This window comes from Microbacterium altimontanum (assembly GCF_058349865.2).
This window is the reverse complement of record NZ_JBYRJB020000002.1, coordinates 284,038-340,342: the sequence shown is the minus strand read 5'-3', so window position 1 is coordinate 340,342 and position 56,305 is coordinate 284,038. Positions and strand designations below refer to the sequence as shown.

53 protein-coding genes (1 of these 53 cut by a window edge) are annotated in these 56,305 nt (G+C 70.2%); 26 read left to right on the top strand and 27 right to left on the bottom strand.

What is annotated here, in order from left to right; genetic code table 11:
• Positions 1–1,085, bottom strand: the 5' portion of a protein-coding gene (locus AC3RX1_RS03845; RefSeq protein ID WP_491499922.1) for an FAD-dependent oxidoreductase. Its footprint begins 121 nt before the window's first position; the window shows 1,085 of its 1,206 coding nt (coding positions 1–1,085); its start codon is at positions 1,083–1,085; the stop codon falls past the left edge of the window.
• A gap of 243 nt (positions 1,086–1,328) precedes the next feature.
• Between AC3RX1_RS03845 and AC3RX1_RS03840 the strand changes: the two genes are divergently transcribed.
• A complete protein-coding gene (locus tag AC3RX1_RS03840) occupies positions 1,329–2,300 on the top strand; it encodes an SDR family NAD(P)-dependent oxidoreductase (protein ID WP_491499921.1) in 972 nt (323 codons plus the stop codon).
• A gap of 137 nt (positions 2,301–2,437) precedes the next feature.
• Here the strand turns inward: AC3RX1_RS03840 and AC3RX1_RS03835 are convergent, their stop codons facing one another.
• Positions 2,438–3,076, bottom strand: a complete 639-nt coding sequence (locus AC3RX1_RS03835) for a metal-dependent transcriptional regulator (RefSeq protein ID WP_491499920.1) — start codon at positions 3,074–3,076, stop codon at positions 2,438–2,440.
• A gap of 23 nt (positions 3,077–3,099) precedes the next feature.
• The gene (locus AC3RX1_RS03830) at positions 3,100–4,413 is read right to left on the bottom strand and encodes an Nramp family divalent metal transporter (protein WP_491499919.1); all 1,314 of its coding nucleotides are present in this window, start codon (positions 4,411–4,413) and stop codon (positions 3,100–3,102) included.
• Positions 4,414–4,563: 150 nt separating this feature from the next.
• On the opposite strand from AC3RX1_RS03830, the gene AC3RX1_RS03825 reads away from it, so the two are divergent.
• Positions 4,564–5,226, top strand: coding sequence for a TrmH family RNA methyltransferase (locus tag AC3RX1_RS03825; protein ID WP_491500089.1), 663 nt, complete (start codon positions 4,564–4,566; stop codon positions 5,224–5,226).
• A gap of 86 nt (positions 5,227–5,312) precedes the next feature.
• On the opposite strand, the gene AC3RX1_RS03820 is transcribed toward AC3RX1_RS03825, so the two are convergent.
• Both AC3RX1_RS03820 and AC3RX1_RS03815 read right to left on the bottom strand, forming a co-directional pair.
• Positions 5,313–5,501, bottom strand: a complete 189-nt coding sequence (locus tag AC3RX1_RS03820; protein ID WP_491499918.1) for a hypothetical protein — start codon at positions 5,499–5,501, stop codon at positions 5,313–5,315.
• Positions 5,502–5,623: 122 nt separating this feature from the next.
• Complete coding sequence (locus AC3RX1_RS03815) at positions 5,624–6,946, bottom strand: MATE family efflux transporter (protein ID WP_491499917.1); 1,323 nt, start codon at positions 6,944–6,946, stop codon at positions 5,624–5,626.
• Positions 6,947–7,144: 198 nt separating this feature from the next.
• Between AC3RX1_RS03815 and AC3RX1_RS03810 the strand changes: the two genes are divergently transcribed.
• The 3 genes from AC3RX1_RS03810 to AC3RX1_RS03800 are packed head-to-tail and all read left to right on the top strand — an operon-like array spanning position 7,145 to position 10,414.
• The gene (locus AC3RX1_RS03810; RefSeq protein WP_491499916.1) at positions 7,145–8,527 is read left to right on the top strand and encodes an ABC transporter substrate-binding protein; all 1,383 of its coding nucleotides are present in this window, start codon (positions 7,145–7,147) and stop codon (positions 8,525–8,527) included.
• A 29-nt stretch (positions 8,528–8,556) separates the two neighbouring features.
• The gene (locus tag AC3RX1_RS03805) at positions 8,557–9,519 is read left to right on the top strand and encodes a carbohydrate ABC transporter permease (protein WP_491499915.1); all 963 of its coding nucleotides are present in this window, start codon (positions 8,557–8,559) and stop codon (positions 9,517–9,519) included.
• Position 9,520: 1 nt separating this feature from the next.
• Complete coding sequence (locus tag AC3RX1_RS03800) at positions 9,521–10,414, top strand: carbohydrate ABC transporter permease (RefSeq protein ID WP_491499914.1); 894 nt, start codon at positions 9,521–9,523, stop codon at positions 10,412–10,414.
• A gap of 30 nt (positions 10,415–10,444) precedes the next feature.
• Here AC3RX1_RS03800 and AC3RX1_RS03795 read toward each other — a convergent pair whose 3' ends face one another.
• Entirely contained in the window at positions 10,445–10,996 is a 552-nt protein-coding gene (locus AC3RX1_RS03795; RefSeq protein ID WP_491499913.1) for an isochorismatase family protein, read from the bottom strand.
• A gap of 168 nt (positions 10,997–11,164) precedes the next feature.
• Here AC3RX1_RS03795 and AC3RX1_RS03790 point away from each other — a divergent pair, with 168 nt between their 5' ends.
• Both AC3RX1_RS03790 and AC3RX1_RS03785 read left to right on the top strand, forming a co-directional pair.
• The gene (locus tag AC3RX1_RS03790) at positions 11,165–13,129 is read left to right on the top strand and encodes a M13 family metallopeptidase (protein ID WP_491499912.1); all 1,965 of its coding nucleotides are present in this window, start codon (positions 11,165–11,167) and stop codon (positions 13,127–13,129) included.
• Positions 13,130–13,250: 121 nt separating this feature from the next.
• Positions 13,251–14,171, top strand: a complete 921-nt coding sequence (locus tag AC3RX1_RS03785; protein ID WP_491499911.1) for a serine hydrolase — start codon at positions 13,251–13,253, stop codon at positions 14,169–14,171.
• A gap of 132 nt (positions 14,172–14,303) precedes the next feature.
• On the opposite strand, the gene purU (AC3RX1_RS03780) is transcribed toward AC3RX1_RS03785, so the two are convergent.
• Positions 14,304–15,179, bottom strand: a complete 876-nt coding sequence (purU, locus tag AC3RX1_RS03780; protein ID WP_491499910.1) for a formyltetrahydrofolate deformylase — start codon at positions 15,177–15,179, stop codon at positions 14,304–14,306.
• 249 nt (positions 15,180–15,428) lie between these two features.
• Between purU (AC3RX1_RS03780) and AC3RX1_RS03775 the strand changes: the two genes are divergently transcribed.
• Positions 15,429–16,889, top strand: a complete 1,461-nt coding sequence (locus AC3RX1_RS03775) for an MFS transporter (RefSeq protein WP_491499909.1) — start codon at positions 15,429–15,431, stop codon at positions 16,887–16,889.
• A 16-nt stretch (positions 16,890–16,905) separates the two neighbouring features.
• On the opposite strand, the gene AC3RX1_RS03770 is transcribed toward AC3RX1_RS03775, so the two are convergent.
• The 10 genes from AC3RX1_RS03770 to AC3RX1_RS03725 all read right to left on the bottom strand — a co-directional run bounded on the left by AC3RX1_RS03770 (position 16,906) and on the right by AC3RX1_RS03725 (position 27,097).
• Positions 16,906–17,922: an ABC transporter permease gene (locus AC3RX1_RS03770; RefSeq protein WP_491499908.1), complete on the bottom strand. Its 1,017-nt coding sequence runs from the start codon at positions 17,920–17,922 to the stop codon at positions 16,906–16,908.
• The gene (locus AC3RX1_RS03765; protein WP_491499907.1) at positions 17,919–19,535 is read right to left on the bottom strand and encodes a sugar ABC transporter ATP-binding protein; all 1,617 of its coding nucleotides are present in this window, start codon (positions 19,533–19,535) and stop codon (positions 17,919–17,921) included. Before AC3RX1_RS03765 ends, AC3RX1_RS03770 begins: the two co-directional genes overlap by 4 nt.
• Positions 19,523–20,665: a sugar ABC transporter substrate-binding protein gene (locus tag AC3RX1_RS03760; RefSeq protein ID WP_491499906.1), complete on the bottom strand. Its 1,143-nt coding sequence runs from the start codon at positions 20,663–20,665 to the stop codon at positions 19,523–19,525. The genes AC3RX1_RS03765 and AC3RX1_RS03760 overlap by 13 nt, the downstream gene beginning before the upstream one ends.
• 170 nt (positions 20,666–20,835) lie before the next feature.
• A complete protein-coding gene (locus AC3RX1_RS03755) occupies positions 20,836–21,633 on the bottom strand; it encodes an SDR family NAD(P)-dependent oxidoreductase (protein WP_491499905.1) in 798 nt (265 codons plus the stop codon).
• Positions 21,630–23,045: an FAD-binding oxidoreductase gene (locus AC3RX1_RS03750; protein ID WP_491499904.1), complete on the bottom strand. Its 1,416-nt coding sequence runs from the start codon at positions 23,043–23,045 to the stop codon at positions 21,630–21,632. The genes AC3RX1_RS03755 and AC3RX1_RS03750 overlap by 4 nt, the downstream gene beginning before the upstream one ends.
• Before the next feature lie 91 nt (positions 23,046–23,136).
• Positions 23,137–23,901 carry an SDR family NAD(P)-dependent oxidoreductase gene (locus AC3RX1_RS03745; RefSeq protein ID WP_491499903.1) on the bottom strand — a complete coding sequence of 255 codons (765 nt, stop codon included), beginning with the start codon at positions 23,899–23,901 and terminating at the stop codon, positions 23,137–23,139.
• Positions 23,902–23,947: 46 nt separating this feature from the next.
• Entirely contained in the window at positions 23,948–24,871 is a 924-nt protein-coding gene (locus AC3RX1_RS03740; RefSeq protein WP_491499902.1) for a LysR family transcriptional regulator, read from the bottom strand.
• Between the two features lie 35 nt (positions 24,872–24,906).
• Positions 24,907–25,875 (bottom strand): fumarylacetoacetate hydrolase family protein, encoded by a 969-nt coding sequence (locus tag AC3RX1_RS03735; RefSeq protein ID WP_491499901.1) that lies wholly within the window; start codon positions 25,873–25,875, stop codon positions 24,907–24,909.
• Position 25,876: 1 nt separating this feature from the next.
• Positions 25,877–26,170, bottom strand: a complete 294-nt coding sequence (locus AC3RX1_RS03730) for a putative quinol monooxygenase (RefSeq protein WP_491499900.1) — start codon at positions 26,168–26,170, stop codon at positions 25,877–25,879.
• 159 nt (positions 26,171–26,329) lie between these two features.
• Positions 26,330–27,097: a cyclase family protein gene (locus AC3RX1_RS03725; RefSeq protein WP_491499899.1), complete on the bottom strand. Its 768-nt coding sequence runs from the start codon at positions 27,095–27,097 to the stop codon at positions 26,330–26,332.
• A 207-nt stretch (positions 27,098–27,304) separates the two neighbouring features.
• On the opposite strand from AC3RX1_RS03725, the gene AC3RX1_RS03720 reads away from it, so the two are divergent.
• The gene (locus AC3RX1_RS03720) at positions 27,305–28,681 is read left to right on the top strand and encodes an NADP-dependent succinic semialdehyde dehydrogenase (RefSeq protein ID WP_491499898.1); all 1,377 of its coding nucleotides are present in this window, start codon (positions 27,305–27,307) and stop codon (positions 28,679–28,681) included.
• Positions 28,682–28,856: 175 nt separating this feature from the next.
• The gene (locus AC3RX1_RS03715; RefSeq protein ID WP_491499897.1) at positions 28,857–30,368 is read left to right on the top strand and encodes an HNH endonuclease signature motif containing protein; all 1,512 of its coding nucleotides are present in this window, start codon (positions 28,857–28,859) and stop codon (positions 30,366–30,368) included.
• A gap of 78 nt (positions 30,369–30,446) precedes the next feature.
• Here AC3RX1_RS03715 and AC3RX1_RS03710 read toward each other — a convergent pair whose 3' ends face one another.
• The 3 genes from AC3RX1_RS03710 to AC3RX1_RS03700 are packed head-to-tail and all read right to left on the bottom strand — an operon-like array spanning position 30,447 to position 32,870.
• The gene (locus AC3RX1_RS03710) at positions 30,447–31,358 is read right to left on the bottom strand and encodes an NADP-dependent oxidoreductase (protein WP_491499896.1); all 912 of its coding nucleotides are present in this window, start codon (positions 31,356–31,358) and stop codon (positions 30,447–30,449) included.
• Between the two features lie 13 nt (positions 31,359–31,371).
• Positions 31,372–31,893 (bottom strand): RpiB/LacA/LacB family sugar-phosphate isomerase, encoded by a 522-nt coding sequence (locus tag AC3RX1_RS03705; protein WP_491499895.1) that lies wholly within the window; start codon positions 31,891–31,893, stop codon positions 31,372–31,374.
• 41 nt (positions 31,894–31,934) lie between these two features.
• Complete coding sequence (locus AC3RX1_RS03700) at positions 31,935–32,870, bottom strand: VOC family protein (RefSeq protein ID WP_491499894.1); 936 nt, start codon at positions 32,868–32,870, stop codon at positions 31,935–31,937.
• A gap of 125 nt (positions 32,871–32,995) precedes the next feature.
• Between AC3RX1_RS03700 and AC3RX1_RS03695 the strand changes: the two genes are divergently transcribed.
• From AC3RX1_RS03695 to AC3RX1_RS03660, 8 genes are all read left to right on the top strand, one after another.
• The gene (locus AC3RX1_RS03695; protein WP_491499893.1) at positions 32,996–33,919 is read left to right on the top strand and encodes a LysR family transcriptional regulator; all 924 of its coding nucleotides are present in this window, start codon (positions 32,996–32,998) and stop codon (positions 33,917–33,919) included.
• Positions 33,920–34,012: 93 nt separating this feature from the next.
• Positions 34,013–35,140 (top strand): FAD-dependent oxidoreductase, encoded by a 1,128-nt coding sequence (locus AC3RX1_RS03690; RefSeq protein ID WP_491499892.1) that lies wholly within the window; start codon positions 34,013–34,015, stop codon positions 35,138–35,140.
• Between the two features lie 20 nt (positions 35,141–35,160).
• A complete protein-coding gene (locus AC3RX1_RS03685) occupies positions 35,161–35,712 on the top strand; it encodes a cupin domain-containing protein (RefSeq protein WP_498239078.1) in 552 nt (183 codons plus the stop codon).
• A 20-nt stretch (positions 35,713–35,732) separates the two neighbouring features.
• Positions 35,733–36,149 carry a VOC family protein gene (locus tag AC3RX1_RS03680; protein ID WP_491499890.1) on the top strand — a complete coding sequence of 139 codons (417 nt, stop codon included), beginning with the start codon at positions 35,733–35,735 and terminating at the stop codon, positions 36,147–36,149.
• A complete protein-coding gene (locus AC3RX1_RS03675; RefSeq protein ID WP_491499889.1) occupies positions 36,146–36,934 on the top strand; it encodes an SDR family NAD(P)-dependent oxidoreductase in 789 nt (262 codons plus the stop codon). Before AC3RX1_RS03680 ends, AC3RX1_RS03675 begins: the two co-directional genes overlap by 4 nt.
• 9 nt (positions 36,935–36,943) lie before the next feature.
• On the top strand, positions 36,944–38,122 hold the full coding sequence (locus AC3RX1_RS03670; protein ID WP_491499888.1) for an alpha/beta hydrolase family protein: 1,179 nt from the start codon (positions 36,944–36,946) through the stop codon (positions 38,120–38,122).
• A gap of 1 nt (position 38,123) precedes the next feature.
• A complete protein-coding gene (locus tag AC3RX1_RS03665) occupies positions 38,124–39,122 on the top strand; it encodes a fumarylacetoacetate hydrolase family protein (protein ID WP_491499887.1) in 999 nt (332 codons plus the stop codon).
• A gap of 56 nt (positions 39,123–39,178) precedes the next feature.
• Positions 39,179–40,378, top strand: coding sequence for an MFS transporter (locus tag AC3RX1_RS03660; protein ID WP_491499886.1), 1,200 nt, complete (start codon positions 39,179–39,181; stop codon positions 40,376–40,378).
• A gap of 1 nt (position 40,379) precedes the next feature.
• On the opposite strand, the gene AC3RX1_RS03655 is transcribed toward AC3RX1_RS03660, so the two are convergent.
• Positions 40,380–41,564 carry a 4-hydroxybenzoate 3-monooxygenase gene (locus tag AC3RX1_RS03655; RefSeq protein ID WP_491499885.1) on the bottom strand — a complete coding sequence of 395 codons (1,185 nt, stop codon included), beginning with the start codon at positions 41,562–41,564 and terminating at the stop codon, positions 40,380–40,382.
• Between the two features lie 102 nt (positions 41,565–41,666).
• Positions 41,667–42,413, bottom strand: a complete 747-nt coding sequence (locus AC3RX1_RS03650) for an IclR family transcriptional regulator (RefSeq protein WP_491499884.1) — start codon at positions 42,411–42,413, stop codon at positions 41,667–41,669.
• Between the two features lie 59 nt (positions 42,414–42,472).
• Between AC3RX1_RS03650 and AC3RX1_RS03645 the strand changes: the two genes are divergently transcribed.
• The 6 genes from AC3RX1_RS03645 (at position 42,473) to pcaC (ending at position 47,345) form a co-directional block, all read left to right on the top strand.
• Positions 42,473–43,228 carry an IclR family transcriptional regulator gene (locus tag AC3RX1_RS03645; RefSeq protein WP_491499883.1) on the top strand — a complete coding sequence of 252 codons (756 nt, stop codon included), beginning with the start codon at positions 42,473–42,475 and terminating at the stop codon, positions 43,226–43,228.
• An 89-nt stretch (positions 43,229–43,317) separates the two neighbouring features.
• Positions 43,318–44,184 (top strand): protocatechuate 3,4-dioxygenase subunit beta, encoded by an 867-nt coding sequence (gene pcaH / locus AC3RX1_RS03640; RefSeq protein WP_491499882.1) that lies wholly within the window; start codon positions 43,318–43,320, stop codon positions 44,182–44,184.
• Positions 44,184–44,762: a protocatechuate 3,4-dioxygenase subunit alpha gene (pcaG, locus tag AC3RX1_RS03635; protein WP_491499881.1), complete on the top strand. Its 579-nt coding sequence runs from the start codon at positions 44,184–44,186 to the stop codon at positions 44,760–44,762. Before pcaH ends, pcaG begins: the two co-directional genes overlap by 1 nt.
• 38 nt (positions 44,763–44,800) lie before the next feature.
• Entirely contained in the window at positions 44,801–46,177 is a 1,377-nt protein-coding gene (locus tag AC3RX1_RS03630; RefSeq protein ID WP_491499880.1) for a lyase family protein, read from the top strand.
• Positions 46,174–46,953 carry an alpha/beta fold hydrolase gene (locus tag AC3RX1_RS03625; protein WP_491499879.1) on the top strand — a complete coding sequence of 260 codons (780 nt, stop codon included), beginning with the start codon at positions 46,174–46,176 and terminating at the stop codon, positions 46,951–46,953. Before AC3RX1_RS03630 ends, AC3RX1_RS03625 begins: the two co-directional genes overlap by 4 nt.
• Positions 46,950–47,345: a 4-carboxymuconolactone decarboxylase gene (pcaC, locus tag AC3RX1_RS03620; RefSeq protein ID WP_491499878.1), complete on the top strand. Its 396-nt coding sequence runs from the start codon at positions 46,950–46,952 to the stop codon at positions 47,343–47,345. The genes AC3RX1_RS03625 and pcaC overlap by 4 nt, the downstream gene beginning before the upstream one ends.
• 43 nt (positions 47,346–47,388) lie before the next feature.
• On the opposite strand, the gene AC3RX1_RS03615 is transcribed toward pcaC, so the two are convergent.
• Positions 47,389–48,642 carry a TetR/AcrR family transcriptional regulator gene (locus AC3RX1_RS03615; protein ID WP_491499877.1) on the bottom strand — a complete coding sequence of 418 codons (1,254 nt, stop codon included), beginning with the start codon at positions 48,640–48,642 and terminating at the stop codon, positions 47,389–47,391.
• A 115-nt stretch (positions 48,643–48,757) separates the two neighbouring features.
• Here AC3RX1_RS03615 and AC3RX1_RS03610 point away from each other — a divergent pair, with 115 nt between their 5' ends.
• Together AC3RX1_RS03610 and AC3RX1_RS03605 are read left to right on the top strand one after the other, a co-directional pair.
• On the top strand, positions 48,758–50,056 hold the full coding sequence (locus tag AC3RX1_RS03610) for an MFS transporter (protein WP_491499876.1): 1,299 nt from the start codon (positions 48,758–48,760) through the stop codon (positions 50,054–50,056).
• A gap of 1 nt (position 50,057) precedes the next feature.
• Positions 50,058–51,827: a glycoside hydrolase family 3 protein gene (locus AC3RX1_RS03605; protein WP_491499875.1), complete on the top strand. Its 1,770-nt coding sequence runs from the start codon at positions 50,058–50,060 to the stop codon at positions 51,825–51,827.
• Positions 51,828–51,895: 68 nt separating this feature from the next.
• Here AC3RX1_RS03605 and AC3RX1_RS03600 read toward each other — a convergent pair whose 3' ends face one another.
• From AC3RX1_RS03600 to AC3RX1_RS03585, 4 genes are all read right to left on the bottom strand, one after another.
• Positions 51,896–52,483, bottom strand: a complete 588-nt coding sequence (locus tag AC3RX1_RS03600) for a PadR family transcriptional regulator (RefSeq protein WP_491499874.1) — start codon at positions 52,481–52,483, stop codon at positions 51,896–51,898.
• 171 nt (positions 52,484–52,654) lie between these two features.
• Entirely contained in the window at positions 52,655–54,058 is a 1,404-nt protein-coding gene (ligM, locus tag AC3RX1_RS03595) for a vanillate/3-O-methylgallate O-demethylase (RefSeq protein ID WP_491499873.1), read from the bottom strand.
• A gap of 44 nt (positions 54,059–54,102) precedes the next feature.
• On the bottom strand, positions 54,103–54,975 hold the full coding sequence (gene purU, locus AC3RX1_RS03590) for a formyltetrahydrofolate deformylase (protein ID WP_491499872.1): 873 nt from the start codon (positions 54,973–54,975) through the stop codon (positions 54,103–54,105).
• Between the two features lie 9 nt (positions 54,976–54,984).
• On the bottom strand, positions 54,985–55,791 hold the full coding sequence (locus tag AC3RX1_RS03585) for a methylenetetrahydrofolate reductase (RefSeq protein WP_491500088.1): 807 nt from the start codon (positions 55,789–55,791) through the stop codon (positions 54,985–54,987).
• Between the last annotated feature and the right edge of the window lie 514 nt (positions 55,792–56,305).

The window sequence follows — 56,305 nt, the reverse complement described above, 5'->3', positions numbered from 1 at the left end:
GGGCGCAGCGCGGCGGGGGCGTGATGGAACACCTTGCCCAGGATGTACGCCTGCTGCACCTGCATGGTCGTGTGCGGGATGCGCATCGCGTCGTACTTCTCGAGCGCTGAACGCACGCGGGGCGTGTCGGAGAGGTCGACCCCGACCAGCAGTCGACCGAGGAAGTACCCGTCGCCGATCGACATTCCGGCCCCGTATGCGGCGTACGGCGAGGTGGCGTGCGCCGCGTCACCGGCCAGGGTGATGCGGCCCTTCGACCACTGCTTGAGCGGCTTGCGATCCCGAATCGGCCAGCGCTGATGGTCTTCGGGCGCGGTGTGCGCCACCAGCTCGGTCAGGGGCGCCCCGAACTCTGCGGCCAGCTTCACGGCATGCGCGTGAAGGTCGTCGGGGGCGCGCGCGGCGGGATCCCAGGCTTCCAGCACCCACCACTGGAACCCATCGCGACCTTCGTGCCTGATCGAGGTGTACGAACCCTGCACGCGACGGCCGTGGGCGATGATGGCCTCCCCCAGCTCCGCGCTCGGTATCTCATCGAAGGTGAAGCCGCCGATGATGTGGAGCTCGTGCTCGCGCTTCGCCTCGGCGCCCCAGAGGTGGGCGCGCACGATCGAGTCGATGCCGTCTGCGCCGATCAGCAGGGGAGTGCTGCGCGTGGATCCGTCCTTCATCGTGAGCAGGACGGATGCTCCCTGGTCGGCGATGCCGACGACCTCCTGGCCGGTGTGCAGCGTCCCCTCGGGCAGAGCCGCAAGCATCCGACGGTACAGCTCGGGCCGCAGCATCCCGATGAATCCGCCGCCATAGCGGTCGATCACCTCTGGCGGAATCTGTACGTCGGCGCGCACACGGCCGCTCGCGCTGCGGAACGTGGAGTGGCACGGCGCGCCGAGGTCAGCGGTGTCGACGCCCATCAGTTCGAGCGCCTTGATCGGCGGCGGCCACAGATTCAGGATGTTGCCCGCGGGCCGGGCCTCTCGGTAGCGCTCCGAGATCACGGCGTCGTGCCCCGCGGTGCGCAGGGCGAGCGCGGCGGCCATTCCGGCCGGGCCGCCACCCAGCACGACGATGGGGTTGTCGGTCATCTGCTCCTCCTCGAACGAGTGGCGTCGTCGCCGCCTCCTAAAACTGTAAGGCTCTTATACTCTTGCGGGACAGCGCCCATGGCCGATGGCGAGCATCGATCGCGCTGATAGCGCCGGCGACGTGGCGGCGGCGGGTGCTGCCAGCGGTGCGGCCGACGGTTTGATCCAGCCGGTGCTGTGGGTGGCGGGCGCGTCGTCCGGCCGGTCCCTGTGGGCGGGCGGCCGCGGGCATAGGCTCGAGGAGTGGCGCGAACAGGCTCGGACCCGGCGCGTCTGTCCGATCTTGCGGGCAGGCGCTATCTGATCACCGGATCCACGCGCGGCCTGGGATATTTCGCCGCCGAGCAGCTCGTGCGCGGCGGAGCGCACGTGATCATGACGGGCCGTCATCCGAACCGGCTCGCCGCCGCACACCGCGCCGTCGAGCGACGCGTCGCCGACGTCGGCGGCGACATCGGCAGCGTCGAGACGCTGCTGCTCGACACGAGCAACTTCGGCTCGATCCGCGCTGCGGCCGCGACCGCCCGCACGCGCGGCCCGCTGAACGGCCTGCTGCTGAACGCGGGTATCGTGCACGCGCCGCATTACCGCCGCACCGCCGGGGGGCACGAGTTGGTGTTCGCGACGAACGTGCTCGGCCACTTCGCCCTCGCCGGCGAACTGCTGCAGAACCTCGCCGTCGTCAGCGGGCGCATGGTCTGGGTCGGCAGCATGGCGACGTCGTTGGGCGATCAGCCGCTCGTCGACCCCGAACTCAAGACCGGATACACCGCGTGGCGCGCGTATGTGCAGTCGAAGACCGCCGTGATGGCGCTCGGGTTCGAGGCCGACCGCCGTCTGCGCGAGGCCGGCGTGCCGGTGTCGAGCGTCGTCGCGCATCCCGGCTATTCGATCGGCGGCCTCACCGCCGGCGTGCGGGGCGTGAATGAGCCGAACCGCATGAAGCGGTTCTTCGACAACCTGCAGACGCCGTGGGCCCAGTCGAAAGAGACGGGCGCACACAGTCTCGTGCGGGCTCTCGTCGATCCCAGCATCTCGGGCGGCGAGTTCTGGGGGCCGCGATTCGTCGTGCACGGCGACCCGCACCGCGCGAAGCCGGCGAAGCACACACGCGACCCCGAGCTCGGCTCGCGCCTCTGGGAGTTCTGCGAAGACGCCACCCGCGTGCGCTGGCCATTCGAGAAGGCCGCCCGCGCGCGCCGCCGCCTGCGCTGACCGCCGGCCCACTGCCGGCCCCTCCCGGCGCCCGGTGCGGCGAGATCGTACGATCTCGCCGACGGAACATCATCCTGCGCGCGGATTCGTGTTCATTCGACGGAATCGTACGACTTCGCAGAACGGGGGTGGGCGGGTCAGGCGGTGAGCCAGACGGCGGCGTCGGCGCCGGCGGGGAGCGCAACGGGGCTGGAGGAGTCCATCCGCACGGTGCCGGGAGCGACGACCTCGACGATCCGGCCGATGTGCAGCCCGGCATCCTCCACCGCACGCAGCAGCTGGGGGTCGCGATCGCTGACCCGCAGCACGCGTCCGCGGTGGCCGGGCGCCGCATCTGCCAGCAGCACGAACGGCTCGCGCTTCACGTGCCCGGATGCGTCGGGGATGGGGTCGCCGTGCGGGTCGACGCGCGGGCGGCCCAGCCGGGCGTCGATGCCCTCGAGCAGGCGATCGCTGATCGCGTGCTCGAGCACCTCCGCCTCGTCGTGGACCTCGTCCCATGCGTAGCCGAACTCCCCGACGAGCCAGGTCTCGATGAGCCGGTGCCGGCGGATGATCGCTGCCGCCCGTCGCCGACCCGTCGCCGTCAGCGCGATCGGACCGTACGGCCGATGCGTGACCAGTTCCTGCGCCGCGAGCTTCTGCACCATCTCGGTCACGCTCGACGGCGCGAGCCCGAGCACGGCCGCGAGCTGCGACGGGGTGACGTCATCGTCCTGCCACTCGGTGTGGTGGTAGATCGTCTTGAGGTAGTCGTCGACCGCGGGGGATGCCACGAGCCCAGGGTACCGGCGGGCGGCTACGCCCCCGTCGAGACCAGGACGAGCAGCGCCGCGTTCAGCGCGATGAGCAGCGCGGCGCACACCACCCCGAGCACCGTCGTCACCGGCCGGTTGCGGTACGCGCCCAGCACGTCGGCACGCGCCGTGAGCCGCACGAGCGGGATGAGGGCGAAGGGGATGCCGAACGACAGCACCACCTGGCTCAGGATGAGGGCGAGGGTCGGGTCGGCGCCGAAGCCGAGGAGCGCGAGTGCGGGGACGAGCGACACCAGACGGCGTGCCAGAAGCGGCACGCGCACATGCAGCAGTCCGTGCATGATCTCCGCGCCCGCGTACGCCCCCACCGATGTGCTCGCCAGCCCGCTCGCCAGCAGCCCGACCGCGAACAGCGTCGCGATCACCGGGCCGATCCCGTCGCGCAGTGCGGCGTATGCGCCCTCGAGCGAGTCCGTGCCCGCCGCTCCCGCGAGGTTCGCCGCGGCGAGCAGCAGAATGCAGAGGTTCACGGCCCCGGCGACGAGCATCGCGATCGAGACGTCCCACCGCGTCGCCCGCAGCAGCCGTGGGATCGGCGTCGAATCCGCGGTGAATCGGTCGCGAGCGAGCGCCGAGTGGGCGTAGATCGCGTGCGGCATGATCGTCGCACCGAGGATCGATGCGGCGAGCAGCACCGATCCGCCGTCGGTGAAGCGCGGAACGAGTCCCTCCGCGACGCCCGCGACCGTCGGCGGAGCCACGAAGACGCCCGCGACGAACCCGACGGCGATGACGGCCACGAGGCCGATGATCACGAACTCGAACGTGCGTGCGCCCCGCCGGGTCTGCACGACGAGGAGCGCGAGCGACACGGCGCCCGTGATGAGTCCGCCCGCGAGCAGCGGCAGCCCGAACAGCAGCTGCAGTGCCACGGCTCCGCCGATCACCTCGGCGACATCGGTGGCGACCGCGACGAGTTCGGCCTGCGACCAGTAGGCGCGGCGGGCCCAGGGGCGACGGATGCGTCGGCCGAGCAGCTCCGGGAGGCTGCTGCCCGTGACCACGCCGAGCTTCGCGGAGAGGTACTGCACGAGCCAGGCGATGAGGTTCGCCGCGACGACCACCCAGACCAGAAGGTAGCCGTAGCGGGCGCCCGCGGTCATGTTGCTGGCGACGTTGCCGGGATCGAGGTACGCCACTCCCGCGACGAGCGCGGGCCCGAGCAGCCATGCCGACCGCCCGGGGAGACCTGTGCGCGGCGGCCGAGGAGCGGCGCCGTCGAAGGCGCTGCCCGGTGCCGGCGCGCCACGCGCAGTACGCGTCAGCGCGGGTCTGCGCAGCACATCTTTCGGCATACCGAAAACTGTAGTTTCGGGGCACCGAAAGAACAAGGAGGCGCCCCGACGCGTGCGGCCCGCCCGTCGTGACGCGCGGCCGGGCAGCCGGGGCGCGCGCCCGGCTAGCCTTGTCGGGTGACCGAGCGCCAGCTGCCATCGAACGACACAGTGGCCGAGGTCGATGAGTCGGGCCGGGCAGCGGGCGGTGAGGCGCCGGCGGAGGCCGAAACGTCGCACGGCGTCGGGCCCTGGCCCGGAGGGCGGGAGGCGTGGCCGACCGATCCCCGCTACGACCCCGACCTGCTCGCCCACGGCGACCGGCGCAATGTGATCGATCGCTTCCGCTATTGGACGATGGAGGCGATCGTCGCCGACCTCGATGCGACGCGGCATCCGTTCCACGTCGCGATCGAGAACTGGCAGCACGACATGAACATCGGGTCGATCGTGCGCAGCGCCAATGCCTTCGGCGCCGAGGCCGTGCACATCATCGGCCGCCGGCGATGGAATCGGCGCGGAGCGATGGTCACCGACCGGTATCAGCACGTCGAGCACCACGAGGATGTCGCGGCCTTCGTGCGTTGGGCGGCTGACGCATCCCTCCCCATCGTCGCCGTCGACAACGTCGCAGGCTCGCGCCCGGTGCAGGACGCCGACATCCCGCAGCGCTGCGTGCTGCTGTTCGGGCAGGAGGGGCCGGGGCTGTCGGCCGAGGCGCTCGAGGCGGCGTCCGGCCACCTGGAGATCACGCAGTACGGCTCGACCCGCTCGATCAATGCGGGAGCGGCCGCCGCCGTCGTGATGTACGAGTGGTGCCGCCGCTGGGCGTGACGACGGGATTGCCGGCGGGACCGGCGACGCGACGAACTGGATCACCGGCGAGACCGGCGACGGGATGCACGCGGTCGAGCGCCCCTTCAGCCCTGGTCGCCGAACACCCGCTTGGCGATGGCCTGCACGTCGCGGTCGAGCGTGTCGAAGCGCTGATCGAGGCGACGGATCTCGGCGCGCACCACCTGCACGAACATCGTCGACATGAGCGTGAGCATTCCGAACAGCCCAGCGGCGAAGACGCCGATGAGCGTCCAGACCTGCGGCTCGTTCATGTGCAGCACCTCTTCATTCTTCCGCATCCGAGTCAAGACTGCCATGGCGCTGCGGAACAATGATGGGCGGGTTTCCCGATCTGTGGACAACCCAGCGCCGAGTCCGCGTCGGGGAGGCGCGGTCAGGCCGGCTGCAGCATCCACGCGGGACGACGGATGCGCCAGCCCAGCGTCACGAGCCGGGCGAGCATGTACACGCCGAAGAACGCGGCGGCCAGCCACGCGAGACCCGCCGCGCCGCCCGGATGCCACAGCGACAGCGCCACGAGCACAGGCACGTACACGACGAGGTTCAGCGCCCCGGCGAGGGCGAGGTAGCGGGCGTCGTTCGCCCCCATCAGCACTCCGTCGAGCACGAACACCACTCCGCACACCGGCTGCGCCACCGCCAGCACGATCAGCGCCGGCTGCGCCAGCACGGCGAGCGACGCATCCCCTGTGAACAGCAGTCCGATCGCGCCCGAGAGCGCGCCGATCAGCGCGCCCGTCACGACGCCGAATCCGGCGCCCCACGCCAGCGTGCGGCGCAGCACACGACGCACCTCCCGCACCGATCCGGCGCCGAGGCCCTTGCCCACAAGCGCCTGCGCCGCGATCGCGAGCGCGTCGAGCGCGAATGCCGCCGTCGAGAACATCGTGAATGCGACCTGCCAACCGGCGAGCTCCGCTGTTCCGAACGCCGTCGCGACGGCGACCGTCGACAGCAGCGCGACCCTCAGCGACACCGTCCGCAGGAACAGCCACGCCCCCGACCGCACCGAACCGCGCACTCCTTCGCGCTGCGGTCGGAGGGATGCGCTGTGACGCCGGGCGAGGCGCCCGATGACGAGCACGTACGCTCCGACCATTCCCCACTGCGCCACCACGGTGCCCGCCGCCGACCCGGCGATGCCCCAGCCGAGGCCGTAGATGAACGCCCAGTTCAGCAGAGCGTTGGCGGCGAAGCCGGTCGCGGCGATCCACAGCGGCGTGACGGTGTCCTGCATCCCGCGCAGCAGCCCGGTCGCGGCGAACACGATGAGCATCGCGGGCAGACCCCACATCGAGATCCCGAGATACGCCCGGGCGTCGGCCGCGACGTCAGCGCCTGCTCCGAACAGCCCGACGAGGGCCGGGGTGGACACGTAGCCCACGAGCGCGAGCAGCGCCCCCAGACCGAGCGCGAGCCACATCCCGTCGATGCCGACGGACACCGCCGAGGTGTGCTCCCCGGCTCCGAAGCGGCGGGCCACCGCGGGAGTGGTGGAGTAGGCGAGGAACACCATGAGGCCGACGATCGTCTGCAGCACCGCCGACGCGATGCCGAGCGCCGCGAGCGGCACGACGCCGAGGTGCCCCACGAGCGCGGAGTCGACGATGAGGAACAGCGGCTCCGCGATCAGCGCCCCGAGCGCCGGCACCGCGAGCCCCAGGATGTCGCGATTCAGGGTGTCTCGGGCGGTCACTCTCCGAGCCTAGGGGGCGGGTGCCGACATCCCGATCATGCGCGTTTCATCAGGGTCTGTTCTGAAGCGGCTGTCAGCCGGCGCCACCGCCCGGGGCCGTGACTAGCGTCACGATTGCGGACCCATTCCGATCCGTCCTCGCCACGCCGGCCGTCCCACGTCGACGCGACACAGGCAATGACAATGCGAGGAGAGTGCATGATGCGTGTGCACATGAACGGTCACAGGACCCGCCGCGCGGGTCACATGCCACGGCGACTTCGCCAAGCCGCGGTCGTGGCGGTGGCGGCGGCATCCGTCGTCGGGCTCAGCGCCTGCAGCTCCGGCGGGGGAGGGTCCGGCGGGCCCAGCAGCACGCCGGGCTCGAGCAGCGCCCCCGGCAACGCGACGAAGGGCAGCATCACGTGGTGGGCGAGCCCCATCACCACGAGCGGCACCGACCCGCGTCAGGTGCTGATCAGCGCGTTCGAGAAGGCGTATCCCGACATCACCGTCAAGCTCCAGTCGGCGCCGAACGACACCGACACGAACCGTGCGACGCTGACCACCCAGATCTCGGGCGGCGGCGGTCCTGATGTCTACATGGGCGACGTCATCTGGCCGGCGCAGTTCGGAGCGCACCAGCTCGCCATGCCGCTCTCCCAATACCTGCCGAAGAGCTACTGGGACACGTTCGCGTCGGGCCTCGTGCAGGGCGCGACGTACAAGAACCAGGTGTACGGGGCGCCGTTCTTCGAGGACCAGGGCTTCCTCTACTACCGCAAGGACCTCCTGAAGAAGGAGGGACTCTCGGTGCCCACCACGTGGGACCAGCTCATGTCCGATGCGAAGAAGGTGCAGTCGGCCGGTGACGTGAAGTACGGCTACGTCTTCCAGGGCGCCGACTACGAGGGCGCCACGTGCAACTTCATGGAGTTCCTCGCCGACGCGGGCGGCAGCGTCCTGAACGGCGATCAGACGAAGTCGACGCTCGACTCGGCGGCCGCCGTGAAGGCGCTCACCTTCGAGCAGTCGCTTGTGAACGACGGCATCGCCCCGAAGGCGTCGTCGACGTTCCAGGAGACCCAGTCGATGAACGCGTTCGCCGCCGGAGATGCGTTGTTCCTGCGCAACTGGGACTATGCGTACGGCCAATCCCAGGCGAGCGGCTCGAAGGTCGTGGGCAAGGTGGGAGTGGCGCCGATGCCGACCTTCCAGGGTCAGCCCACCCCCGGCTACTCGAACATCGGCGGCTGGAACCTGTACGTCAACCCGCACAGCAAGAACATCGCCGCCGACCTGACGTTCATCAGGTGGATGACCGGCAACGACGCGCAGACCACCCTCGCGACGCAGTTCAGCGAGATCCCGACCAACGCGTCGGTGCGGGGATCGTCGCAGGTGCAGGGCAAGAACCCGGTGCTCGCGATCGTCTCGCAGACGAAGCTCGTGCCGCGGCCCGCGCAGACGCCGGAGTACCCGCAGGTGAGCAAGGCGATCTACACCGCCGTGAACGGCGTGCTGTCGGGTTCAGCGCAACCGAAGGACGCCATCTCCACGGCCGCCAAGCAGATCGATTCGGCGCTGTCCGGCGGACTATGACGCAGCTCGTGTGAGGGCGGAGGGCTCCCATGACGAGTCTCCGGACCGCGGCCCGTCCCCGTGCGCACGCGGGGACGGCGCCGTTGCCGCGCCGTCGGCCCGACGCCCTGCGCCGCGGCCTCGCACGTCTGGGATGGGGATTCTCGGCACCGGCGCTGGTCGTCATCGCGGCCGTCACCGTGTTCCCCGTCATCTTCTCGGTCGTGCTGAGCTTCAGCAACGTCGACGTGCTGGGCAGCGGCTTCCGCCTCGACGGGTTCACGCTCGGCAACTACGGAACGATCTTCACGGCGAGCATCTGGCAGTACGCGCTCGTGTTCACGATCGGGTACACAGTGGTCACCGTCGCCGTCGAACTCGTGCTCGGCACGCTCATCGCGCTCGTCCTGGAACGGCTCGAGGTGTTCCGCGGCTGGATGATGGCGATCCTGCTGATCCCCTGGTCGCTCATCACGGTGATCTCGGCGACGCTGTGGGACTACATCTACGACCCCACGAACGGGATCGTCGACGCGATCTTCCAGGCGCTCGGCCTCGGTTCGCCGGTGATCCTCGGAACCCCGACGTCGGCGATCGTCGCCATGATGATCGCCGACGTCTGGAAGACGACGCCGTTCGTTGCGATCATCGTGCTCGCCGGCCTGGTGATGCTGCCGCGCGACGTGTACGAGGCGGCGGAGATGGACGGATGCAGCGGCTGGCAGACGTTCTGGAAGATCACTCTGCCCCTCCTGCGGCCGACGATCGCGCTGGCGGTGCTGTTTCGGATCCTGCAGGCGTTCGGGGTCTTCGACCTGCCGTTCGTACTCACGCAGGGCGGCCCGCAGAACGCCACGACGTCGCTGGCGATCCTCGGCTACCAGGCAATGTTCAGCGACCTGAAGTTCGGCGCCGGTGCCGCGGTGGCCACCACCACGGCGGCGCTCGTGGTGATCGGATGCCTCATCTTCCTGCGCGTGTTCAGGTCGCAGGCGTCGGAGACGGAGCAGTGACATGGTCGCCGATGTGACGAGGGAACTCACCACGGGAACGCGTCGGCGCCGTCCCTCGGGAACGCGCCGACGCAGCACCGCCGGCCGCTGGGGCCTCGCGATCAGCACCGCACTGATCGCGATCTTCGTGCTCGCGCCCATCTACTGGATGGTCGCGACGAGCTTCAAGACACCCGCGGCGGTCTCCGCATCCCCACCCCAGCTGTTCCCCGATCCGGTGAGCGTCGAGAACTACCTCGTCGCGTTCGTCGACCACGGTTTCGGGCACTACATCCTCAACTCGGTGATCGTGTCGGTCGCCTCGACGGTGCTCGTGCTCGTCCTGGGGACGCTCGCCGGATACGCCCTCGCGCGCCTTGGCATGCGGGGGACGTTCACGATCATGGTGATCCTGCTCGTGCTGTCGGTCTTCCCGCTCATCGCGCTCATCGCGCCTCTGTACCTCCTCATGCGCAGCGTCGACTGGCTGAACAGCTACCAGGCGCTCATCGTGCCGTACACCGCGCTGAACCTCCCGTTCGGCATCTGGATCCTGCGCAACTACTTCCTCGGCGTTCCCAAGGAGGTGGAGGAGAACGCGCGCCTCGACGGCGCGTCGGCCGTCCGCACGCTGTGGTCGGTCGTGCTGCCCACGGCGCTTCCGGGGCTGTTCACCGCCGGCATCTTCGCGTTCACGGCGTGCTGGACGGAGTTCCTCATGGCGCTGTCGTTCAACAGCGCCGACGAGTTCCGCACCATCCCGGTCGGCATCGCCCTGTTCGGCAACGCCCACATCACGCCCTACGGCGCGATCTTCGCCGCAAGCGCCGTCGCGGTCGTGCCGATCGCGATCCTCGTGCTGGTCTTCCGGCGATCGGTGGTGTCGGGCCTCACCTCGGGTGCGGTGAAGGGCTGACTCCCGGGCGGCGGTGAAGGGCTGAACCCGTCAGCCGAAGTCGACGTCGTCCGTCGCGACGACCGCCGCGGTGCGTCCCGGTGCGGACTGGAACGACCAGTAGAGGTTCGTGTGCGCGATCACCTGGTCGACCGGCGGCGCTCCCCACGCCGACTTGTCGCCGCCCGTGTGCGCGTCGCCGACGAGGGTCGTGTCGTAGCCGCGCGTGAAGGCGCCGTGGATCGTCGAGCGGATGCACGCATCCGTCTCCGCACCCGTCACGATGAGGCGGCCCACGTTGAGATCGGCGAGCACCTCCTCGAGGTCGGTGCCCTCGAACGAGTCGCCGTGCTCCTTCGCGATGATGCTCTCGCCCTCGGCCGGCTTCAGCTCGGGCACGATCTGCCACTCCTCGGTGCCGACGGCGAGATCCTCGGCCTGGTGCCGCACCCAGACGACGGGGGTGCCCGACTGGCGGGCCTTCTCGACGAGCGTGCCGATCCTGCCCACCACCGCGTCGCGCTCGTACGCTCCACCGACCACGTCGTTCTGCACATCGACCACCAGCAGTGCCGTGTTCGTGCGTCCGTCGATCGTCGACATCGATAACTCCCTTGTTCCTGTCCGATTCGGCCGTCTCCGACGTTACGCGCAGGATGCGACATCCGTCCCCCGGCCGGCGCACGCGCGCGCCGGCTCGCCGGCTGCCGCCGGGCACCCGCATCGCCTCGCCGCCCTCGAACGTCGCCGCGTCGGCATATCCTGGAACGCATGACCGACTCCCCCCGCTCGGGCCTGGAGATCGACGCGTTCAGCGCCGACATCCGCCCTCAGGACGACCTGTTCCGCCACGTCAACGGCACCTGGATCGACGAGACCGAGATCCCCGAGGACAAGGCCCGCTGGGGCTCGTTCCACTTCCTCGCGGAGCAGGCCGAGAAGGACGTGCGCGCGATCGTCGAGGAGTCGCAGGATGCCGAGCCCGGCACCGAGACCCGCAAGATCGGCGACCTCTACGCGAGCTTCATGGATACGGCCCGCATCGACGAGCTCGGCGCCGAGCCCATCGCCGATCAGCTCGCATCCGTCGACGCGGTCGACTCCGTCCCCGCGTTCCTCTCCCTCGTCGGTGCGCTTGAGCGCGACGGAGTGGGCGGCATCATCGACCTGTACGTCGAGCCCGACCCGGGCAACCCCGAGCGCTACGTGCCGTTCCTCATCCAGAGCGGCATCACGCTGCCCGACGAGAGCTACTTCCGGCTCGACAACTTCGCCGAAACGCGCGAGGCGTACCGCGCGCACATCGCGCGCATTCTGGAGCTCGCGCAGGTTCCGGATGCGTCGGCCGCCGCCGATCGCATCTTCGCGCTCGAGACCGAGGTCGCCGCCCACCACTGGGACAACGTGCGCAGCCGCGACGCGGTCGAGACGTACAACCTGAAGAGCTGGGACGAGCTGCAGGAGCTCGCCGGCGTCGACCTGCAGCCGTGGCGCGACGCCGTCGGCGCCGACCACGCCGACGCGTTCGACGAGGTCGTCGTGTACCAGCCGAGCTTCATCGAGGGCCTCGGCGCCCTGCTCGTGCCCGAGCGCCTCGACGACTGGAAGGACTGGCTGCGGTTCAAGATCGTGCACGGGGCCGCGCCGTTCCTCACCGACGCGTTCGTCGACGAGAACTTCGCGTTCTACGGCACTCAGCTGACCGGCGTCCCGGTGAACCGCGAGCGGTGGAAGCGCGGAGTCGGCATCGTCGAGGCGGCGATGGGCGAGGCCGTCGGCCGCGTCTACGTCGAGCGGCACTTCCCGCCGGCCGCCAAGGAGGCGATGGACGAGCTCGTCGCGAACCTCATCGAGGCGTACCGGCAGAGCATCCGCGAACTGGAGTGGATGAGCCCCGAGACCCGCGAGCGGGCGCTCGCGAAACTCGACACGTTCACGCCGAAGGTCGGATACCCCGTGAAGTGGCGCGACTACAGCGGGCTGCAGATCGACGCCACCGACCTGGTCGGCAACGTGCGGCGCGCGCACGTGCTGGAGCACGACCGGCAGCTCGCCAAGGTCGGTCAGCCGATCGACCGTGACGAGTGGTTCATGACGCCGCAGACGGTGAACGCGTACTACAACCCGCTCATGAACGAGATCGTGTTCCCGGCGGCGATCCTGCAGTACCCGTTCTTCGAGGCCGACCGCGACGCCGCGGCGAACTACGGCGGCATCGGATCGGTCATCGGGCACGAGATCGGCCACGGCTTCGACGACCAGGGCAGCCGCTTCGACGGCGACGGCAAGCTGCAGGACTGGTGGACCGACGCCGACCGCGCCGCGTTCGAGGAGCGCACGAAGAGCCTCATCGCGCAGTACGACGAGCTGGTTCCGCTCGGGCTCGCCGATGAGCACCGCGTCAACGGTGCGCTCACGATCGGCGAGAACATCGGCGATCTCGGCGGCCTCGGCATCGCGCTCAAGGCCTACGCGCTGTCGCTCGGCGGCGAGGAGGCTCCGGAGATCGACGGGTACACCGGGATCCAGCGGCTGCTGCTGAGCTGGGGCCAGGTGTGGCGGCAGAAGGGCCGCGACGCGGAGACGATCCGGCTACTCACGATCGACCCGCACTCGCCGAACGAGTTCCGCTGCAACCAGATCCTGCGCAACGTCGACGCGTTCTACGACGCGTTCGACGTCACCGAGTCCGACGCGCTGTGGCTTCCCGCCGACCAGCGCGTGACGATCTGGTGACGCGGACAGGCCACCGGATGCCGCCGGCCTGAGACCGCCCGAACGGCATCCGCCCTCACAATCGAACAGGCACGTGCGCAGTCGCGCGCGCGAGAGACCCACACGCATCGGGAAGGACAAGGTGGGCACGCCCCGAGAGCCCCTACGGGACACGGCGTCGCTTCGGGGGTCGCGACGCAGCAACAGGCCACTGCCGAGGAGGGCGGCGGGGGCCAGACGCACCTTCGGCGCGACGCTGAAGGCGCTCGACGAGCTCGCGTCGGCGGGCGCGCAGGTCTCGGTGTGCATCACCGATCTCGACCGCGGCGACGACGTGCTGAGCGGCGACGACTTCGTCACCATGCCGGTCGCGGGGCTCGGCATCGTGCCGCTCCTGATCGAGGTCGCCGCGCAGATCGAGGCCGGCGCTGTCGATGCCCTCGAGATCATCGACCGCTCGACGTTCGAGCGGGTCGAGGTCGGCGGGGTGTGGCATCACCTCGTCGCCCCGGCGCTGCCGGTGTGCGACCTCGCCGTGCTGGCGGCGTCGTCGGGGGATGCCACCGCCGCCAACGCCCTGATCCACCGCGTCGGGCTTCCCGCCGTCCGCGCCCGCATCGAGCAGCTCGGGCTGAAGCGGTCGGCGCTGCTCGATCGCTTCCGCGACATCCGCGGCCCCGACGACGCGCCTCAGGTGGCGCTCGGCACCACGAGCGAGCTCGCGCATCTGTTCGCAGCGCTGGTGAACTCCGAGGTCGTGACGCCCGGGGTGAGCGCGCAGGTCGCCGAGTGGCTCAGCCTCAATCAGGACCTGTCGCTCGTCGCCTCGGCGACCGGCCTCGACCCGTTCGCGCACGACGACGACGAGTACGGACTGCTGTTCATCAACAAGACCGGCCGGGACGCCGGCATCCGCGTCGAGGCGGGAGTGCTCGCCGGTCCGCGCGCTGGCGTGGCGTACGCGCTGATCGTGTGCTTCGACGATCTGTCGATCATGCACCGGCTCCGGGCGCACGAGGCGTTCCGCACGCTGGGCGTGGAGCTCATGGAATACGCGTTCTGACCGCCGGATCGACGCTCGCTGCGCGAGCATCGATCCGTGCCGACGCTTCGTCTCGCGCGCGCTTCGCGCGCGCTCGCTCAGCGTTGACAGGAGTCGCGTCAAGTCCGCTGCGCGGCCGTGACCCGCCTCCTGTCAAAACACGATCGTGTGGTTGCCGTGACGCAGCACGCGGTCCTCGGCGTGCCACAGCACGGCGCGCGACAGCACCTGGCGCTCGACGTCGGCGCCCCGCCGGGCGAGCTCTGCGGCCGAGTCGGCATGCGTGACGCGCACCGTGTCCTGCTCGATGATCGGCCCCTCGTCCAGGTCGGTCGTCACGTAGTGGCTCGTCGCGCCGATGAGCTTGACGCCCCGCTCTTTGGCCTTGCGATACGGCTCGGCCCCGATGAACGCCGGCAGGAACGAGTGGTGGATGTTGATCACCGGGACGCCGAGCTTCTGCAGGAAGTCGGACGAGAGGATCTGCATGTACCGGGCGAGCACGACGAAGTCGACGTTTCCGACGAGGAGCTTCAGCAGCTCGGTCTCGGACGCCGACTTGTCGGGCCCGGGCACCGACGGCACGTGGTGGAACGGGATGCCGAACGAGCGCACGTCGTCGGCGGCGGCGGTGTGGTTCGAGATCACCATCGGCACCGACACGGGCAGCTCCCCGCGGCGGTGGCGCCACAGCAGATCGAGCAGGCAGTGATCCTGCTTCGAGGCGAGGATCGCCATCCGCTTCGGGCGCGACTGGTCGGTCAGCCGCCACTGCAGATCGAACCCGTCGCCGAGGGTGCGCCGCAGGTCGTCCTCGATCCCGCCGGACGCCGCGGCGAAGCCGGGCCGGTGGAACACGATGCGCTGGAAGTACGCGCCGCCGGTCGGATCGTCGGTGTACTGGTCGAACGCGACGATGTTCCCCCCGTTGCGCATGATGAGCGCCGACACCGCGGCGATGATGCCGGGCTGGTCCTTGCCGTGGACGATGAGGCAGGCGTGATCGGCGAGGAGGGAGTGCGACGGCATGAATCGATTCTGCCGTGTGCGGGCGGCGGATGCGTCGCTCCGCCGGCTCGTGTGACGGCGGCGCGGCCCGACCCGCTGCACGAGTGATCCCGACGTCGCCGAAAACGGATCCACATACCCCCGGTCGGTGGTAAATTTCCGATCAGCTGGCAGCCTCGGGGCGCCGGCGATGTCCGACACCTCTTGGGCGATCCCTCACCGTCGCGTCACCGATGCTGACGCATCCGCACGACGAAGTGGAGGATTGGCATGGACGGCGCAGAAGCAGGACTTTCGGCGGGAGTGCTCGGTGAGCCCATCCCGCCCGCCTCGCGGGAGGTGATGGCGCGGCTCGACCGCATCCGCACATGGTCGCTGTCGCCGATGTTCCTCGTGATCATCGGCCTCGGCTTCCTCTTCACGTTCTACGACATCTTCGACATCAACGTGTCGTTCGTGCAGACGTGCACGCAGCTCGTGCCCGGTTGCACGCCGGAGACGGCGCTGAACTATCTCGCGCTGCCGACCATCCTGAACCTGCTCGGGTACGTGGTCGGCACCCTGGCGCTCAGCCCGCTGTCCGACCGCATCGGCCGCCGGAACATGCTGCTCATCACGATGCTCATCACCGGGCTCGGTTCGCTGTACACGGCCCTGTCGCCGGACTACGCGAACTTCGTGGTGTCGCGGGCGATCACCGGGATCGGCATCGGCGCGGACCTCGCGATCGTGAACACCTACGTCGGCGAGGTCGCGCCGAAGCAGTCTCGCGCGAAGTTCACGACCGTCGTGTTCATCATGTCGGCGGTCGGGGCGTTCGTCGGCATCTGGCTGGGGCTCATCCTCACGACCGAGAGCACACCGTGGCCGGCGGGCCTGCCGTTCGCGGTGGGTGCGTCCAGCGGCTGGCGCTGGATGTACGTGGTGGGCGCGGCCCTCGCGATCATCGCGATCATCCTGCGATTCCAGCTCCCCGAGTCGGTGCGCTGGCTCCTGCAGAAGGGACGGACGGCGGATGCCGCGGCCATCGCCGACGACATGGAGCGGCGCGCGCTGCGGCGGGGCCCCCTCGCCCCGCCGATGCTGGACGCGACGCCGACGCACTGGCCGCCGGCGCGACGCGTTCCGTACGCCGACATCTTCGGCAACCCGGTGTATCTGCGTCGCGTCATCCTGCTGTTCTTCATGTGGTTCGTCGGCTACATCACGGTGTACGCGTACGCCGCCGGGTTCACCTCGGTGCTCACGTCGCTCAAGTACACCCCGCCCGAGGCGGGCATCATCGCGGCCGTGGGATCGATCGGGTTCATCGTCGAGGCCGTTGTGATGTCGTTCATCGTCGAGAAGCTCGAGCGGCGCTACTGGCTGCCCATCGGCACCGTCGTGACGTTCATCGGCGCCATCGTCGTCGCCGTCGGGAGCAGCTCTCTCGGCGTCGTGTTCGTCGGCGCGATGATCATCTTCGCCGGCTTCAACCTGTGGGTCTCGCCGAGCTACGCCATGACGATTGAGAGCTTCCCGACCCGGGCCCGCTCGACCGGCTTCGCGATCGTCGACGGCGTCGGCCACATCGGCGGCGGCATCGGCATCCTGATCCTGGCGCCGCTGATCCCGCACCTGTCGGTGTTCTGGGCGCTCATGCTGGTCTCGTCGTTCCTGATCATCGCGTCGATCCTCGCCCAGTTCGCTCCGCACACCCGCAACCGGGTCTTCGAGGAGGTCTCTCCGTAGCGGGGACGGCCCCGCGTCACCCACGGCGCTTGCTGCGCCCGAGGTAGGTGGAGAGCGCGACCGCCGCGAGCAGCGCGACGCCGTTGAACACGCTCGACGCCCATCCGCTGGCTCCCGACAGGGCGAGGCCGCTCACCGACACCGACACGAACACCGCGCCGATGATCGTGCCCCAGACGTTGAAGAAGCCGGGACGGATCGCCGTCGCGCCGAGGAACACCGCGGCCAGCGCCGGGAACAGCAGCGTGCCGCCATCCGATGCCGTCGCACTGCCGACGCGCGCGAGCTGCAGCACGCCGGCGCCGCCGGCGATGAACCCGGCGACGATGAAGCTCCACCAGACGTTGCGCTCCACCGGCAGACCGACGAGCTTCGCGGCGGTCGGGTTCGAGCCGATCGCGTACAGCGAGCGGCCGAACGGGGTGTGCGTGAAGAAGTACCAGGCGACGAGTGCGACCAGCACCGTGATGAAGAACACGAGCGGGATGCCGGCGAGGCGCGTCGAACCGAACTTGATCAGCGCCGGGTCGAGGCCGCTCACGAACGTCTTGCCGCCCGTGAACCAGCTCATGAGCCCTGCGAGCAGCATCGACATGCCGAGCGTCGTGACGAAGGGGCTCATGTGCAGGCGGGTCACGAAGAAGCCGTTCGCCACGCCGACGAGCGTGCCGAGGGCCAGCGAGATGACGATCGACAGCCACAGCGGCATCCCGAACACCGACATGAACCCCGCGGTCATCACCTGCGTCATCACCGCGTTGGCGCCGAGGGAGAAGTCGAAGTAGTTGCATACGAGCGGGAACAGTGCGGCGATCGAGATCAGCGCGATGACGGCCTGGCTGCCCAGGATCACGTTGAGGTTGTTCATCGTCGGGAACGACGCCGCCGACAGCGGGAAGAAGCAGAAGAACGCGTAGACGAGGACCGTCAGGAGGGGCAGGGCGTAGTTCTCGAGCAGCTTCAGCGCCGCCGGCGTCTGCTTCACGGGGATCGAGACTGTCGCCGTGGTCGGCGGTGTCTTCGTGTCGGTCATGGGGTCGCCTCCACGGGGGAATCGGGAATGGTCTTCTCGCGCAGCACGAGGCTGGTCAGGGCGTCGACGTCGAGAGCGCCGGCGGCCACTTCGTCGGTGATCCGGCCGCGGCTGAGCACGAGCGTCCGGTCGCACAGCGCATGGATCTCGGCGAGGTCGCTGGAGGCGACGATGACGGCGCATCCGTCGGCCGCCGCGCGACGGATGCTGTCGTAGATGTCGACGCGGCTCATCACGTCGACGCCCTGCGTCGGCTCGTCGAGGAGCAGCAGACGCGGGTGGCGGTGCATCCACCGCGCGAGCACGGCCTTCTGCTGGTTGCCCCCCGACATCGAGGAGAACAGCGCGTCGGGTCCCGCGACCTTGACGCCGAACTCGCCGATCAGGCGACGTGCCGTCGCGCGCTCGCGCGAGCGGGGCATGAACCCGCCGGCACGGTTCTCGGCCAGGTTCGCGAGGGCGATGTTCTCGGCGATGGTCTGGTCCATGAAGGATGCCTCGTGGACGCGGTCCTCGGGCACCAGGGCGACGCCGGCATCCATCGCCTCGCCGACGCTGCGAGGTGCGTACGGTTCGCCGGCGAGCAGCATGGTGCCGTCGTCGGGGGAGTGCTCGCCGAAGATCGTCTTGAGCACGCTGGAGCGGCCCGACCCCACGAGGCCGGTCAGCCCGAGAATCTCGCCGCGGTGCACGGTGAAGTCGACGCCGCGCACAGGACCGCCGCGCAGTCCCGTGACCGACAGGACGGGCGTGAGCTCGGCGCGGGAGCTGTCGCCGGTCGGGCGCAGGGCGCGCACCGCCTTGCCGGCCATGATCTCGATGAGGCGGTCCTCGGTCGGCGACTCGCCGACGAGCTCGCCGGCGACGCGACCGTCGCGGTAGATCGTGAAGTCGTCCGAGACCGCAAGCACCTCACGCAGGCGGTGGCTGACGATGAGCACGGTCTGGCCCTGTTCGGCGCGGCGGCGCACCCGCTCCAGGAGCAGCTCGGACTCGTGCGCCGCGAGGCGCGCCGTCGGCTCGTCGAGGACGAGGATGAGCTGCTGATCGGCGTCCTGGTCCTGCAGGGCCCGGGCGATCGCGACCATCGTCTGGTCTGACGGGCGCAGCCTGCCGACGGGTGTGCGCGGGTGCACGTCGAGCTCGTAGTCCTTCAGCAGGGCGCTCACCCGACGGCGCAGCGCACGCCAGTCGATGCCGGCGCCGCGACGGGGGTAGCCCGCGTCGAGGGCGAAGTTCTCCTCGATCGAGAGGTCGTCGAACAGGCCGAGGTCCTGGTGGACGAACCTGAGTCCTGACTGCTGTGCGGTCGCCGGGCTGTAGTCGTGCAGGTCGAGCGGGCGGCCGAAGATCGTCAGCTCGCCCGCGTCAGCCGGGTACACCCCGGCCAGGATCTTGATCGTGGTGGACTTGCCGGAGCCGTTGCCCCCGAGCAGCGCGTGCACGGTTCCGCGGCGCACACGCAGCGACGCGTCGTTCAGGGCCCGAGTGCCGGCGAAGTCCTTGTCGAGGTGGCGCACCTCGAGCGCGTAGTCGGGCGTCGACGCCCCGGGAGCAGCAGAGGTGACCTCTGCCGCTCCCAGGTTCGTCGTGGCGTTCGTCACTTGCCCCATGCCGCCAGGAACTTCGACTTCCAGTCGATGCTGCCGTCGTACGGCCCCGACTTCGGCATGTTGTGGTCGGCGTCGACGGCCTGCAGCGACTGACCGATGAACGCCGGCTTCTTCTTGTCGAGCACGCGGATGGCGGTGTCGACGGAGCCCCACGCCTCCCAGGTCTGCGCCTGGCCGATCGTCGCAGTGATGCCCGGCTGGCCCTGGCGGATCATGTCGAGCGCCGCCGCGGAGCCGAAGCCGCCCACCACCGTGAGCTTGTCGGCGAGGCCGGCCTGGCTGATGCCGGCGGCGAGACCGTTGACGAGGAACGCATCGGTCGGCATGACGAGCGCGCTGGCGTCGGGGTTCGCCATCAGCACGCTGACGATCTTCTGCACGAACGATCCGTCGGCCTGCTCGGGGTCGGAGACGTCGACGGTCGCGACGACCTCGCCGCTGCCCAGGGCCTTGACCTCGTCGGAGTACGCGGCCGTCACCATGCCGCCCCACGGGTTGCTGGTCATGTTCACGACGACGGCCTTCAGTTTGCCGTCGGTCTTGCCCCACGTGTAGTCGGCCTGCAGCTTGCCGATCGCCTGGAACGGCGTCGGCACCGGGGCGTCGGGCAGCCAGAGGCGATCCGTGTCCCAGACCTTCGGGTTGCAGTCGTCGATGCCGCCCCCGCCGACGATCGTGACGCCGGCCGCCTTCGCCTCGGCGAACGCCGCGGCCGCGGCGCTGCAGCTGATGCCGACCGGAACCAGCACATCCGCTCCGCCGGCGATGGCCTGCCGGATGGCCGTGGCGAAGCCCTCGGGGCTCAGCTTGCCGTCGACGACCGTGCCCTTCCAGCCCGCGGTCTTGGCGGCGTCGACCATCGCGGCGGCGGGATACGAGCATGTGGCGTTGGACTCGCCGCACGACATGACGTAGAAGTTCATGCCGGCCTTCGGCGCCGCCGGTTCGAGGTCGGCGAGATCCGAGCCGATGCCCTTGTACGCGGTGTCGAGGGCGGTCTGCGCTGCGGAACTGAGGGAGCTGGATGCCGAGGGGCCCGCTGCCCCGCCGTCATCGGACGAACATGCGCTCACCGAGAGCGCAATCACGGCGACGGCTGCGGCCATCGCGATCTTGCGTGCTGTTCTCACGGACACTCCTGCTGTGTGTCGGGAGGGGGATGCCGTGGGCGTCCTTGCCTCGCGTCGGGTCTGGCGGCTGTGCCAGTCCTGTCATCACACCAGAGCGCGGGGGCAACCGGTACGCCGGTGCGGTGATGCCTTGCATCGGGGGTGACGATGTGTCCGTCGCGGGCGGCGGATCAGTCGGCGACCAGGGTCCCACCGTCGATCACGATGTTCTGACCGCTGACGAAGGCGCCGGCGTCCGACGCGAGCCACACGACGGCGCCGGCGACCTCCTCGGGCCGGCCGAACCGGCCGAGCGGGGTCTTTCCCAGGCGCACCGCGGCGGCATCCGGATCACCGGTGATCGGCGTCGCGAACTCCGTGGCAATCACGCCGGGCGAGAGCGCGTTGGCACGGATGCCGCGCGGCCCCCACTGCACGGCGAGGTTGCGCACGAGCTGCGCGTTCGCGGCCTTCGTGATGCCGTAACCGCCGATCGCGCGGTTTCCGCGCAGTCCCGACAGGCTCGACATCACGAGGAAGAGTCCGCCGCCGCCTTCGGCCATCACCGGCAGCGCGGTGTCGGCGAGGCGCAGGACCGAGCGGACATGCAGATCGAGCATGCGGTCGAGGCGCCCGAGCGCGGGTTCGGTGCCCGGCCGCTCCGCGTCGTCGGGAGCGTCGAGTGCGGCGCCCGCGTTCGCGAACACGATGTCGAGGCGGCGCCAGCGGTCGACGGCCGTCTCGACAAGCGCGGCGGCGGCTGCCGCATCCGTCACATCGCATTCGAGGCCGATCGCCGACATGCCGCGCGCGGTGAGGGATGCGGCGACGCCGACAGCGTTCCCGAGTCCGGCTACGATCACGCGGGCGCCGGCGGCCGCGAGGGCTTCGGCGGTCACGAGACCGATCCCGCTCGTGGCGCCGGTGACGATCGCGACGCGCCCCGCGAGCGAGAACAGCGCATCCGGCCGCAGCGGGGAGTCGATCATGCGCGGGCCAGCTCCCAGTGGTTGTGGTTGATCGTGGTGTCGTCGGCGGCGAGGTACCGGTGGAAGCGCCCCTCCGGGTCACGCGCGGCGATGATCCGCTGCAGGCGCTCCCAGTTCTCCGGCGCCATGAATCGCAGCTGGCGGTTGGTCATGTCGGAGTCGCCCAGATACTGGCCGGCCGTCACGGGCTCCGCATGCGCAAAGACCTCGTTCACCCATGCGCGGTTGCGGGGATACTCGGCCCGGTCCTCGTACACGGTGTAAGCGGCGACGTAGGCATCGGTGTGCAGCGAGAACGCCATGTCGGGCAGCGGACGGCGCGGAGCGTTGCTCATCCAGATCGCGAAGCCGCGTGCGGTCGGGTTCGTGGTGAAGAGCGGGCGGATGCCGTCGACGATCGCGGCGATGCCCGCCGGCGTGTCCTCACCGTCGACCCAGGCGCAGTCGGTGATGTACTGCCAGTGCTCGGGGTTGTTGCGCTCCTGCTCGACACGCTGCTCGGCGAGCGTCGTCGGGGCGGCGTCCTGGACGAACACTGCCCGCTCGAGGACGGGGCTGGTGTTGAACGCGGCGAGGGAGGCGCGCGCGTGCCCGGCGTCGTCGCCGAACGCGAGACCCGTGACGAGGAAGAGGCGTCGCTCGGATCCGTCGGGCAGGGGCACCGGGACCGAGACGCATACGATCTCGACGTTGTCGGGGATGCGATGATGCGTCTTGTACATCCACGTCATGACCTCGGTGAAGTCGTCGAGCTCGTAGCCGTGCACGGTGTGCGCGAGCGCGCCGGAGAGCGGCCGGGTCGCGAGGTGGAAGCGCACGACGATGCCCGGGAAGCTCGGGCCGGCGCCGCGCGCCGCCCAGTAGAGGTCGGTGTTCTGGACGGCGTCGGCGCGCAGCAACTCTCCGTCGGCGGTGACCACGTCGATCGCGACGATGGATTCGGCCGCCCAGCCCCAGCCGCGCTGATTCCATCCCTGCCCACCCTGCAGCAGGAAGCCGCCGATCCCGACCGACGGGCAGTGGCCGCCGTTGAAGAAGCGTCCCCGCTCCTCGAGGTAGGGCGAGAGCACGTCGCCGCCCTTCACCGCAGGGCCGGCGCTGACGATGTGCGTCTGCTCGTCGTACTCGATGCCGTCGAGCGCCACGAGGTCGATCAGCAGACCGCCGTCGCGGACGCTCCATGCCGCCCAGGCGTGGCCGCCGGAGCGGACGGCGACGGTCCAGCCCTTCTGCGCCGCGAGCCGCACGCCGCTCTGCACATCGGCGACCGATGCTGCCAGGAGCACCGCATCCGGCTGCCGGTCCGGTCGTCGGCCGTTGAAGATCCGGCCGACGCGGGCGTCGTCCCAGTCGGGGTCGGCGGGCAGGACGAGGCGGCCGTCGAAGGCCGTCGGGGTGGTGTCGGGGGTCATCGTCGATCTCCTCGGATGCGTCTGCCCCCACGGTAGGGAACGGATGCGGCGGCCTGAAGGCGGTCGCGGGGATACCACCTATCGGGATCGATCAGCCGAGGACCGAGCCTCCGCCGTCCACGACGAGGTTGACGCCGGTGATCCAGCTCGCCTCGTCGGAGGCGAGGAACACCGCGGCGTTGACGACGTCGTCGGGCCGGCCCACGCGCCCGAGCGGGATGCGGTCCCAGGTCGCCTTGAGCGGGGCCGGCGGATCCTCGACGAGGAAGCTCGTAGCCGGCGTCTCGATGAACCCGGGAGAGATGCACACGGCGCGGATGCCGTGCGGGCCGCCTTCGACGGCCAGCTGCTGGGTGAGATTGATGACGCCGGCCTTCGCCGCACCGTGGGCGTTCTGCGGCATGAACTCGACTCCGCGGGTTCCGGCGATGGAGCCGATGTTCACGATGACGCCGCCGGTCGCCTTCAGGTGCTTCCAGGCCGCGCGGACGGCGTAGAACACGATGTTCAGCTCCATGTCGATCGCGAACCGCCAGTCGTCGACGCTGATCTCGTCGATGGCGCCGAACCGCTGGATGGAAGCGTTGTTGTAGAGGATGTCGACGCCGCCGTACACCGTCGCGGCCTCATCGACCCATGCCTCGACCGTGTGGGCGTCACCGGCGTCGACCGGGGCGAAGCCGGTGATCTCGCCACCCTCGGCGCGCACGAGGCGCACCGTCTCGTCGAGTCCGTCGCCGTTCAGGTCGCAGCCCACGACCCTGGCTCCCTCGGCGGCGAAGCGCCGTGCGGCCTCCCGGCCCATCCCGCCGCCGATCCCGGTGATCAGCGCGACCTTCTCCTCGAGCCGTCCCATGCGGTACTCCCTCCCGCTTCTGCGGTTGCGTTGATGCCGTCGCGCCTCAGTCGTCGGAGGCGTCGGCGAACTCGATGTGCTCGGCTACGGTCCGCAGCACGCCGATGAGCCAGCGCAGCGCGGGGTCGTCCCCACGCGATGGATGCCAGAACGCCGACTCGACGAGGACCGGCAGGCGCAGCGGGATGCGCGCCGTCACCAGTCCCAGCTCCTCCGCGTACAGGTCGGCGACCCGGGTGGGGACGAAGCCGAAGAAGTCGGTGCCGGCCACCGTGTACGGCACGGGAAGGAAGCCGGGCACCGCCCGCGCAACCGGTGGGCTGATGCCGGCCTCGGCGAGGGCGTCGTCGACGAACATCACGACCCCCTCGGCGAACGCGATCTGCACGTACGGCATCGTCGCGAGATCCTCGAGGCTGAGGCATCCGTCCCGCAGCCGCGGGTGACCGGCACGCACGATGCAGGCCATCGTGTCGGAGAAGAGCGACAGCCGCTTGCCCGGCACTCCCTGTACCGCCGACGCCACCACGACGTCGTCGCGCAGCAGGTCGACCGGCTCGATGCTGTTCAGCGGCGAGAACTCCACCGACACATGCGGCGCCTCGCGGGCGAGCACGTCGAGCAGCGGACCGGTCATGACAGACAGGGCGTAGTCGGATGCCGTGAGGCGGAACTGGCGATCGCTGGTGAGCGGGTCGAACATCGGCCGCACGTTGAGGGTGCGGCCGATCGCGACCATGGCCTCGCGGACGAGGGGCTGCAGCTCCTGCGCCTTCGGCGTGAGTTCCGACAGGCGTCCGCCCCGCACCAGCAGCGGGTCGTCGAGAAGCTTGCGCAGCTTCGCCATCGCGCCGCTCACGCCGGGCTGGGTGAGGCCGATGGCCTCGCCGGCGCGCGTGAGGTTCCGTTCAGTGAGGATCGCGTCGAGCACGACGATGAGGTTGATGTCGACCCCGCGCAGATCACCCATGACGCCGAGCATAGACACCTCGTTGCGCACGCGCGTCAGAGCCGATCGGGGCCGTAGGTGCGGCGCGCCGGGGGCACGGTGTAGCCGGGGCTCGCGGTCTCCACGATGCGGTTCGAGATCGTGCCGAGCCCCTCGACGGTCATCGTGACGACGTCCCCGACCTGCAGCGGCGGGATGACGAGCTCGCCGCCCGCGCGCGCCCACCGCTCCGACAGCGCGCCCTGCGACGCCGTGCCGGTGGCGAGCACGTCCCCCGCGCCGACCCAGGCGTCACGGGAGGCGTGCACGAGCATCTCCTCGAACGACCATGACATGTTGCGCAGGTTGTCGGTGCCGACGACCTCGCCGTTGATCGCGACGCTCATCTCGAGTGCGTAGCGGTCGCCTTCGCGGTACTTCTCCAGCTCGTCGGGGGTGGTGATCCACGGTCCGAGGGTGTTGGCGAAGTCCTTGCCCTTGTTGGGCCCGAGTCCCACCCGCATCTCATTGCCCTGGATGTCGCGCGCGCTCCAGTCGTTGAGGATGCAGAAGCCGGCGATGTGCTCGGCGGCCTCCTCGATCGGAACGTCGCGCACCGTGTGCTTGACGATCATGGCCACCTCGAGCTCGAAGTCGAGCTTCTGGGTGAACGGCGGCATCGGGATGTCGGCGCCCGAGGGCACGACCGACCACGGGTTCATGAACAGGAAGGCGGGTGCCTCGTACCACTGCTGCGGCACCGTGCCGTCGCCCGGCTCGTTCTTCTTCATGCCGGCGATGTGCGCCTCGAAGACGAGGAAGTCGCGCATCGCGCGCGGCTGGACCGGCACCGTGAGCGTGGCGTCCTGAATGGGCAGCTTCTGGTATCGGCCGCCGCGCACGTTCAGATCACGGCGCACCTCCTCGGGCGCGTTGAGCAGGTCGAGGATCTCGGGGTCGCCCGGGACGTCCTGCAGTCGGCCGTGCTGCACCCGCCCCGTGTGGACGATGCCGTTCGAGCCGACATAGCGGGCGTACTGCGCCATGTCAGAAGTCCAGGGTCTCGTAGAAGTCGCGCTGGCGGGTCTGCAGCGCCGGGATGGCCTGACCCAGCGCCCACTGCTCGAAGTGGGGGTAGGTGCCGTGCTCCTTGAAGGCCGCCTCGTCGGTGTAGACCTCGAAGATGCGGAACACGTTCGGCTCGTCCGGGCTCTGGTACGCCTGGTAGTAGAGGTTGCCGGGCTCGTCGCGGGAGGCGGGCGACAGCTTCTCGAGCGCGTCGCGGACGGTCTCTTCCTCGCCCGGGTTGGCGATCCAGGTGGCGCTGCAGATGAAGGCCATGGTGGTTCCTTTCGAACGTCTTTGTCGTGGCGGTGCCGCCGCTCTCACGGTACGGAGAGCGGGATGGCGGGGACAGTGCGTCGCGGCGATGCCAGGCATCGCGGGGGCGGTCCGGGGATGCCGGGCCGCCCCGCAGGACGCCGGTCGCGGCATCCGCCGTCACTCGTCGAAGATCGCGACGGCCCTCGTCCAGCCGGCAGACGCTCCGCGCACCTTCGCCGGGAAGCAGGCGACGGTGAAGCCGAAGGCGGGGATGTCCTGCAGGTTCTGCAGCTTCTCGATCTGACAGTAGGCGACCTCGGCTCCCGCCTTGTGTCCCTCCCACACGATCGAGGGATCACCGGTCTCTTCGAACTGCCGGCGGTTGATCGAGACCGGGAGGTCCCAGCCCCACGCGTCGGTGCCGACCACTCGCACGCCCTTGCCGGTGAGGTGGAGGGTCGCCTCGCGGCCGAAGCCGATGCCCTTGTCGATGTAGTCGTCGTCGCCGTATGCGGCCGCCGCGACGGTGTGTGCCAGCACGATGTCGAACGGCTGCAGCTCGTAGCCGATGCGCTCGAGCTCGGCGTCGATGTCGGCGGGTGTGACGAGGTGGCCGTTGGGCAGATGGCGCAGATCGAGCTTGACGCCGGGGCGGAAGAACCAGTCCAGGGGCACCTCATCGATCGTCCAGGAGCGCTCGCCGTTGTTCATCGTCGGGTGGTAGTGCCACGGGGCGTCGACGTGCGTGCCGGCGTGCGTGGTGATCGTCATGGTCTCTGCGGCGAGCCCCTGCCCGTCGGGCAGCTGCTCGGGAAGGATCCCGTACATCGCGTACATGTCCTTGAGGCCGGCGATGTGGTCCTTGTACTCGATCTTCGGACGCAGGAACGGCGGGTCGACGGGGATGACGTCGTCGAGGGGCATTGACAGGTCTACGAAACGCATGGGCGACTCCTTTGTGCGGCTCCCATCCAACGCCGAGGCACGCGTCTTCGCTCCCCCTGTCGCTGATGGTAGGCATCGGCGTCTTCCACTCTGTCGCCTGCTTCGCGGGCGGCGGGGTGGCGGCATGGCAGTCATCGTTCGCCGAAATGGACGCGCGCCGTGCGCGCGACGTACGCTCGCCAGGACTGACTCGGTGAGGAGAAACCCATGGCCATCGCGACGATCAATCCCTCCACGGGGCAGACTGAGCAGACGTTCGAGCCCCACGACGAGGCCGAGGTGGATCGCCGCATCGCCGCGGCCGACGCCGCGTACGACGTGCTGAAGCAGACGACGTTCGCGCAGCGCGGGGAGTGGATGCGGCGGGCCGCCGCCATCCTCGAGGAAGACGTCGAGCAGCTTGCGCGGTTGATCACGATCGAGATGGGCCGGCCGATCGCCGGGGCCCGGGCCGAGGTGCTGAAGTCGGCGAAGGGCCTGCGGTACTACGCCGACCACGCCGAGGAGTTCCTCGCACCCGATGCGCTTTCCGACCCCTCCACCGTCGGTGCCTCCGCCGCCGGCACCCGCTACGCGCCGATCGGCGTCGTGCTCGCCGTGATGCCGTGGAACTACCCGCTCTGGCAGGTGCTGCGGTTCGCGGGCCCGGCGCTCATGGCCGGAAACACCGGACTGCTCAAGCACGCCTCGAATGTGCCTCAGGCCGCCCTCTACCTCGACACCCTCTTCGAGCGGGCAGGCTTCCCCGAGGGCGCGTTCCACACGCTGCTCATCCCGGCATCCGGCGTCGAGCGCGTCCTGCGCGACCCGCGCGTGAAGGCGACGACCCTCACCGGCTCCGAGCCGGCCGGCCGTTCGCTTGCCGCCATCGCGGGGTCCGAGGTCAAGCACGTCGTCCTGGAGCTCGGCGGATCGGACCCGTTCGTCGTGATGCCGAGCGCCGACGTCGAGCGCGCCGCGACGGTCGCCGTCACCGCACGCAACCAGAACAACGGCCAGTCGTGCATCGCCGCCAAGCGCTTCATCGTACACGCGGACGTCTACGACGAGTTCGTCCGGCTGTTCGCCGAGAAGGTCGCCGCGCTGAAGGTCGGCGACCCGCTCGACGAATCGACGGATGTCGGGCCCCTCGCCACCGAGTCGGGCCGGGATGAGCTCGCCGAGCAGGTGACGGATGCCGTGGCGAAGGGCGCCACGGTGCTCACCGGTGGACGGGCGCCCGAGCGGCCCGGCTGGTTCTATGAGCCGACGGTCCTCAGTGATGTGACCCCCGATATGCGCCTGTACCTGGAGGAGGCTTTCGGGCCCGTCGCATCCGTCTATCGCGCAGAGAGCCGCGAGGACGCGTTGCGCGTCGCCAACGGCACCACATTCGGGTTGAGCTCCGCAGTGTGGACGAACGATGCCGACGAGCAGGACTGGTTCATCACGAACCTCGACGCCGGCGCCGTCTTCGTGAACGGGATGACTGCGTCGTACCCCGAGCTGCCGTTCGGCGGCGTGAAGGACTCGGGGGTCGGCCGTGAACTCGCTGCCGCCGGCATCCGTGAATTCTGCAACCTCAAGACGGTGTGGAAGAGCTGAGCGCGCGTTTGCTTCGCGCGTCTGTTCCCATCTTTCTCGGGTCGTGCGCGGTTGGCGGGACCTCTTCTGGGTCAGAAGAACCGCGAAAACTTGCGGATTGAGCCTTGCTTCTCGTTGATGTGTTCGATACACTGGAACTACCGATGAGGCGGATCCCGACGAGGAGGTGGCCCCGATGTCAGCACCGACGGCGGGTCTGTCTCCGGTGATCTCCGAGTTGGATGAGCTGGTGGAGAGCATCTCCCACTGTCGTGAGCGGGCGGCGTCGGCGTTCGCGGCGGAGATGTTCTTCTTCGAACGTGTCGCCGGCATCGTGGAGCGGCGGGAGCGGGAACGAGGAGCCCAGATCGGGGCGACCACCAGTTCCTCCCAGTTGGGCATGCGGGAGGTGTTCGCCGAGGTCGCTGCTTCTCTCCGGTTGAGTGAGTGGCAGGTGGCACGCAAGGTCTCCACCGCGTGGACGCTCACGAACCAGTTCTACGAGACCCTCTGCGACGCCAGCTCCGGGCTGATCTCCCCCGAACACGCGATAGTGATCGCCGATACGGGTGCGGTGATCGAGGATGACGCGGTGCGCCGGGAGTACGAGGCGGTCGCGCGTGACATGGCGATGGAGATGACGCCCGGGCAGCTCCGCCCCGCCCTGGACGGGCTGGTGCAGCGCCTGGACCCGGAAGGCACCGAACAGCGAGTGCGGGGAGCCGTGAAACGGCGCAAGGTCACGGTGCGGGAACTGGAGCCGGGTCTTTCCCGGATCACCGCCGACGTGCCCACCGCGCAAGGTGTCGGGCTGTTCAACCGTTTGCGGGACATGGCCGCGGAACTGTACGCACAGAACGAGGCAGAGAAGGCCGAAGCCGAAGCAGCCGCCGCTGCGTCGAACGTGGAAGATGGCTCGATCGCAGAGGCTGATACCGAATCGGGCTCCGCTGATGATGGACATGCCGCGATCGCAGAGTGCAGCGCGACTGGTGAAGTGACCGACGACGCGATCGCGGATGCGGCCGAGGCGCCGGTGTTCGATGAGCGGACGCAGGCGCAGATCATGGCGGACGTGTTCTGCGACCTGCTGCTGACCAGCGTCCCCGAAGGCCACGGCGCCACCGACCAAGCACGAAGCGCGCTCGGCGCCATCTCACCCACCGTGCAGGTGACAGTCCCCGCCACCACCCTCGCCGGTACCAGGATCGGTGGGGCCGCGGTCGCCGGGTTCGGACCCATCGACGACGACACCGCCAAGCACCTGGCAGGGATGGCACCGGCGTGGGTGCGGGTGTTCACCGATCCGTCCACCGGGGTGCCGATCAGTGTGGACCGGTACCGGCCGAAGAAACGACAGCAACTGTTCCTGCAGGTGCGGGACCGGCAGTGCCGGTTCCCGGGATGCCGGCGTCCCGTCCAGAACTGCGATATCGATCACACGCTCGCGTACGCGGAGGGTGGTCCGACGTGCCTGTGCAATCTCGAGCACCTGTGCAAACGCCATCACACCGTCAAGCACGAGACCGACTGGTCGGTGGAGCAGCTCGGCGGCGGGACCCTACGGTGGACAGCGCCCACCCGCCGCACCCACCTCACCAGACCACCCGGCACCGTCAGATTCCAGATCGCCGCGCTGCTCGACCCGGACCCGAAACACAGCCACGCGATGCGCGAGGCACTCGAACGCGACCCCGCACCCTTCTGACAAGGCGACGCCGCGACGTCAACGCGACTTCGCGCTGTTCTCATCCCGATAGGGGGCAGCCATCAGCGCCCGGACTCGTCAGGGAAGGATGACGATCTTCCCCGCCTCGTGCGGCGACTCCAGCTCGCGGAACGCGGCCACGACATCGTCCAGGGCGAACGTCGCCGCCACCGGCAGCCGCAGGCGGCCGCTGGCGACGCGGTCCGCGATCCCCGCGAGGTTCTCCGCCGTGCGGGCTGCGCGCTCCGCGTCGTGCACACCCAGCTCCGCGAGCGCCGCATAGGCCGCGATCGCCACCATCCGCTCCACCGGCACCCCGAGGGCGACGCCCGCGTCGAGCGCGTCGCGTCCATGGCAGTCGTACACCGCCGTGATGCCGAATCCAGCGAGGCGATCGGAGAGCCCATCGCCGTAGGTGACCGGCTCGACGCCCACCGACCGCAGCAGCTCATGATTGCGCTCCGACGCGGTGCCCACCACACGGGCGCCCGCTTCCACAGCCAGCTGCGCGGCGATGAAGCCCACGGCGCCGGCGGCGCCGCCCACGAGCACCGTGTCGGCGGACGTGATCCGCACGGTCCTCAGTACAGAGACCGCGGTGAGGCCTGCGACATTGAGGCCCGCGGCGACCTCGGGCGACACGGATTCGGGCCGCCGGGCAAGGTCGGCAGCCTGCGCAATCGCCCGCTCGGCCACGGCACCGGCCGCACGGCCGAGCACCTCATCGCCCACGGCGACAGCCTGCCCGTCCCAGTACGTGGCGCCCGCTCCCACGGCCTCCACTGTGCCGGCCACATCCGATCCGACCCGCCGCGGAAACGGCACATCGGACGGGATGAATCCGCTGCGCAGCTTCGCGTCGAACGGATTCAACGCAGCCGCCCGCACACGGACCGACACCTGGCCCGGCCTCGGCTCCGCATCCTGGACGGTGCCGACATACAGGACCTCTGGGTCGCCGGTGCGGTCGTAGAGCGCGGCGCGACTCATCCCCGAGCCTCCGTCAGCTCTCGTGGCTGCGATGGATCTGCTCCGGCTCGAGCTGCACCGCCCAGCCCTCGATCGTGCCGGCGTTCTCGTACTCCTCGATCTGCAGGATCTGCCGGCCGCGCTCGACCGTCTGCTCCATCCCGGTCGTCACGAACGCATACACGTTCAGCCATGCCGACTCCTCGTAGGCGATGCCGTCGAGAACGAGCACGTTCGCATCGACGACCGCGCGTGCACCGGCCGCCTCGCGCGGCGAGGCGGCCGTGACGGCCCGCGCGCCGTTGACCTTGTTCGCGGCGACCACGCCCGCGAGCGCATCGTCGACGACGAGCACACCGAACGCGTCGGTCCCGGCATCCTGGTCCTTCACGACCGCCGTGCCGACTCTTACCGCGAAGACCGGATAGTCGTCGCCCGGATCGAGCTCGTCGGCGCCGTGCCAGACGACCTCGAAGCCCCCCTCGATCGCCCGCTGCTGCAGTGCACGGCCGAGTTCGTAGCCGCCGTGATCGACGGCGAAGTGGATGAGTGTCATGTGTTCCAGCCTCCTGTGAGCGAGTGAGAGATCGCCGCGGGTCAGACCGGCGGGGCGACGAAGAGGCCCTTGTCGATGTCGTTGAACGACTCGCGGGCGACCAGCTCGCTCATCTCCTGCGCTGTTCCCCACTGGTCCTGCGTCGACAGATCGCTGATGTCATGCCGGTGCGCGACCCAGTTCTCGTCGTCCACCATCGCCAGCTCGGTGGTGTACTCGATCGTGTTTCCGGCCGGGTCGAGGAAGTAGGCGAACGTGTTGTCGCCGGCGTTGTGCCGGCCCGGTCCCCAGATCATCCGTGCGCCCGAGCGGAGGATCTTCCCCGCACCGCGCATCCACTCCTCGATGCCGCGCATCTCGAACGACAGATGGTGCAGCGAGTGGTGCGGACCCATTGCCACAGCGATCGAGTGGTGGTTCGGGTTGCAGCGCATGAAGTGCATCATGTTCGCGCCGTCCGGCCGCACGAGCGAGTCGGAGATCGTGAAGTCGAGGTGGTCGATGTACCACTGCGCCGTGCGGTCGAGATCGGCAGAGTTGAACACCATGTGCGAGAGCTTCGCGGGGATCGGCTCGCGCTCGCGGATCTTGCGGGCCTCGCGAGTGCGGTACCCGGTCGAGAACTCGAGCACCCGCCCGTCGCCATCGAACACCCGGAAGCCGTAGCCGCCACTGAATCCGTCGAGCTCCTGCGGCTCGTGCACGAATGTCACGTCCTCGGCGTGCAGCTTCTCGGCGAGCGCGTGGATGTCGTCGCGGTTCCGCACCCCGAAGCCCGCGAGATCGATGCGCTTCTCGTCGCGGCGCAGCCGCAGGATGAACGGCTCCGTCGATCCTTCCGCGGCGAGGTAGCTGAGCCCGTCCTCGGCGTGGGTCTCGGTGAGACCCCAGTGCCGCACGAAGAAGTCACGCTCCTCGTCGAAGTTCGGCACCGCGAGTGCGGCATAGCGGAGGTGGGATACCAGTCGCTGTGTCATCGTCGACCCTTCCATCGTCGGCGTCGTGCGTGGCGCCCGTCATCGGCGCGTACCCGGCACGACCACCACGAGGCTAGGCGGACGCTGCGGCGATCCGCCATGTCGCCGCCGGATACCATGCATCTGTGGCCAGCGACGAACCCGATCTCAACCTGCTCGTCGCTCTGCGTGCCCTGCTCGAAGAGGTCAACGTCACTCACGCCGGCGAACGGATCGGGATCGGCCAGTCCACGATGTCGGCGGCGCTCGCGCGGCTGCGCGCGCTGTTCCAGGACGAGCTTCTGGTCCGCGTCGGCCGGGAATACGAGCTGACGCCCCTTGCCCGTCAGGTGCTCCCGCAGGTGCAGCTGACGCTCCCGCTCGTCGCCCAGGCGCTCGGCCAGAGCGAGCCGTTCACCCCCGCCACCGCCCGCCGGCGCTTCGCGGTCGAGCTCACCGACTACGCCGCCGTCGAGCTGCGCCCGCTGTTCTCGCTCGCGACGGCGGCGGCCCCCGGCGTCCGCTTCGACCTGCGGATGCTGCAGCTTCCGGTCACCGACGTCGAGCGCGACCTCCTCGCGCACGACTTCGTCGTGGCGCCCCCCGGCATCGGCATCGACCTGTACAGCGCCGAGCTGTGGCGTGACGAGTACGTCGTGATCGCCGACCGCGGCAACCCCATCGTCGCCGACGGAACCATCTCGGCCGACGACTTCGTCGCCGCGTCCTACGTGCGCTGCGACTTCGGCCGCCACCACATCACTCCGGTCGAACGACGGATGCGTGAGCTCGACCTGTGGCCCACGGTGCGCGTCGCCACCTCGACGCTGCTGTCGATCCCGCTCATCGTGCGCGGCACCGACCTGATCGGCGTGGTGCCCCGGCGCCTCGCCGAGCGCAACGCCGCGGTCACCGGCACGGCGGTCGTGCCCACACCGTTCCCCGCCGTGGAGCTCATCGAGCGGATCTGGTGGCATCCCGCGCACGCCCACGACCCCGCGCACACCTGGTTCCGCTCGCTGGTCGAGCAGGCGACATCCACCGGCATTCTCACGAAGTCGGGGCGATAGCAGTCATCGCCGGCGACGATTGGATTCTCGTCGAGCGGAGCCCTACCGTCGGGTCATCGGGCGTGATGACGCGCCCGGAGACGGAGGGCGAGGATGTCGGTTCGAAATGTGCTCATCGTGGGCGGCGGCTTCACGGGGCTGACGACGGCTATCGCGCTTGCGCAGCGTGACGTGTCGGTGACCCTCGTGGACAGGGCACCCGCCTGGGCGCGCGTCGGACACGGCCTCACGATCCAGGGCAACGCGCTGCGCGTGTTCAAGGAGATCGGCGTCATCGACGAGGTGCTGGCCGTCGGTCAGCCCGAAGAGGGCCTGACGCTCACGCTCGCCAACGGCCACGTGCTGGCCGAGCTGCACACGCCGCGCACCGGCGGCGACGACCTGCCGCCGACGGTCGGCGCGCTGCGCCCCGACCTTCACGAGATCCTCGTCGCGAAGGCCGAGTCGCTCGACGTCGAGATCAGGCTCGGCCTGGAGCTCACGTCGTTCGAGAGCCACGACGACTCCGCGACCTCGGTGCTCTCCGACGGCAGCCGCGAGACGTGGGACCTCATCGTCGTGGCCGAGGGGATCAAGTCGCAGACACGGCCCAAGCTCGGCATCACCGAGGACCGGGCGCCCAGCGGCCTCGGGATCTGGCGCGCCGTCACGAGCCGCCTGCCCGAGATGACCGGCGGCATCTCGTTCCCGATGGGCGACGACGGCGGCGCGTTCAAGGTCGGCTACACGCCGGTGAGCGACACCCAGTGCTACATCTTCGTCCTGTGCCGGCCGCAGCGCCCCGACAACGGCCTGCCCGACTGGCAGGAGGTGAAGCGCCTCATGGCGAACTTCCACGGCGAGTTCGACTACCTCCGCGAGTCGATCACCGAGGACACGTTCCTGAACTTCCAGGAGATCGAGTGGATCTTCGTGGAGGGCCCGTGGCACTCCGGCCGGGTCGTCGCGCTCGGCGAGGCGGTGCACGCCGTGCCGCCGCTCATCGCCCAGGGTGCCGCGCAGTGCGTCGAGGATGCGCTGCTGTTCGCGCAGCAGGTGACCCGCGAGGGAGATCTCGACGAGCAGCTCGAGGAGTTCTACGCGCGACGCATCCCGCGCATCAAGGGCGTTGTGGATGCGTCGCTGCTGCTCGCGAAGTGGGAGCAGAACCCCGGCTCGCCCGACGCCGAGCCCGAGCGCGTCATGAACGAGGCGCTCGTCGCGCTGGTGCCCGCCCCATGACCAGCGCCGCGAGCGGAGCCGTGAGCGCCGACCACGCCTTCCGCGCCCCACGACGCATCGTCACCGGCCACAATGCCGCCGGCGTCTCGGTGGTCGTCTCGGACGGGCCCGTTCCCGTCACGAAGGAGCTGCCCGAGGACGGCGTCGCATTCCACGAGGTCTGGGTCACCGACACCGCGCCGGCCCTGATCCACGCCGGCGAGGAGGATCCGACCGCAGGCGCCGTCATGGTGCCGCCGCCGACCCGCGGCACGCGCATCCGGATCAACGAGTTCCTGCCGGGCCACCTCGACGAGCGCGGACTGCAGTCGCCCGTGCACCGCACCGCGTCGATCGACTACGGCATCGTGCTGGAGGGCGAGGTCACCCTGATCCTCGACGACAGCGAGATCACTGCCCGCGCCGGCGACATCGTCGTGCAGCGGGGAACCGATCACGCCTGGGCCAACCGCGGCGACAGCGTCGCGCGCGTCGCGTTCGTGCTCGTCGGCGGTGAGTTCGGCGCCGATGTGCTCGACGTGCTGCCCGACGACGTGCACGAGAGCCTCATGCGGCACGGGCCGCGGGACTGATGCGAGACGGAGGATCCGCGATGCACGTGGACCACATCGGACTGTCCGTCGGCGACCTCGACGCGCAGCGCGACTGGTACCGCGCGGCGTTCGGCTTCGAGACGGCGCAGCCCTTCGAAATCGAAGCCGTCGGCCTGCGCGGCGTGTTCCTGCTCGGGCCCGACGGCATCGCGATCGAGCTGCTGGAGCGGCGTGGATCGACGCACCGCTCACCCGCCGCGTCGCCGCCCGACGAGCTGCTCGCGCAGGGCTGGGGGCACGTGTGCCTGCGGGTCGCCGACGTCGATGCGACGTTCGCGGGCCTCGTCGCAGCGGGCGCGACGCCCGTCAGCGCACCCGCCGCCGCCCCCGAGCCCGGAGTGCGGTTCGCGTTCGTGACCGACCCCGAGGGGAACTTCATCGAGCTGCTCGACCGTGCGGGGGCGGTGGCGGCATGACCGCGATGCTGCTTCCCGGCATCGCCGGCGGCCTGTTCGTCGTCACCGGCGCCGCCGGCGGCCAGGGTGCGCAGGAGGCGCTGCGGCTCGCCGCGCAGGGGGCGGATGTCGTCGCCGCCGACATCCGTGACGAGGCGCCCGAGCTGCTCGCGGCCGCCGACGGCCTGGCGGGCGCCGTGACGTACCGGCGCCTCGACGTGACCGACGAGGCAGGATGGGCCGAGCTGGCCGAGGCGCTGGCCGGACGGGTGGTGAAGGGCCTCGTGAACAACGCCGGCGTCACCCAGCGCACCCGTATCGGCCACGTCGTGCGGGCCGACTGGGACCGGGTGCTCGCGATCAACGTCACCGGCGCGATGCTCGGCATCCAGGCTCTGCTGCCGCTCATGGCCGAGGGATCCTCGATCGTGAACATCGGGTCGGCGGCCGGCGTCACCGGCCACTACACGGCCGCGTACACGACGAGCAAGTGGGCGCTGCGCGGGCTGTCGCACTCGTGCGCGACCGAGCTCGGGCCCCGCGGCATCCGGGTGAACCTCGTGCACCCCGGCTACATCCACACCGACATGACGGCGAGCGCCCCGAGCACGTTCCTCACCGCCAACGTCGCCGTCTCGCCCCTGCACCGCGGCGGGCAACCCGAAGAAGTCGCCGATGTCGTCGTGTTCCTGCTCTCGGATGCCGCGTCATACGTCACCGGCGCCGAGATCGGCGTCGACGGCGGCCAGTACCTGTCCGGCGTCGCGACGTTCCTGTCCGACGCCGTGCGTTCCCAGACCAGCTGAGGAGATCCCATGTATATGTACTTCCCGACCAACTACGTATGGAGCATGTCGGTGGTGGCGACGCTCAACAACGGCGGCCTCATCGACGACGTCGACAAGGCGTCCCGTCCGGTGCTCGAGGCATCGCAGCAGGGCGACGACGTCGGCACCGAGCTGCTGTACGGCTCGTGGCAGGCCGTCGCCGACCGGCTGCTGGCCTCGGCGCGGGAGGACGAGGCGCGCGGATGGCGCCGCGGCGCCGCCGAGAAGTACTACCGCAGCGCGCTCTACACCTCGCAGGCCGAGCGCCTGCAGTCGCCGAAGTGGGAGGGGCGCAAGGCCGCCTACCAGAAGTCCATCGACCTGCTGCTCAAGCACGTCGAGCTCGGCGACGTGCCGCTGACGACAGTCGACATCCCGTACCACGGCGATGACGCCCCCGAAGGCGCCGCGCTTCCCGGCTACTTCTACCGCGCGCCCGGCGAGGGCCCGCATCCGCTCGTGATCATGTGGAACGGGCTCGACTCCACCAAGGAGATGATGTACACGTCCGGGTTCCCGCAGGAGCTCGCCGCGCGCGGCATCTCGACCCTCATGATGGACCCGCCCGGCTCGGGCGAGGCGCTGCGCATGCGCGACCTGCGCGCGCGGTACGACACCGAGGTGTGGGCGGCGTCGACCCTCGACTGGGTCGAGCAGAACGCCGACGAGCTGCAGATCGACGCCGCGAAGATCGGTCTCGTCGGCTGGTCGCTCGGCGGCTACTACGTGCCGCGCGCGACCGCGTACGAGAAGCGCATCGCGCTCGCCGTGGCGTGGGGCGCGAACTACGACTGGGCGGCCGTGCAGGAGGCCCGCCGGCGCCGCGAGGGTGAGAACCCCGTGCCGCACTACTGGGACCACGTGCACTGGGTGTTCGGTGCGAGCGACATGGACGACTTCATCGAGAAGACGAAGAACATGCGCCTGGAGGGCGTCGTCGAGAACATCACTGTGCCGTTCCTCGTCACGCACGGCGAGGGAGATCGGCAGATCCCGCTGGAGTACGCGCACAAGGAGTACGAGGCCGCCACGAGCTCGCCCAAGCGCGAGCTGCGCATCTTCACGCAGGAGGAGGGCGGCGCCGAGCACATCGGCCTCGACAACCTGCCGTACGTCTCCCAGTGGACGGCCGACTGGGTCGCCGAGACGTTCGCCGAGCTGAGCTGACATGCGCATCGCACGATGGACGTCTCGTCAGGTCGCCCCGCGGGCGCAGCGAGTCGAAACGACACGCGAGGGCTTCGTGATCGGCGGTCGGGTCGTGGAGTTCCCGGATGGCCTGACCGTCGCGGATGTGCTCGCGCGCGGCCTCTCCGCGACCGGCGAGCTGTACGAAGCCGTGAAGGATGCGTCGGGCACGCCGCTCGCCGATGTGCGGCTGCTCGCACCCGTCGTGCCGACGGCGATCCGCGACTTCGTGGCGTTCGAGGAGCACGTCGAGGGCGTCAGCGCGGGCGTCGAGGGCAAGAGCGACGTCGCGCCGGAGTGGTACCAGGCGCCGACGTTCTACTTCACGAACCCGCACACGGTGCTCGGGCCGGGGGAGGCGGTCTCCCCGCCCGTCACCGCACGGCTCGACTTCGAGCTGGAGCTCGCCGTCGTGGTCGGCGCGGCTGAGGACATCGGCCAGACGAACCTCACGGCGGCCGACGCCGCATCCGTCATCTTCGGGTACACGATCATGAACGACTGGTCGGCTCGTGACCTGCAGGCGCGCGAGATGAAGGTGCGGCTGGGGCCGGCGAAGGGCAAGGACTTCGGGCTCAGCCTGGGGCCGTGGATCGTCACGGCCGACGAACTGGAGCAGTACCTCGACGACGACGGCTTCCTCGCCGTCCGCGCGGAGGTCAGGGTGAACGACGAGCTCGTCGGCGAGGACCTGGTCTCGAACATGGGATGGCCGCTGCCCGAGCTCGTCGCCTACGCCTCGCGGAATTCGCGCGTCGTCCCCGGCGACGTGCTCGGCTCGGGAACCGTCGGCAACGGCGGATGCCTCGGCGAGCTGTGGGGCCGCGGGGTCGACATCCCGCCCCTGCGCGAGGGCGACGTCGTGCGGATGACCGTGGAGGGGATCGGCGAGCTCTCCGGCACCGTCGGCCCCGCGGTGCCCGGGCCGGACCTGCCCGCAGCGCGTCCGCGCTCGCGCACACGGCACCGCCCGGCCTGACGCATCCCCCGCCGGCAGCGTGGGGGCGGAAGGAGCGGCGTGTAGCGTGGGTCATCGTGTCTGATCGCGCGCCGGCATCCGGTTCCCTCCCGGTTCTCGTGGCGGTGATCGTCGTGTCGGCGGCGATGCTGCGCGGGCCCATGCTCGCCGTGGCACCGGTCGCGACCGACATCGGCGCCGATCTCGACGTCGGCGCGGGAGTGGTCGGTCTGCTCACGACGATCCCGGTGCTGTGCTTCGCCGTATGCGCGCCGATCGCGATCGCGATCATCCGCCGCGCGGGCGCCGATGTCGCCCTGTCGCTGACCCTCGGCGGCGTCGTGATCGGAAGCGTGCTGCGCTCGATCGACGGCATCGGCATGGCGCTCATCGGCACGGCGGTGCTCGGCGCCTTCGTCACGATCGGCAACGTCGTCCTGCCGATCATCATCGCGCGCGAGTTCAGCCCGCGCCGCGCCCACACGATGACCGGCGTCTACACGGCTGCGCTCAACGTGGGCACGATGACCGTCACCCTCGGCACGGCGCCGCTCGCCGGAGCGGTCGGCTGGCGCTGGGCGATCATGTCGTGGTCGGTGTTCGGGCTCGGTGCGCTCGCCGCCTGGATCGCGCTGCGGGGAGTGCGCGCCGCGTTCGTCCCGAAGCCGGGATCGCGGCCCGACGACGACGCCCCGCGCGTCTCCGTGTTGCGGCACGGGCCGACGTGGATGCTCGCCGCGGCGTTCTGCGGCCAGGCGTTCGCGTTCTACGCCATCACCGCGTGGCTGCCGACGCTGCTCGCCGACCAGGGATTCGACCCCAGCGCGGCCGGGGCCATCGCGGCCCTCTTCCAGGTCGGCGGCATGATCGGCAGCCTGCTGCTGCCGGCGATCACGCTGCGCTCGTCGATCCTCGTCGGCACGCTGTGCGTCGGCATCGGCTGGCTGGCGGTGCCGCTCGGGTTCCTGTTCGCGCCGTCGCTGTGGCTCGCGTGGTGCATCGTCGGCGGTCTCTCGCAGGGCGGCGGCATCACGATCGTGTTCATCATGATCACCGCGTTCGGCGACGACGAGCACACCACCGCCGGGCGCTCCGGTGTCGTGCAGGGTCTCGGCTACGCGGTCGCGGCGGCGGGGCCGCTGCTGCTGGGCGCGCTGCACGAGGCGACGGATGCGTGGACCGTGCCGCTGCTCGTCGAACTCGTCGCCGTGCTGCTGTTCCTCGGGCCGGGCGTCGTCGTCGCCCGCCACCTCCGCAACCCCGCACGATCCGCGTAGCCTACGCGGGCGACTCCATCGGCCAGCCGGTGTAGGCCTCGGCGAGGTACGTGCGGCCGGCGCGCGAATCCGTCACGGCGCGCAGCTCGCCGAGCTGACGCATCCGGTCGAAGTCCGATGCCTCCGGCATCTGGTGCAGCATGCTCGTCATCCACCAGGAGAAGTTCTGCGCCTTCCAGATGCGCTGCAGCGCCCGCTCCTCGTAGCCGTCGAGCAGCCGGGCGTCGCCGTCGAGGAGGAACGCGCGCAGCGCCGCGTCTAGCAGCAGCACGTCGGCGATCGCGAGGTTCATGCCCTTCGCCCCCGTGGGCGGAACCGTGTGGGCGGCGTCGCCGACCAGCGCGACCCGCCCGCGGCGCAGGTCCCGCGCGACGAAGCTGCGGAACTGCAGCACGTCGCGCTGGAAGATCCGCCCCTCGTTCAGCGTGGTGCCGGGCACCCGCGACTGCAGGATCTCCCACAGCTGCTCCTCGGTGTACGCCTCGGGGTCGACATCCGGATCGCACTGGAAGTACATCCGCTGCACGGTGTCGCTGCGCTGGCTGATCAGCGCGAAGCCGTTCGGCGAGTTGCTGTAGATGAGCTCCTCGGCGCTCGGCGGCGCCTCGCAGAGGATGCCGAACCAGGCGAACGGGTACTCCCGGTACATGCCGGCCCGCGGCCCCGACATCGCCTTGCGCACGATCGAGTGCGAGCCGTCGGCGCCGACCACGATCTCGGCGACGATCTCGGTCTCGGCCCCCTCCGCGTCGACGGCCGTGACCCGCGGCCGGTCGCCGTCGACGTCGTCGACGCGCGTCGCGCTCATGCCGAAGCGGATGTCCTGCCCGGCGGGGACGAGCGTGGCGAGGAGGTCCTGCAGCACGAGGTGCTGCGGGTACAGCCACACCCCGCGCCCGACCAACTCGGCGAAGTCGATGCGGTGGCCGGCGCCGTCGAACCGCAGCTCGATGCCGTCATGGCGCGCCCCCACCTGATGCGCTCGAGTGTCGACACCTGCGTCGAGGAGCGCCTGGACAGTGCCCTGCTCGAGGATGCCGGCGCGGATCGTCTGCTCGATGTCCTCCCGCGAGCGGGAGTCGATCACGACCGACTCGATGCCGGCGCGTCGCAGCAGCTGCGCGAGCAGCAGACCGGCGGGCCCGGCGCCGACGAGCGCGACCCGGGTGCGGACGGTGGTGGGCATGTGGTCTCCCTCGACTTCACGGCGGCACTGACTGCACTCGATTGTCCTGGATCCGCGGCCGCTTCGGCGGAGCGTTCTCGTTCAACGGGAGTCGGGTGCCGATCAGCGCGACAGGACCGCCCGGATCTCGCGCGCCGCGCGGTGCAGGGCCGCGAGCGGCGGCTCCACGGGTGCGTCGCGCGCCACCACGACCGAGAGCGCCGCCGCGACGGCGCCCGAGCGGTCGCGCACGGGGACCGCGAGGCCGGTCGCGACATCCTCGACGAAGCCCGGTGCGATGGCGTGCCCGAGCCGTCGCACCTCGGCGAGCTTGCGCCGCAGCGCACCCGCATCGGTGATCGTCGCACCCGCGAGCGGGGCGAGCGGACCCGCGAGCACCCGCTCCTGCAGGTCCGACGGCGCGTACGCGAGCAGCACCAGGCCGGAGCTCGACGCATGCAGCGGCAGACGACCGGCGATCCGGGTGATGTTCGACGTGGCGTCGGGGCTCGACAGCCGCTCGAGGAAGAGGGCCTCGTCCTGCTCGAGGATCGCGAGCTGCGTGTGCTCGCCGACCCGTGCCTGCACGCGCTCCATCGCCGGCATGGCCGCCTGGCGCAGGCGCAGCGCCGCCGACGAGCGCGTCGCCAGCTCCCACAGGCGCATCCCGACCCGCACCCGCTGGTCCTCATCCCGCTCGAGCAGCCCCGTCTCGACGAGCTCGCCCACGAACCGGTGCGCCGTCGACGATGGCAGCCCCGCGCGCCGGCCGATCTCCGACGCCGTCTGCACCGTGCGGGTCGGCGTGAACGTCTCGAGCACCCGCAGCAGGCGCTCGGTGACCGAGTCGCCGGAGGGGGAGTTCGCCATGGGGCTACCTTCTCACGCCGTCCCCGGCGCACCGCGGTACCCTCGGGCCGGGAGGACCGATGGCCGACGGCATGCTCACGCGCATCATGAGCGTGCTGTCGTGCTTCACCGAGGACGAGCCGGATGCGTCGGCCGCCCGCATCGCCGAGCGCACCGGCATCCCCGCCTCCACCCTGCACCGCCTGCTCGCCGACCTCGTGGCCGAGGGCCTGCTCGCGCGGGCGCCGGGCCGGAGGTACACGATCGGCGCCCGGCTGTGGGAGATGGGGGAGCTCTCGCCGCTCTCGCTGCGCCTGCGCGAGACGGCGCTCGCGCACATGGTGCGCCTCTACGAGGCGACGGGGGAGAACGTCCACCTCGCCGTGCTCGACGGCGCGACGCCCGAGACCTCGGCCGCCCTGTACGTCGGCCGTGTCACCGGGGCCGGCTCCATCCCCACCCTCAGCCGGATGGGCGGACGGCAGCCGCTGCACACGACGGGCGTCGGCAAGGCGCTCCTCGCGACGCGCGACGCGGAATGGCTCGAGCGGTTCCTCGCCGCGCCGCTGCCGCGCGAGACGCGGAAGTCGATCACCGACCCCGCCATCCTGCGCGAGGAGATCTCCCGCGCGCGCACGCGCGGCTACGCCACCACGCGCGAGGAGATGACCCTCGGCAACGTGTCGGTGGCCGCCCCCGTCGCACCCGTCCAGGGGCTTCCGCCGATCGCGCTCGGCGTCGTCGTGCACCTCGGCCGCTCCGACGTGCGTCGTCTGTCGCCGCTCGTCGTCCAGGCGGCGCGCGACCTGCACCACGACCTGCGAAACTCCCACTGAGTGAGAGTCGATGCCGTGGCGCTGTGCGCTCCCTGTCACTCTTGACACAGTGGCGCCCACGACGGAACGGGCGCGTCGAAGGAGACACCATGAGCGAAGCCGATCCCACCGGCGAGGAGGCGTTCTCGTCCTCCGTCGTCCTCGAGCAGAGCGCCACGGCGGCAGCGCCGGAGTCGCTCCTGGCGTCGTCCGACTTCCCGCCGCAGTCGCAGATCACCCGCGAGATCCAGGACCTGCACGCCGAGTACGAGCGGCGTGAGGCGGCCGGCGAGAAGCTGCCGCCGACGATGCACGACTTCCCGCCGTACCGGTCGAGCCTGCTGCGCCATCCGACCAAGAACCCGAAGCTCGTCGACCCCGAGACGATCGAGCTGTACTCCCCGGCGTTCGGCCAGCGCGACGTCGCCGCGATCGAGTCCGACCTGACGCTGCAGCACTCCGGCGAGCCGCTCGGCGAGCGCATCACGGTGCGCGGGCGCCTGCTCGACTCCTGGGGGCGCCCCGTCGCGAACCAGCTCATCGAGATCTGGCAGGCGAACTCGGCGGGCCGCTACATCCACCAGCGTGACCAGCACCCCGCCCCGCTCGACCCGAACTTCACCGGTGCCGGCCGCACCGTCACGAACGACAACGGCGAGTACCTGTTCACGACGATCAAGCCCGGACCGTATCCGTGGAAGAACCACCAGAACGCATGGCGGCCCGCACACATCCACTTCTCGGTGTTCGGCAGCGCGTTCACGCAGCGCATCATCACGCAGATGTACTTCCCGGGCGACCCGCTGTTCGCGCTCGACCCGATCTACAACTCGATCCGGCGGCAGGACGACCGCGACCGCCTGATCTCCACGTACGACCACGACCTCACGGTGCCCGAGTTCTCGATGGCGTACCGCTGGGACATCGTCGTCGACGGTCCCGACGCCACCTGGATCGAGTCGGAGGAGGAGCACTGATGCCCGAGAAGACCCGCGAGAAGACCCCCGAGAAGACGCTCGCGCAGACGCCCGGTCAGACGATCGGCCCGTTCTTCGCGTACGGCACCGTGTACCCGAAGATGCACGAGGTCGCGCACCCGCACAGCCCCGGAGCGGTCGTGCTCGGCGGAACGGTCTACGACGGCGCCGGCGCACCGATCCCCGACTCGATGGTCGAGATCTTCGGCGCCGACACCGACGGCAGCGTCCCCCGTGCCCGCGGCGCGTTCCGCCGCGACGACCACTCGTTCACGGGCTTCGGCCGCTCGTTCACGACCGACGAGGGACACTACGAGTTCTGGACCCGCAACCCCGGCGCCGCCGAGGGCAAGGCGCCGTTCTTCGCCGTCGTGGTGTTCGCCCGCGGGCTTCCCGACAAGCTGCACACGCGCATCTATCTCCCCGACGACGAGGCGGCGCTCGCCGCCGATCCGCTGCTGTCATCGCTCAGCGATGAGGAGCGCGCCACGCTCATCGCGACGCGGCTGCCCGACGGCTCGCTGCGTCACGACATCCGTCTGCAGGGCGAGAACGAGACGGTCTTCCTCGCGTACTGAGGCCACCACCGTTTCGCTACGCTCGCAGGGGAGGTGCCGTGACGGCGATCGATGAAGGTCTGTTGTCCCCGGTGGCGGTCGGGCACGACGACGTCGTGGCCGACGCCGGAGTGCTCGACGCGCTCGTGACGGCCGAGATCGGCCTCGCCCGCGCGTGGGCGACCGTCGGCACCGCCCCGGCTGAGGCGGCGGAGGCGATCTCGCGCGCCCTCGGCTGGGCCGGCGCCGATCGCCTCGCGACCGGGCACGGACTCGACACGGCGGACGTGGCGGCCGCATCCGTCGCCGGCGGCAACCCGGTGATCCCGCTCGTCGCGCGGCTCAAGGAGCGCGTCCCCGAACAGGCGCGCGTCTGGGTGCACCGCGGAGCGACGAGCCAGGACGTGCTCGACACCGCGCTGATGCTCGTCGCCCGCGACGCGGTGCGCGCCGTGCTCGCCGCGTTGGAAGAGACGGATGCGGCGCTCGGCCGCTTCGCCCGCGCACACCGCGACGAGGTCGGCGCTGCTCGCACGCTCACGCAGCACGCGGTTCCCACGACCGTGGGCCTGCGCGCCGCCACGTGGCTCCGTGCCGTGCGGCGGGCGGCGGGGCGCCTGCAGGGGCTCGAGCTTCCCGCCCAGCTGGGCGGGGCCGGCGGCACACTGGCGGCGTTCGTCGAGGTTGCGGGGGCGGATGCGTCGGCCCCCGGTTCGAGCGGCATGAGTGCCGCCGCCGCACTGCCCGCTGCGTTCGCGCGCGAACTCGGCCTGGCTTCGCCGGCGGCCCCCTGGCACGTGACGCGGTGGCCGGTGACGGAGCTGGGTGACGCGCTCGCGCAGACGGTGGACGCGGTCGGCAAGATCGCGACCGACGTCGCCACCCTCAGCCGCACCGAGATCGGCGAGCTGTCCGAGTCGAGCGGCGGGGGCTCGTCGGCCATGCCGCAGAAGCAGAACCCGGTCGAGAGCGTGCTGATCCGGTCGGCGGCGCTGCGCGCTCCGCAGCTCGCGGCGACCCTGCACCTCGCCTCCGCGCTCGCCGCCGACGAACGGCCCGACGGCGCCTGGCACGCGGAATGGCCGACGCTGCGCGAGTTGCTCCGCCTCGCGCTCGGGGCGAGCGCGCACGCCGCGTCCCTCGTGCGCGGGCTCGCGGTCGACGCCGAGGCCGTCAACCGCGATCTCGGGCTCACGGGCGGTCTCCTGGTGTCGGAGCGGCTGTCGCTCGTGCTCACCCCGCGGATCGGCAAGGAGCGCATGGCAAGGCTCGTGTCCGACGCGTCGGCGGGGGGCGACCTCGTCGCGCTCGTGAAGGCGCTCCCCGAGGCATCCGGTCTCGATGTCGACCGGCTGCTCGATCCTGCCGACTACACCGGGCTCGCCGGCCCGCTCGTCGACGCCGTCACCGACCCGTCAGCCCAGGAGCATGAATGACAGTGCCGTCCCTCGCCGTCACCGAGCCCGTCGGCCCGGACGGCTCCCCGCTCCTGCTCCTCGGTCCCTCGCTCGGCACGTCCACGATCCTCTGGGAGGACGTCGAGCCCGCACTGCGCGAGCACTGGCGCGTCGCCGCCTGGGACCTCCCCGGCCACGGCGCGTCGCCGGCGGCGACCGCGCCGTTCACTGTCGCCGACCTCGCCGACGGGGTGGCCGAGATCGCCGCCCGGCTCGGTGCGTCCCGCATGCTGTACGCGGGGGTGTCGCTCGGCGGCGCGGTGGGGCTCGAGCTCGCGCTGCGGCATCCGGACCTCGTCGGTCGACTGGCGATCCTCGCCTCGGGCGCGAAGATCGCGCAGGCGCAGGGATGGCACGACCGGGCGGCGCAGGTGCGGTCGCAGAGCACCTCGTCGCTCATCGTCGGGTCCGCGCAGCGCTGGTTCGCCCCCGCGTCGATGGCGCAGCGCCCGGTCCTCACCGGTCGGCTGCTGCACGCGCTGCAGGATGCCGACGACGTCAGCTACGCGCTGTGCTGCGAGGCGCTGGCCGGCTACGACGTGCGGGCGCGGCTGGGCGAGATCACCGCGCCGGTGCTCGCCGCGTGGGGCGAGTACGACGAGGTGACCCCCGAGGCGACGGCCCGCGAGGTTGCCGACGGCGTGCGCGACGGTCGGGCCGCACAGGTGACGGATGCGTCGCACCTGCCGCCCGCGGAGCAGCCGGAGCAGGTCATCCGCCTGCTCAGTGCCTTTTTCCAGAAGGAGAGCACATGAGCACCGATCGACTCACCGACCAGGAGCGATTCGATCAGGGGATGAGCGTGCGTCGCGCCGTGCTGAGCGACGAGCACGTCGACCGGGCGAACGCGAAGATCACCGACCTGACCGCAGACTTCCAGGACTTCATCACCCGGGTCGCGTGGGGCGATGTGTGGTCGCGGCCGGGCCTCGACCGGCGGTCGCGCTCGGTCGCAGTGATCACGTCGCTGATCGCGCACGGGCACCACGAGGAGCTGGCGATGCATCTGCGGGCCGGCGTCCGCAACGGGCTCACGGTCGAGGAGATCACCGAGATCATCCTGCAGTCCGCGATCTACTCCGGCGTGCCCGCCGCAAACACCGCGTTCCGCATCGCGCAGGAGGTCTTCGCGTCGCCCGACGCCTGACCGTCCCCGGTCAGGTCCCTGAGCGACGAGTCGAAGGGCCGGCTCACTCGGGCAGCACGTCGTCGAGGTGCGCGCGCAGCTCCGCTGCGACATCCACCCCGTCGCGATCGTAGAGCCACTGGATCTGCAGGCCGTCCCACAGGGCCAGCAGCCACGCGGCCTCCTGCGCGGGGTCGCGGTGCGCGGGCAGGTCGCCGTCGGCCGCCGCCGTCTCGAACAGCGCGGTGAAGGAGGCGAGCGTCGCGCGGAACCGGTGCTCGAAGTAGTCGTGCGCAGGATGCCCGGCGGGCACCGCCTCGCAGGACAGCACGGAATAGACCTCGATGAGCCCGGGCCCGGCCATCGCGTTCGAGGCGGCTCCGTCCGGCATGCCCCGGAGGAACGCGGCGGCCGTGCGCGGAGAGTCGCGCCGGACGTGAGCGGTGATCTCCGCATCGCGGTGGACGAGGACCGCGCGCAGCAGGTCCTCCTTCGACGGGTAGTGATGGAACAGCGTCGACTTCGACACCCCCACGCGCTCGGCGATGTCGCGCATGCTGGTCTCGCCGTACCCGTCGGCGGCGAACATGCCCATCGCCGCCGCGACGATGCGGCGGCGCCGCGCCCGCCCGGGAGCGTAGCCCTCGAGCTCGTCGCCGTCGCCCAGCGCATCGAACGGGGGTAGTGGCGTGCGCTGCTGCGGCTCGGTGCGCGGCTCACCGCGCCATCCGGGTGCGTGCTCGATCAGGCGCAGATGGGCCTGCAGCCGGCGCGCGACCTGCACTCGATCAGGGGTGTACAGCTCCAGCAGCTGCAGCCCGTCCCACGCCGCCAGCACCCGCCGGCCCTCCGCAGCGACGTCGCGCTCGGGGGCGATGGCGCCCAGCAGTCGAGGCCGCATCAGGGCGCCCTCCTCGAGCAGCCGCGCGTAGCGCTCGCGCATCCGTTCATGCGCGGGATGCGATGCCGCCGTGGCTTCCCCCGTGAGCGCCGTGAACATCGCGAGATAGCCCGGCACCGCCTCATTGCGCCGCGCGATGTCGGCGACGGTCAGGCCCTCGGTGTCGGCCACGAAGCGCTGGTTCGCGGCATCGACCCGCTCGAGCCCGGCGAGCAGGATCTCGGCCTTCGAGCCGAAGTGCCGCTTCAACCCCGGATGGCTCATTCCCGCCGCCGCGGCGATGTCGCGCAGGGACGTCGCACGGTAGCCGGGGTCGGCGAACAGCTCCCACGCCGCGTCGATGATGTCCTCGCGCCGGTGCGCGGAACGCGCGGTCCGCGGGCCGGCGACGGGGCTGGCAGCAGGCGCCGTCGTCATGCCGTCAGGTTACCACCCGGACGATTTGTAGTTACCAGTCGGTCGGGATTCGTGTATCGTCATCGTCGACGCGGCGTCATCGAGGACGCGCAGCGCTCCCACGAGAGGAAATCCCATGACAGAGCTGTCACCCGACGCCGCGGCCCAGGCGGTCTCCGACACGAGCGGAGTGGCCCCCGCGACCGGCCGCACTCCTCGCGGCTTCACCCCCGGCCTCGCCGCCGTGAACTTCGGCGTCTACCTGTCGCTGCTCACCCCCGTGCTGGTGTCGATGGCGTTCAAGATCCAGCACATCTCCGCGTCGCCGGCCGAAGCCACCGGCAGCCTCGGCCTCGTCCTCGGCGTCGGAGCGCTCTTCGCCCTCGTCGCCAACCCTCTCGCCGGGCGTCTGTCCGACCGCACCACGTCGCGGTTCGGCATGCGCCGGCCGTGGATCCTCGGCGGCTCGATCATCGGCGTCGGCGCGTTCGCCCTGATCGGAGCCGCAGGCTCGATCTGGGTCGTGCTCATCGGCTGGTGCCTCGCACAGGCGGCGCTGAACGCCGTGCTCGCCGCGGCGAACGCCACCATCCCCGATCAGGTGCCCACCGCGAACCGCGGCCGCGTGTCCGGCGTCGTCGGGATCACCACGCCCCTCGGCATCCTCGGCGGCAGCTTCCTCATGAACTTCATCGGCGACGACCTGCTGCGCTTCATCGTGCCCGGCCTCATCGCGGCGGTGTTCGCGATCGTCTTCGTTGTCATGCTCAAGGACCGCACGCTCGCTCAGAAGCCGGCGCAGCCGTTCACGATCGGCCAGTTCTTCGGCTCGTTCTTCTTCAATCCCGTGAAGCATCGCGACTTCGGCTGGACGTGGCTGACGAAGTTCTTCGTCATGTTCGGCTACGCCGGCATCGCCACGTTCCTGCCGTTCTACCTCGTCGAGAAGTTCCAGCTCTCCGAGCAGCAGGCGATCACGACGATCCTGCTCGCGAACGTCGCCTCGATGATCGCCATGATGATCTCCAGCCCGCTCGGCGGCGTGCTGTCAGACCGCATCGGCAAGCGCCGCCCGTTCGTCGCCGTCGCGAGCGCCATCATGGTCGTCGGCCTCATCGTGCTCGCGTTCGCGCCGAACATCCCCACCGTCATCGTCGCGCAGGCGATCATCGGTCTCGGCGCCGGATCGTTCTTCTCGGTCGACCTCGCCCTGGCCACTCAGGTGCTGCCGAACCCCGACGACGTCGCCAAGGACCTCGGCGTGCTCAACATCGCCAACGCCCTGCCGCAGTCCATCGCGCCGGCGATCGCCCCGGGCATCATCGCCCTCGGCGCACTCACGCCGCTCGGCGGTTATACCGTGTTCTACCTGTTCGGGGCGATCGTCGCCCTCGCCGGCGCGCTGCTGGTCTACCGCATCAAGGGAGTGAAGTGACATGACGGATGCTGCGACCACGACGCGCCCCTGGCTCGATGCGCGGGCGCCGATCGAAGAGCGGGTCGAGGCGCTGCTCGGCGAGATGACCCTCGCCGAGAAGGCGGGGCTGTTCTTCCACACGATGATCACGATGGGCCCGGACGGCGAGCTCGCCGAGGCCGACCCGGCGTTCGGCCTCCCGTCGAACCGGGAGTACGTGCTCGAGCGGGGGATGACGCACTTCAACCTGCTCAGCGTCGCCCCGACGGCGGGTGAGATCGCGCGCTGGCACAACCGGCTCCAGGAGCTCGCGGCATCCACACGACTCGGCATCCCCGTGACGATCTCGACGGACCCCCGGCACTCGTTCACCGAGAACCCGGGCGCCGCGCTGCTGTCGGGTCCGTTCTCGCAGTGGCCTGAGCCGCTCGGGCTCGCCGCCACGCGCGACGCCGAGCTGGTGCGGCGCTTCGGCGACATCGCCCGTCAGGAGTACACGGCCGTCGGCATCCGCGTCGCGCTGCACCCGCAGGTCGACCTCGCCACCGAACCCCGCTGGGCACGGCAGCTGCAGACGTTCGGGGAGGACGCGCAGCTCGCGGGCGACCTCGGCGCGGCGTACGTGCGCGGATTCCAGGGCGAGGCGTTCGGCCCTGGCTCGGTGTCGACCATGACGAAGCACTTCCCGGGCGGCGGACCGCAGCGGGACGGCGAGGATCCGCACTTCGAGTACGGCCGCGAGCAGGTCTACCCCGGGGGCCGGTTCGAGACCCACCTCCAGCCGTTCGAGAAGATCTTCGCCGCCGGTGGACGGCAGATCATGCCGTATTACGGGATGCCGGTGGGCACGAAGTACGAAGAGGTCGGCTTCGGGTTCAACAAGGGCGTGCTCACGGGACTGCTGCGCGAGCGGTTCGGCTTCGACGGCATCGTCTGCACCGACTGGGGCCTCATCACCGACGCCGAGATCATGGGCACCCCCTTCCCGGCGCGGGCGTGGGGCGTGGAGCACCTCACCCCCGAAGAGCGGATGGTGAAGATCCTCGACGCGGGCGCCGACCAGTTCGGCGGCGAGTCCGACGTCGACATGCTGATCGGCCTCGTCGAGTCGGGCCGGGTGACCGAGCAGCGGCTCGACGAGTCGGCGCGGCGGCTGCTGCGGGAGAAGTTCGCGCTCGGACTGTTCGAGGACCCGTACGTGGATGCCGAAGCCGCCGACGCGATCGTCGGTGCGCCGGAATTCCGCGCCGCGGGCGAACGCGCCCAGCGTGCGTCGATCGCGGTGCTGTCGAATCGCGGCGCGCTGCCGCTCGCGCCAGGGTTGAAGCTCTATGTCGAGGGGATCGACGCCGACGTCGCGGCGCAGTACGGCGAGGTCGTCGGCACCCCGGCGGAGGCGGATGTGGCGATCCTGCGCCTGCAGGCCCCGTACGAGACGCGCGGCTCGGCGTTCGAGAACTTCTTCCACGCCGGATCGCTCGACTTCCCGGCCGACGTGCTCGCGCACGTCGCCGAGGTCGCCGCCGCCGTGCCGACGGTGGTGGACGTGTTCCTCGACCGGCCGGCGATCCTCGAGCCCCTCGTGGAATCGGCCGACGCGGTCGTCGCGAACTGGGGCGCGAGCGGCGCAGCGCTGCTCGACGTGCTGAGCGGTGCGGTGCCCGCCACCGGCCGGCTGCCGTTCGACGTTCCGCGCTCGATGGCGGCGGTCGAGGCATCCCGCCCCGACGTGCCCTTCGACACCGCAGACCCGCTCTTCCGCTTCGGGCACGGCCTCAGCCTCACCTGACCCACCGGCCGACCGCGCCGCCTTCCAGGTCCCTGAGCGAGGAGCGGAGCGACGAGTCGAAGGGCCGGTCACTCGGTCTCGTCGAGCCGATCGACGAGCTTCAGCCCGCGGCGAGCCCAGTCGATCTCGCCGCGGGCACGCTCGGCGAGGCCCTCGTATGCGAACCGCTTGTAGGCCAGCGTCCGCTCGCGCTCCGCAGGGGGAGTGATCTCCAGGCGCCGCAGGAGCATCGGGTTGCTCAAGTGGGCGATGTGGTGCAGCTCTCCTTCGAACTGCTCCAGCTCGCTCTCCCAGAAGGCGATGTGGCGGTGCAGGAAGTCGCGGGCCGCCTCCGGCGTCGTGTTCTCCAGGTAGGCCGCCCGCAGGTGCGCGGGGTCGCGCACGCGCTGATAGTCGAGCGGGGAGGCCATCCATTCGCGGTACGCCGCGTCGCCCGCGGCGGTGACGTGGTACACGCGGCGCTTGCCGCGCGCCCCGCGCACCTGCTCCTCCCCTTCGATGAGACCGTCGGCCTCCATCTTGCGCAGCTCGGGGTAGATCTGGGAGTCGGGCGCGTGCCACACATGCCCGACCGATTGCGAGAACTGCTTCTGCAGGTCGTAGCCGGACAGCGGGCCCACGCGCAGGATCGCCAGCAGGGCGTACCGCAGACTCATGCGTCTCCTTCCGCAACGAGGTTACCGGGCAGGCCGATCGACACCGCCGCCGCCGTCATCGGCGTTCACGCCGCACGCCGCCGCCGACCTCCCGCCGCCGATCGCGCTCCCGCCCACGCGCAGATGCGGCGCGGGGCGGGAGCGGGACGGGCGGGATGGCTCGGGGTGTGCTCAGCTCTCCTGGTAGCCGGTGCGCCAGCCGCCCTGGTAGGTCTGCCGGGCGACGGTGGAGTACGGCACGGGGCTCACCACGGCGCGCACGGGGAGCTGCTTGTGCGGCTCGACCGTGGCCTTGCTGGTGTTCGGGTCCTCGCCCCAGAGCACGGTGACCTCGGCGCCCTCCGGCACGTCGGGGTTCACCGTGGCGAGCGACAGGGCGCGCCGCTCGTTGGCGCTGTAGCCGGTGAACATCGAGAAGCCCACGGTGTTGCCATCGGCATCCTGCACCGCGTCGTAGTTCGCCGATCCGTAGTTGGCCAGCGGAAGGTCGAAGAGCTTGTAGCTCGGGCCCTCGACGTCGAACAGCGACGCGTAGATCTTCGTCATGTCCTCGGCGTTCCACGCGAGCGTCACCTTGCGGCGCTGGGTGGCCGGGTCGATCTTCTCGAGCGCGTCGCGGCCGATGAAGTCGTGGTCGAACTTCACGAACGAGCCGTAGCCGAGCTCCCACGGCGTGAGGTAGTAGTCCTCGATGTTGTCGGAGACGAACGAGCCGGCAAGGGTTCCGGTGGCCTCGTAGCTGTCGACGCCGAGCCACTCGCGGTAGCCGCGCTCGGCCTCGCCGGTGTAGATGGCCGGCAGCGGCGAGGGGATCCAGCCCGACTCGAGCGTGTTCGACGGGTACGCCCGCGAGCCGACCGGCAACAGGCCGAACTCGGCGCCGGCGTCGACGATCGCGTCGCGGATGACGTCGTGGTCCTCGTACGGGCCCCACACCTCGAGCCCCGGGGCGCCGGCCATGCCGTGGCGCAGCGTGCGCACCTGCTTGCCGGCGATCGTCATCGTCGACATGCTGAAGAAGCGCAGCTGCTCGAGCGGCCCGCCGTTCAGCTTCTCGATGACCTGCCACGCGTTGGGGCCCTGGATCTGGAAGCGGTAGTAGCGCCGCGAGACGCCGTGACCGTACGGGCGCGAGGGCGAGCGGCGGTCGACGGTGACGTCGAGGTTCTGGTAGCCGCCGGTCTCACCGTGGTACATGAGCCAGTTCGACGCCGGCGCGCGACCGACGTACACATACTCGTCCTCGGCCTCGTGGAACAGGATGCCGTCGCCGATGACGTGGCCGGTCGAGGTGGTGGGCACGTACTGCTTCGCGCGGTCGACGGGGAAGGTCGCCACCGAGTTGATCGCGGTGTCGCTGATGAGCTTGATCGCGTCGGAGCCCTTCAGGAACACGTTGTCCATGTGGTGCGACTGGTCGTACAGCACGGCGGTGTCGCGCCAGGCCTTCTGCTCCTTGATCCAGTTCGTGAAGTCGGCGGGAACGACCGGGTAGATGTACGAGCCGATCTGCGAATTGCGCAGCAGCTCGACGGGGTTGGTCTCGTCGATCAGCTGCTGAAGGTTGTCAGCCATGGGAACCTCTCTGTTTCATGATTGTTCGGGATGGGTCTGGTTCGTCAGAAGACGATCGTGGAGTTGCCGTGCCGGATGACGCGGTCTTCCGCGTGCCACTGCACGGCGCGGGAGAGCACCGCGCGTTCCACGTAGGCGCCGCGGGCCTGGAGATCACCGGCGGTCATGGAGTGGTCGACGCGCGCGACATCCTGCTCGATGATCGGCCCCTCGTCGAGGTCTTTCGTGACGTAGTGGCTGGTCGCGCCGATGAGCTTGACGCCGCGCTCCTTGGCCTTGCGGTACGGGGCGGCGCCGATGAAGGCGGGCAGGAAGGAGTGGTGGATGTTGATCACGGGCACGCCCACCCGCTCGAGGAAGTCCTCGCTGATGATCTGCATGTAGCGGGCCAGCACGAGGAAGTCGACGTTGTCCTTGACGAGGTCGAGGATCCTCGCCTCGGCGTCTGACTTGTCGGGTCCCTGGGAGGGGACGTGGAAGAACGGGATGCCGAAGCTGCGCACGTCCTCGGCCGTGTTGGTGTGGTTGCTGATCACCATCGGGATCGTGACCGGCAGTTCGCCGCGGCGGTGCCGCCAGAGCAGCTCGAGCAGGCAGTGGTCGCTCGTGGAGACGAGGATCGCCATGCGCTTCGGGATGGACTGGTCGGTGAGCGTCCACTCGACCCCGTAGGGCGCGAGGGTCTTCCGCAGGTCGGCGTCGATGTCGGGAAGGGATGCGGCGAGGTCGTGACGGTGGAACACCACGCGCTGGAAGAACGCGCCGCCCTGCGGGTCGTCGGAGTACTGGTCGAGGGAGACGATGTTGCCGTCGTTGCGGGTGATGAGCCCGGTGACCGCCGCGACCAGACCGGGCTGGTCGGGGCCGTGCACGATCAGGCACGCGTGGTTGCGCCGGGGTTCGAGGTGCGGTGACATTGCGGCTCCTCAGCCCTGGGCGGCGCGGTACTCGGCCACCCATTCGGCGGTCGCCTGCAGGCCGCCGAACGTGTAGAAGTGCAACTTGACCGGCGCCGCGCCCGGGTTCTGCGCGAGGCGGGAGGACAGGTCGGACACGAACCGGTCGGGACCGGCGGTTCCCATGAGGTTCGTCAGGGAGAACCCGTACTTCTTCACGATCATCGCGTTCGCGCCGATCCCGAACCGGCGCGCGAACCCGAGCAGCCGCTTGATGCCGGCCGGCCCGGGCGTGCCGATGCGGATCTCGGTGTCGATGCCCTGATCGCGCACCCGGCCGATCCATTCCGCGACCGGGTCGGTGTCGAAGGAGAACTGGGTCAGGATGACCGCATCCAGGCCCTGCTCCTTCAGCGCCTGCGACTTGTCCTTCAGGTGGCGCCACAGGACGTCGTCCGGGATGTCGGGATGCCCCTCCGGGTAACCGGCGATCGAGACCTCCTTCACCCCGTACTTCTGCAGCACGCCGGTGCGGATCACGCTGAGCGAATCGGGGTAGGGGCCCTCCGGCTCCGACGGATCGCCGCCGACGCTGAACACGTGGTCGGTGGCGCCCACCTCCTGCAGCCGGCCGAGGAACTCCTCGAGCTGGTCCTGGCTCTTCAGCCGCCGGGCCGAGATGTGCGGGACCGGGACGAAGCCGAGCTCCTTCACCGCGGCGGCGGCCGCCACGCGCATGTCGAGGTCCTCGTTGCCCAGGAACGTCACGTTGATCTTCGTTCCGGCCGGGATGGCGGAGGCAGCTTCCCGCAGCCCGGGCACGTCCTTCCCCGTCATCTCCAGGGAGAAGCCCTCCACCAGCTGCAATGCCGCGGTCCTGTCGGGTGCGGGCGCGATGTGTGCCACGTCGAGTCCTTCCTCGCTCGGGGGCGCCGCTCTGCGCCTCCTGGCCGATACTTTACCTATGCACATAGGTAAAGACAAGAGGGAATCCTCGCTCAACCAGTCCTGACTGCATCATGGACAGCCCTGCGTGGCCAACTCCAGAAACTGCCGACGCTTCTCCATCATCGGGCAACGACCCGGCCCTTCGGAACACGGCGAGACGGCATACTAGAACCACTTTCGAGCGGTCCTCATTGCGATCGTCCCTGGAGAACCACCGCGTCACCATGGCGGCATTTTCGAGCGTCGTCGTCAGATGTCTAGTCGCTTCAGTGCGGGTCCCGCCTCCCGAAGCATCGCGACCCAGGAGGAGCGGAAGTCGAGGCAGGAGCACCCACTGCTCGCGGTCTCCAGTACCGAGCCCGGCAAGTACGGGTTGTGGAACGTGGTGGGGAGGACTTCGTAC

Coding starts and splice junctions, on each gene's coding strand:
- AC3RX1_RS03830 (WP_491499919.1), bottom strand. CDS start 4,413: ATGCCGAAAGATGTGCTGCGCAGACCCGCGCTGACGCGTACTGCGCGT.
- AC3RX1_RS03820 (WP_491499918.1), bottom strand. CDS start 5,501: ATGAACGAGCCGCAGGTCTGGACGCTCATCGGCGTCTTCGCCGCTGGG.
- AC3RX1_RS03810 (WP_491499916.1), top strand. CDS start 7,145: ATGATGCGTGTGCACATGAACGGTCACAGGACCCGCCGCGCGGGTCAC.
- AC3RX1_RS03805 (WP_491499915.1), top strand. CDS start 8,557: ATGACGAGTCTCCGGACCGCGGCCCGTCCCCGTGCGCACGCGGGGACG.
- AC3RX1_RS03800 (WP_491499914.1), top strand. CDS start 9,521: ATGGTCGCCGATGTGACGAGGGAACTCACCACGGGAACGCGTCGGCGC.
- AC3RX1_RS03795 (WP_491499913.1), bottom strand. CDS start 10,996: ATGTCGACGATCGACGGACGCACGAACACGGCACTGCTGGTGGTCGAT.
- AC3RX1_RS03790 (WP_491499912.1), top strand. CDS start 11,165: ATGACCGACTCCCCCCGCTCGGGCCTGGAGATCGACGCGTTCAGCGCC.
- purU (WP_491499910.1), bottom strand. CDS start 15,179: ATGCCGTCGCACTCCCTCCTCGCCGATCACGCCTGCCTCATCGTCCAC.
- AC3RX1_RS03775 (WP_491499909.1), top strand. CDS start 15,429: ATGGACGGCGCAGAAGCAGGACTTTCGGCGGGAGTGCTCGGTGAGCCC.
- AC3RX1_RS03770 (WP_491499908.1), bottom strand. CDS start 17,922: ATGACCGACACGAAGACACCGCCGACCACGGCGACAGTCTCGATCCCC.
- AC3RX1_RS03765 (WP_491499907.1), bottom strand. CDS start 19,535: ATGGGGCAAGTGACGAACGCCACGACGAACCTGGGAGCGGCAGAGGTC.
- AC3RX1_RS03755 (WP_491499905.1), bottom strand. CDS start 21,633: ATGATCGACTCCCCGCTGCGGCCGGATGCGCTGTTCTCGCTCGCGGGG.
- AC3RX1_RS03750 (WP_491499904.1), bottom strand. CDS start 23,045: ATGACCCCCGACACCACCCCGACGGCCTTCGACGGCCGCCTCGTCCTG.
- AC3RX1_RS03745 (WP_491499903.1), bottom strand. CDS start 23,901: ATGGGACGGCTCGAGGAGAAGGTCGCGCTGATCACCGGGATCGGCGGC.
- AC3RX1_RS03740 (WP_491499902.1), bottom strand. CDS start 24,871: ATGGGTGATCTGCGCGGGGTCGACATCAACCTCATCGTCGTGCTCGAC.
- AC3RX1_RS03735 (WP_491499901.1), bottom strand. CDS start 25,875: ATGGCGCAGTACGCCCGCTATGTCGGCTCGAACGGCATCGTCCACACG.
- AC3RX1_RS03730 (WP_491499900.1), bottom strand. CDS start 26,170: ATGGCCTTCATCTGCAGCGCCACCTGGATCGCCAACCCGGGCGAGGAA.
- AC3RX1_RS03725 (WP_491499899.1), bottom strand. CDS start 27,097: ATGCGTTTCGTAGACCTGTCAATGCCCCTCGACGACGTCATCCCCGTC.
- AC3RX1_RS03720 (WP_491499898.1), top strand. CDS start 27,305: ATGGCCATCGCGACGATCAATCCCTCCACGGGGCAGACTGAGCAGACG.
- AC3RX1_RS03715 (WP_491499897.1), top strand. CDS start 28,857: ATGTCAGCACCGACGGCGGGTCTGTCTCCGGTGATCTCCGAGTTGGAT.
- AC3RX1_RS03710 (WP_491499896.1), bottom strand. CDS start 31,358: ATGAGTCGCGCCGCGCTCTACGACCGCACCGGCGACCCAGAGGTCCTG.
- AC3RX1_RS03705 (WP_491499895.1), bottom strand. CDS start 31,893: ATGACACTCATCCACTTCGCCGTCGATCACGGCGGCTACGAACTCGGC.
- AC3RX1_RS03700 (WP_491499894.1), bottom strand. CDS start 32,870: ATGACACAGCGACTGGTATCCCACCTCCGCTATGCCGCACTCGCGGTG.
- AC3RX1_RS03690 (WP_491499892.1), top strand. CDS start 34,013: ATGTCGGTTCGAAATGTGCTCATCGTGGGCGGCGGCTTCACGGGGCTG.
- AC3RX1_RS03680 (WP_491499890.1), top strand. CDS start 35,733: ATGCACGTGGACCACATCGGACTGTCCGTCGGCGACCTCGACGCGCAG.
- AC3RX1_RS03675 (WP_491499889.1), top strand. CDS start 36,146: ATGACCGCGATGCTGCTTCCCGGCATCGCCGGCGGCCTGTTCGTCGTC.
- AC3RX1_RS03670 (WP_491499888.1), top strand. CDS start 36,944: ATGTATATGTACTTCCCGACCAACTACGTATGGAGCATGTCGGTGGTG.
- AC3RX1_RS03665 (WP_491499887.1), top strand. CDS start 38,124: ATGCGCATCGCACGATGGACGTCTCGTCAGGTCGCCCCGCGGGCGCAG.
- AC3RX1_RS03655 (WP_491499885.1), bottom strand. CDS start 41,564: ATGCCCACCACCGTCCGCACCCGGGTCGCGCTCGTCGGCGCCGGGCCC.
- AC3RX1_RS03650 (WP_491499884.1), bottom strand. CDS start 42,413: ATGGCGAACTCCCCCTCCGGCGACTCGGTCACCGAGCGCCTGCTGCGG.
- AC3RX1_RS03645 (WP_491499883.1), top strand. CDS start 42,473: ATGGCCGACGGCATGCTCACGCGCATCATGAGCGTGCTGTCGTGCTTC.
- pcaH (WP_491499882.1), top strand. CDS start 43,318: ATGAGCGAAGCCGATCCCACCGGCGAGGAGGCGTTCTCGTCCTCCGTC.
- pcaG (WP_491499881.1), top strand. CDS start 44,184: ATGCCCGAGAAGACCCGCGAGAAGACCCCCGAGAAGACGCTCGCGCAG.
- AC3RX1_RS03625 (WP_491499879.1), top strand. CDS start 46,174: ATGACAGTGCCGTCCCTCGCCGTCACCGAGCCCGTCGGCCCGGACGGC.
- pcaC (WP_491499878.1), top strand. CDS start 46,950: ATGAGCACCGATCGACTCACCGACCAGGAGCGATTCGATCAGGGGATG.
- AC3RX1_RS03615 (WP_491499877.1), bottom strand. CDS start 48,642: ATGACGACGGCGCCTGCTGCCAGCCCCGTCGCCGGCCCGCGGACCGCG.
- AC3RX1_RS03610 (WP_491499876.1), top strand. CDS start 48,758: ATGACAGAGCTGTCACCCGACGCCGCGGCCCAGGCGGTCTCCGACACG.
- AC3RX1_RS03605 (WP_491499875.1), top strand. CDS start 50,058: ATGACGGATGCTGCGACCACGACGCGCCCCTGGCTCGATGCGCGGGCG.
- AC3RX1_RS03600 (WP_491499874.1), bottom strand. CDS start 52,483: ATGAGTCTGCGGTACGCCCTGCTGGCGATCCTGCGCGTGGGCCCGCTG.
- ligM (WP_491499873.1), bottom strand. CDS start 54,058: ATGGCTGACAACCTTCAGCAGCTGATCGACGAGACCAACCCCGTCGAG.
- purU (WP_491499872.1), bottom strand. CDS start 54,975: ATGTCACCGCACCTCGAACCCCGGCGCAACCACGCGTGCCTGATCGTG.
- AC3RX1_RS03585 (WP_491500088.1), bottom strand. CDS start 55,791: ATGACGGGGAAGGACGTGCCCGGGCTGCGGGAAGCTGCCTCCGCCATC.